57 protein-coding genes (1 of these 57 only partly in view) are annotated in these 54,931 nt (G+C 62.5%); 27 read left to right on the top strand and 30 right to left on the bottom strand.

What is annotated here, in order from left to right; all coding sequences use genetic code 11:
- Positions 1-155: 155 nt before the first annotated feature.
- Complete coding sequence (radA, locus tag HCN58_RS14200) at positions 156-1,619, bottom strand: DNA repair protein RadA (protein ID WP_065729777.1); 1,464 nt, start codon at positions 1,617-1,619, stop codon at positions 156-158.
- Between radA and HCN58_RS14195 the strand changes: the two genes are divergently transcribed.
- Positions 1,618-2,658 (top strand): alpha/beta fold hydrolase, encoded by a 1,041-nt coding sequence (locus HCN58_RS14195; protein ID WP_171579980.1) that lies wholly within the window; start codon positions 1,618-1,620, stop codon positions 2,656-2,658. The genes radA and HCN58_RS14195 overlap by 2 nt on opposite strands.
- Positions 2,659-2,735: 77 nt before the next feature.
- Here the strand turns inward: HCN58_RS14195 and HCN58_RS14190 are convergent, their stop codons facing one another.
- From HCN58_RS14190 to HCN58_RS14180, 3 genes are all read right to left on the bottom strand, one after another.
- Complete coding sequence (locus HCN58_RS14190) at positions 2,736-3,620, bottom strand: prohibitin family protein (RefSeq protein WP_171579979.1); 885 nt, start codon at positions 3,618-3,620, stop codon at positions 2,736-2,738.
- Between the two features lie 132 nt (positions 3,621-3,752).
- Positions 3,753-4,475, bottom strand: coding sequence for a sulfite exporter TauE/SafE family protein (locus HCN58_RS14185; protein WP_171579978.1), 723 nt, complete (start codon positions 4,473-4,475; stop codon positions 3,753-3,755).
- A 144-nt stretch (positions 4,476-4,619) separates the two neighbouring features.
- Entirely contained in the window at positions 4,620-5,348 is a 729-nt protein-coding gene (locus HCN58_RS14180; RefSeq protein ID WP_171580379.1) for an adenylate/guanylate cyclase domain-containing protein, read from the bottom strand.
- Between the two features lie 165 nt (positions 5,349-5,513).
- Here HCN58_RS14180 and HCN58_RS14175 point away from each other — a divergent pair, with 165 nt between their 5' ends.
- Complete coding sequence (locus HCN58_RS14175; protein WP_171579977.1) at positions 5,514-5,963, top strand: cupin domain-containing protein; 450 nt, start codon at positions 5,514-5,516, stop codon at positions 5,961-5,963.
- A 15-nt stretch (positions 5,964-5,978) separates the two neighbouring features.
- Here HCN58_RS14175 and HCN58_RS14170 read toward each other — a convergent pair whose 3' ends face one another.
- Both HCN58_RS14170 and HCN58_RS14165 read right to left on the bottom strand, forming a co-directional pair.
- Complete coding sequence (locus HCN58_RS14170; protein WP_171579976.1) at positions 5,979-6,956, bottom strand: Bug family tripartite tricarboxylate transporter substrate binding protein; 978 nt, start codon at positions 6,954-6,956, stop codon at positions 5,979-5,981.
- Between the two features lie 66 nt (positions 6,957-7,022).
- Positions 7,023-7,793: an exodeoxyribonuclease III gene (locus tag HCN58_RS14165; protein WP_171579975.1), complete on the bottom strand. Its 771-nt coding sequence runs from the start codon at positions 7,791-7,793 to the stop codon at positions 7,023-7,025.
- 48 nt (positions 7,794-7,841) lie between these two features.
- Between HCN58_RS14165 and HCN58_RS14160 the strand changes: the two genes are divergently transcribed.
- Positions 7,842-8,063 (top strand): cysteine rich repeat-containing protein, encoded by a 222-nt coding sequence (locus HCN58_RS14160; RefSeq protein WP_171579974.1) that lies wholly within the window; start codon positions 7,842-7,844, stop codon positions 8,061-8,063.
- A 216-nt stretch (positions 8,064-8,279) separates the two neighbouring features.
- On the opposite strand, the gene alr is transcribed toward HCN58_RS14160, so the two are convergent.
- The 3 genes from alr to HCN58_RS14145 form a co-directional block, all read right to left on the bottom strand.
- Positions 8,280-9,515, bottom strand: coding sequence for an alanine racemase (alr, locus tag HCN58_RS14155; RefSeq protein ID WP_210265991.1), 1,236 nt, complete (start codon positions 9,513-9,515; stop codon positions 8,280-8,282).
- Positions 9,516-9,563: 48 nt separating this feature from the next.
- Entirely contained in the window at positions 9,564-11,063 is a 1,500-nt protein-coding gene (locus HCN58_RS14150; protein ID WP_171579973.1) for a replicative DNA helicase, read from the bottom strand.
- Between the two features lie 297 nt (positions 11,064-11,360).
- The gene (locus HCN58_RS14145) at positions 11,361-11,525 is read right to left on the bottom strand and encodes a hypothetical protein (protein WP_171579587.1); all 165 of its coding nucleotides are present in this window, start codon (positions 11,523-11,525) and stop codon (positions 11,361-11,363) included.
- 102 nt (positions 11,526-11,627) lie between these two features.
- On the opposite strand from HCN58_RS14145, the gene HCN58_RS14140 reads away from it, so the two are divergent.
- Complete coding sequence (locus HCN58_RS14140) at positions 11,628-11,834, top strand: transcriptional regulator (RefSeq protein ID WP_171579972.1); 207 nt, start codon at positions 11,628-11,630, stop codon at positions 11,832-11,834.
- Between the two features lie 22 nt (positions 11,835-11,856).
- Here HCN58_RS14140 and HCN58_RS14135 read toward each other — a convergent pair whose 3' ends face one another.
- Positions 11,857-13,107, bottom strand: a complete 1,251-nt coding sequence (locus HCN58_RS14135; protein ID WP_171579971.1) for a cyclopropane fatty acid synthase — start codon at positions 13,105-13,107, stop codon at positions 11,857-11,859.
- A gap of 246 nt (positions 13,108-13,353) precedes the next feature.
- Between HCN58_RS14135 and HCN58_RS14130 the strand changes: the two genes are divergently transcribed.
- The 3 genes from HCN58_RS14130 (at position 13,354) to HCN58_RS14120 (ending at position 15,595) form a co-directional block, all read left to right on the top strand.
- On the top strand, positions 13,354-14,427 hold the full coding sequence (locus HCN58_RS14130; RefSeq protein ID WP_171579970.1) for a hypothetical protein: 1,074 nt from the start codon (positions 13,354-13,356) through the stop codon (positions 14,425-14,427).
- Positions 14,428-14,519: 92 nt separating this feature from the next.
- Positions 14,520-15,134, top strand: a complete 615-nt coding sequence (locus tag HCN58_RS14125) for a TetR/AcrR family transcriptional regulator (protein WP_311966813.1) — start codon at positions 14,520-14,522, stop codon at positions 15,132-15,134.
- 35 nt (positions 15,135-15,169) lie between these two features.
- Positions 15,170-15,595: a PaaI family thioesterase gene (locus HCN58_RS14120; protein WP_171580377.1), complete on the top strand. Its 426-nt coding sequence runs from the start codon at positions 15,170-15,172 to the stop codon at positions 15,593-15,595.
- Positions 15,596-15,641: 46 nt separating this feature from the next.
- Here the strand turns inward: HCN58_RS14120 and rplI are convergent, their stop codons facing one another.
- The 4 genes from rplI to rpsF form a co-directional block, all read right to left on the bottom strand.
- Positions 15,642-16,238: a 50S ribosomal protein L9 gene (gene rplI, locus HCN58_RS14115; protein WP_171579968.1), complete on the bottom strand. Its 597-nt coding sequence runs from the start codon at positions 16,236-16,238 to the stop codon at positions 15,642-15,644.
- Between the two features lie 51 nt (positions 16,239-16,289).
- Complete coding sequence (locus tag HCN58_RS14110; RefSeq protein WP_171579967.1) at positions 16,290-17,261, bottom strand: YybS family protein; 972 nt, start codon at positions 17,259-17,261, stop codon at positions 16,290-16,292.
- 122 nt (positions 17,262-17,383) lie between these two features.
- A complete protein-coding gene (rpsR, locus tag HCN58_RS14105; protein WP_002711478.1) occupies positions 17,384-17,623 on the bottom strand; it encodes a 30S ribosomal protein S18 in 240 nt (79 codons plus the stop codon).
- A 5-nt stretch (positions 17,624-17,628) separates the two neighbouring features.
- Positions 17,629-18,099 carry a 30S ribosomal protein S6 gene (rpsF, locus tag HCN58_RS14100; RefSeq protein WP_171579966.1) on the bottom strand — a complete coding sequence of 157 codons (471 nt, stop codon included), beginning with the start codon at positions 18,097-18,099 and terminating at the stop codon, positions 17,629-17,631.
- Positions 18,100-18,440: 341 nt separating this feature from the next.
- Between rpsF and HCN58_RS14095 the strand changes: the two genes are divergently transcribed.
- From HCN58_RS14095 to gmk, 9 genes are all read left to right on the top strand, one after another.
- Positions 18,441-19,151: a TetR/AcrR family transcriptional regulator C-terminal domain-containing protein gene (locus HCN58_RS14095; protein ID WP_171579965.1), complete on the top strand. Its 711-nt coding sequence runs from the start codon at positions 18,441-18,443 to the stop codon at positions 19,149-19,151.
- Complete coding sequence (locus tag HCN58_RS14090) at positions 19,148-20,173, top strand: fatty acid desaturase family protein (RefSeq protein WP_171579964.1); 1,026 nt, start codon at positions 19,148-19,150, stop codon at positions 20,171-20,173. The genes HCN58_RS14095 and HCN58_RS14090 overlap by 4 nt, the downstream gene beginning before the upstream one ends.
- Before the next feature lie 103 nt (positions 20,174-20,276).
- Positions 20,277-21,230 (top strand): ACP S-malonyltransferase, encoded by a 954-nt coding sequence (fabD, locus tag HCN58_RS14085; protein ID WP_171579963.1) that lies wholly within the window; start codon positions 20,277-20,279, stop codon positions 21,228-21,230.
- 21 nt (positions 21,231-21,251) lie between these two features.
- A complete protein-coding gene (gene fabG / locus HCN58_RS14080) occupies positions 21,252-21,989 on the top strand; it encodes a 3-oxoacyl-[acyl-carrier-protein] reductase (RefSeq protein ID WP_171579962.1) in 738 nt (245 codons plus the stop codon).
- A gap of 303 nt (positions 21,990-22,292) precedes the next feature.
- Complete coding sequence (locus HCN58_RS14075; RefSeq protein ID WP_008969609.1) at positions 22,293-22,532, top strand: acyl carrier protein; 240 nt, start codon at positions 22,293-22,295, stop codon at positions 22,530-22,532.
- Positions 22,533-22,629: 97 nt separating this feature from the next.
- Positions 22,630-23,895 carry a beta-ketoacyl-ACP synthase II gene (fabF, locus tag HCN58_RS14070; protein WP_171579961.1) on the top strand — a complete coding sequence of 422 codons (1,266 nt, stop codon included), beginning with the start codon at positions 22,630-22,632 and terminating at the stop codon, positions 23,893-23,895.
- A 126-nt stretch (positions 23,896-24,021) separates the two neighbouring features.
- A complete protein-coding gene (mltG, locus tag HCN58_RS14065; protein WP_171579960.1) occupies positions 24,022-25,308 on the top strand; it encodes an endolytic transglycosylase MltG in 1,287 nt (428 codons plus the stop codon).
- 127 nt (positions 25,309-25,435) lie between these two features.
- Positions 25,436-26,323, top strand: coding sequence for a YicC/YloC family endoribonuclease (locus HCN58_RS14060; RefSeq protein WP_171579959.1), 888 nt, complete (start codon positions 25,436-25,438; stop codon positions 26,321-26,323).
- A 3-nt stretch (positions 26,324-26,326) separates the two neighbouring features.
- Positions 26,327-26,980, top strand: a complete 654-nt coding sequence (gene gmk, locus HCN58_RS14055) for a guanylate kinase (RefSeq protein WP_171579958.1) — start codon at positions 26,327-26,329, stop codon at positions 26,978-26,980.
- A gap of 17 nt (positions 26,981-26,997) precedes the next feature.
- Here gmk and HCN58_RS14050 read toward each other — a convergent pair whose 3' ends face one another.
- The 3 genes from HCN58_RS14050 to HCN58_RS14040 form a co-directional block, all read right to left on the bottom strand.
- Positions 26,998-28,086, bottom strand: coding sequence for a hypothetical protein (locus HCN58_RS14050; RefSeq protein ID WP_171579957.1), 1,089 nt, complete (start codon positions 28,084-28,086; stop codon positions 26,998-27,000).
- A gap of 1,518 nt (positions 28,087-29,604) precedes the next feature.
- Complete coding sequence (locus HCN58_RS14045) at positions 29,605-30,207, bottom strand: response regulator transcription factor (RefSeq protein WP_171579956.1); 603 nt, start codon at positions 30,205-30,207, stop codon at positions 29,605-29,607.
- Positions 30,204-31,850 (bottom strand): MASE1 domain-containing protein, encoded by a 1,647-nt coding sequence (locus tag HCN58_RS14040; protein WP_171579955.1) that lies wholly within the window; start codon positions 31,848-31,850, stop codon positions 30,204-30,206. The genes HCN58_RS14045 and HCN58_RS14040 overlap by 4 nt, the downstream gene beginning before the upstream one ends.
- 155 nt (positions 31,851-32,005) lie before the next feature.
- Here HCN58_RS14040 and HCN58_RS14035 point away from each other — a divergent pair, with 155 nt between their 5' ends.
- From HCN58_RS14035 to HCN58_RS35760, 4 genes are all read left to right on the top strand, one after another.
- Entirely contained in the window at positions 32,006-33,277 is a 1,272-nt protein-coding gene (locus tag HCN58_RS14035) for a putative Na+/H+ antiporter (RefSeq protein WP_210265990.1), read from the top strand.
- Positions 33,278-33,296: 19 nt separating this feature from the next.
- A complete protein-coding gene (locus HCN58_RS14030; protein WP_171579954.1) occupies positions 33,297-33,824 on the top strand; it encodes a universal stress protein in 528 nt (175 codons plus the stop codon).
- A 190-nt stretch (positions 33,825-34,014) separates the two neighbouring features.
- Positions 34,015-34,278 (top strand): hypothetical protein, encoded by a 264-nt coding sequence (locus tag HCN58_RS14025; protein ID WP_235983669.1) that lies wholly within the window; start codon positions 34,015-34,017, stop codon positions 34,276-34,278.
- Entirely contained in the window at positions 34,160-34,408 is a 249-nt protein-coding gene (locus HCN58_RS35760; RefSeq protein WP_235983654.1) for a class I SAM-dependent methyltransferase, read from the top strand. Before HCN58_RS14025 ends, HCN58_RS35760 begins: the two co-directional genes overlap by 119 nt.
- 314 nt (positions 34,409-34,722) lie before the next feature.
- Here HCN58_RS35760 and HCN58_RS14020 read toward each other — a convergent pair whose 3' ends face one another.
- The 7 genes from HCN58_RS14020 to lptF all read right to left on the bottom strand — a co-directional run bounded on the left by HCN58_RS14020 (position 34,723) and on the right by lptF (position 43,493).
- Positions 34,723-35,781, bottom strand: a complete 1,059-nt coding sequence (locus HCN58_RS14020) for an alcohol dehydrogenase (RefSeq protein WP_171579953.1) — start codon at positions 35,779-35,781, stop codon at positions 34,723-34,725.
- Positions 35,782-35,809: 28 nt separating this feature from the next.
- Complete coding sequence (gene rsmA / locus HCN58_RS14015) at positions 35,810-36,676, bottom strand: 16S rRNA (adenine(1518)-N(6)/adenine(1519)-N(6))-dimethyltransferase RsmA (RefSeq protein WP_171579952.1); 867 nt, start codon at positions 36,674-36,676, stop codon at positions 35,810-35,812.
- Positions 36,673-37,719 (bottom strand): 4-hydroxythreonine-4-phosphate dehydrogenase PdxA, encoded by a 1,047-nt coding sequence (gene pdxA, locus HCN58_RS14010; protein ID WP_171579951.1) that lies wholly within the window; start codon positions 37,717-37,719, stop codon positions 36,673-36,675. Before pdxA ends, rsmA begins: the two co-directional genes overlap by 4 nt.
- A complete protein-coding gene (locus HCN58_RS14005) occupies positions 37,719-38,660 on the bottom strand; it encodes a SurA N-terminal domain-containing protein (protein WP_171580375.1) in 942 nt (313 codons plus the stop codon). The genes pdxA and HCN58_RS14005 overlap by 1 nt, the downstream gene beginning before the upstream one ends.
- Positions 38,661-38,734: 74 nt before the next feature.
- A complete protein-coding gene (locus HCN58_RS14000; RefSeq protein ID WP_171579950.1) occupies positions 38,735-41,131 on the bottom strand; it encodes an LPS-assembly protein LptD in 2,397 nt (798 codons plus the stop codon).
- Between the two features lie 98 nt (positions 41,132-41,229).
- On the bottom strand, positions 41,230-42,327 hold the full coding sequence (gene lptG / locus HCN58_RS13995) for an LPS export ABC transporter permease LptG (RefSeq protein ID WP_171580374.1): 1,098 nt from the start codon (positions 42,325-42,327) through the stop codon (positions 41,230-41,232).
- Positions 42,324-43,493, bottom strand: a complete 1,170-nt coding sequence (gene lptF / locus HCN58_RS13990) for an LPS export ABC transporter permease LptF (RefSeq protein WP_171579949.1) — start codon at positions 43,491-43,493, stop codon at positions 42,324-42,326. Before lptF ends, lptG begins: the two co-directional genes overlap by 4 nt.
- 346 nt (positions 43,494-43,839) lie before the next feature.
- Here lptF and HCN58_RS13985 point away from each other — a divergent pair, with 346 nt between their 5' ends.
- From HCN58_RS13985 to HCN58_RS13975, 3 genes are all read left to right on the top strand, one after another.
- Complete coding sequence (locus tag HCN58_RS13985) at positions 43,840-45,342, top strand: leucyl aminopeptidase (RefSeq protein ID WP_171579948.1); 1,503 nt, start codon at positions 43,840-43,842, stop codon at positions 45,340-45,342.
- 15 nt (positions 45,343-45,357) lie between these two features.
- The gene (locus tag HCN58_RS13980) at positions 45,358-45,810 is read left to right on the top strand and encodes a DNA polymerase III subunit chi (RefSeq protein WP_171579947.1); all 453 of its coding nucleotides are present in this window, start codon (positions 45,358-45,360) and stop codon (positions 45,808-45,810) included.
- Positions 45,811-45,966: 156 nt separating this feature from the next.
- Positions 45,967-46,503: a hypothetical protein gene (locus HCN58_RS13975; RefSeq protein WP_311966812.1), complete on the top strand. Its 537-nt coding sequence runs from the start codon at positions 45,967-45,969 to the stop codon at positions 46,501-46,503.
- A gap of 20 nt (positions 46,504-46,523) precedes the next feature.
- Here HCN58_RS13975 and HCN58_RS13970 read toward each other — a convergent pair whose 3' ends face one another.
- From HCN58_RS13970 to HCN58_RS13960, 3 genes are all read right to left on the bottom strand, one after another.
- Complete coding sequence (locus tag HCN58_RS13970) at positions 46,524-48,386, bottom strand: ABC-F family ATP-binding cassette domain-containing protein (RefSeq protein WP_171579946.1); 1,863 nt, start codon at positions 48,384-48,386, stop codon at positions 46,524-46,526.
- Positions 48,387-48,455: 69 nt separating this feature from the next.
- Positions 48,456-48,629, bottom strand: coding sequence for a hypothetical protein (locus tag HCN58_RS13965; protein WP_171579945.1), 174 nt, complete (start codon positions 48,627-48,629; stop codon positions 48,456-48,458).
- Between the two features lie 204 nt (positions 48,630-48,833).
- On the bottom strand, positions 48,834-49,085 hold the full coding sequence (locus HCN58_RS13960) for a sulfur globule protein precursor (RefSeq protein WP_171579944.1): 252 nt from the start codon (positions 49,083-49,085) through the stop codon (positions 48,834-48,836).
- Between the two features lie 320 nt (positions 49,086-49,405).
- Between HCN58_RS13960 and ndk the strand changes: the two genes are divergently transcribed.
- From ndk to HCN58_RS13945, 3 genes are all read left to right on the top strand, one after another.
- Positions 49,406-49,828: a nucleoside-diphosphate kinase gene (ndk, locus tag HCN58_RS13955; RefSeq protein WP_171579943.1), complete on the top strand. Its 423-nt coding sequence runs from the start codon at positions 49,406-49,408 to the stop codon at positions 49,826-49,828.
- 63 nt (positions 49,829-49,891) lie between these two features.
- A complete protein-coding gene (locus HCN58_RS13950) occupies positions 49,892-50,728 on the top strand; it encodes a TerC family protein (RefSeq protein ID WP_171579942.1) in 837 nt (278 codons plus the stop codon).
- Between the two features lie 164 nt (positions 50,729-50,892).
- Entirely contained in the window at positions 50,893-51,168 is a 276-nt protein-coding gene (locus tag HCN58_RS13945; protein WP_171579941.1) for a hypothetical protein, read from the top strand.
- A 34-nt stretch (positions 51,169-51,202) separates the two neighbouring features.
- On the opposite strand, the gene HCN58_RS13940 is transcribed toward HCN58_RS13945, so the two are convergent.
- The 3 genes from HCN58_RS13940 to HCN58_RS13930 all read right to left on the bottom strand — a co-directional run bounded on the left by HCN58_RS13940 (position 51,203) and on the right by HCN58_RS13930 (position 52,916).
- The gene (locus HCN58_RS13940; RefSeq protein ID WP_171579940.1) at positions 51,203-51,370 is read right to left on the bottom strand and encodes a hypothetical protein; all 168 of its coding nucleotides are present in this window, start codon (positions 51,368-51,370) and stop codon (positions 51,203-51,205) included.
- Positions 51,370-52,290 (bottom strand): non-homologous end-joining DNA ligase, encoded by a 921-nt coding sequence (gene ligD / locus HCN58_RS13935; RefSeq protein WP_171579939.1) that lies wholly within the window; start codon positions 52,288-52,290, stop codon positions 51,370-51,372. Before ligD ends, HCN58_RS13940 begins: the two co-directional genes overlap by 1 nt.
- Before the next feature lie 386 nt (positions 52,291-52,676).
- Complete coding sequence (locus tag HCN58_RS13930; RefSeq protein WP_171579586.1) at positions 52,677-52,916, bottom strand: hypothetical protein; 240 nt, start codon at positions 52,914-52,916, stop codon at positions 52,677-52,679.
- Positions 52,917-53,136: 220 nt separating this feature from the next.
- Between HCN58_RS13930 and HCN58_RS13925 the strand changes: the two genes are divergently transcribed.
- A protein-coding gene (locus HCN58_RS13925) for a xanthine dehydrogenase family protein molybdopterin-binding subunit (RefSeq protein ID WP_171579938.1) crosses the window boundary here: on the top strand, positions 53,137-54,931 show its 5' portion. Its footprint extends 554 nt past the window's final position; only the first 1,795 of its 2,349 coding nucleotides appear in the window; its start codon is at positions 53,137-53,139; its stop codon lies off the right edge, out of view.

Genomic DNA, 54,931 nt, shown 5'->3' with positions numbered 1-54,931 from the left:
GGTCCGCTCGTAAGTCCTTTAGACAGCGAATCGGCGGCTCAGGGTCACCCCAAGTGAAGGGCAGACGGCGTATCCCGCAAGGCCGGATATGCTGCCATCCCGCCCGCCTTTCGCGCGCGTTGTATAGCGGCGAGGGCCCGGCGCGTCACGCCGCTTTAGCTGTTTTCACGACGGAATCGCGCCGGTGTGGCATTTTTCTCTGCCGCACCCTCGCGACTGGTGTCCCGGTTGCCCCTCGGGCTGCCGCGCGCCGCGATTTCGGCCACCAGGCTGGTTAGTCCGCCGATGCTGTTCAGCGCAAGCCCACCATCGCCGCCAACCTCTCCGCGCGCCGATTCAGGCAGAACCGCGCGGCCAAAGCCCAGCTTCGCGGCCTCTTTCAATCGGGCCGAGGTCTGCGCCACCGGCCGGACCGCGCCGGAGAGCGAAATCTCGCCGAAATAGACCGCGTCTGTTGGTAACGGCGCGTTTACCAACGACGATACCAGGGCGGCGGCCGCCGCGAGATCAGCCGCGGGCTCCTGGATCCGCAAGCCCCCCGCCACGTTCAAATAGACGTCGTAGCCGGACAATTTGACCCCGCAATGGGCCTCCAGCACCGCCAGCACCATCGACAGCCGGCTCGGATCCCAACCCACCACCGCCCGCCTGGGGGTGCCGAGCGTGGTCGGCGCCACCAATGCCTGCAATTCCACCAGGACGGGGCGGGTGCCTTCGATCCCGGCAAAAACCGCCGTTCCCGGGCTGCCCAGATCGCGTTCAGAGAGGAACAATTCGGAGGGGTTGGAAACCTCGCGAAGACCTAGCCCCGTCATCTCGAACACGCCGATTTCGTCGGTCGGGCCAAAACGATTCTTCATCGCGCGCAAAATGCGGAAATGCTGCGAGCCTTCGCCCTCGAACGACAGCACCGCGTCGACCATGTGCTCGACCACGCGGGGACCTGCGATCTGGCCGTCCTTGGTGACGTGCCCGACCAGGATGATCGCAGCACCGGTTTTCTTGGCGAATCGAATGAGCGCCTGTGCCGAGGCGCGGACCTGCGTCACCGTTCCCGGCGCTGATTCCACGGTGTCGGTCCACATGGTCTGGATCGAATCGATCACGATCAGCCGCGGCACCGCGCCCTCTGACAAAGTCGAGACGATGTCCTCGACGGAGGTTTCGGCGGCGAGTTGCACCGGCGCGTCCGCCAATCCGAGCCGCTCGGCGCGCAGCCGCACCTGCGCCACGGCCTCTTCGCCTGAAATATAGACCGCGCGATGCCCGGCCCGGGCCAGCATGCTGGTAGCCTGCGTGAGCAGCGTCGATTTACCAATGCCGGGATCGCCCCCGACCAACAGCACCGAGCCACGTACAAAACCGCCGCCGGTGACACGGTCGAGCTCGGTCATCCCGGAGGGCAGGCGAGGGGCGTCGTTGCTTTTGCCCGTCAGCGATTCCAGCGCAAACGTCCGGCCCTTGCGCCGCGAGCGGACCGAGACCGGCATCGACGTTGCACCGGTCGTGTCTTCCTCGGCAAGCGTGTTCCACTCGCCGCAGGAATCGCACTTGCCCTGCCAGCGGTTATACGCCGCGCCGCAGTTCTGGCAGACGAAGGAGAGGGTGGATTTGGCCATGAAGAAGGTGAGTCGCTTTCCAGAGGTCCCGCCGTCGTCCATAGCATGGAATGGTCACGGGCAAGCATGTACCGTCCATTTGGTGGTTCTGGTCCGGATCAAAGCCGCCAATATCGCTGACGTGTCAAACAGGAGAGATGCGATGCTCCGCCCCGCTCTTTATTTCATTACGGCACTGTTAGTTTTCGTGAACGCTCCAACGAGCCGCGCAAACGAGGTGAAGCGCGTTTCTGTCAATGGCACCGAACTCGCTTACGTCGAAGTTGGCCAAGGTGAGCCGGTCATATTCGTCCACGGCGGGCTTCAGGATTACCGGATGTGGCTGAATCACCTGCCCAAGTTTGCTGAGCGGTATCGTGCTATCGCCTACAGCCGCCGCAACAATTACCCGAACGAAGTGGACCCGGATGGAATGCCGGATGGGGCTGCAGACGTGCATGGCGAAGACTTGGCAGCCTTGCTGCAGGCTCTGGGTTTGTCAAAGGTGCGGGTGGTTGCACACTCGTCGGGCGCACACGTCGCATTGTTCTTTGCCGCCGCCCATCCTGAAATGGTTGTCAGCCTTGTCCTGAATGAACCGCCTGCCGCCGGCATACTGGTTGGCATTTCCGATTCAGCCGAGATGTTGAAGGCGTGGGGCGCTGGTATTGCACCAGCAAGAGAGGCCCTAAAGGCTGGCGACACAAAAGCCGGCATCCCGCTTTTCGTAAATGCTGTCGGTGGACCCGGCGCTTATGAGCGACGTTCCGACGCCGACAAGAAGATGAACGCGGACAACGTGGCCTCCTACCAAGCTGATGCCACGACAAAGCGCCCCAGGCCGGTTTTCACGTGTGATATGGCCAAAGCGATCAAGGTGCCGACGCTATTGTCCAATGGCGAGCGAAGTCCCAAGTTCTTTCATCGGATCATGGACCAGCTAGAGGTTTGCCTGCCAAATCGCGAGAGGATCGTCATTAACGGAAGCTCACACACGGTGCCTTCCGAAAATCCGGATGCTTTTGATCGCGCCGTACTGGCGTTTCTAGCAAAGCACTAGCACAGTCATTGAGGCCAAGCTGTGAAACGACAGCGCCCCCAGATTTAGCTTGAGCGCTGTCGTTCATGTCATTTGCCCTATTTCACTGACACAAACGGCACCGATGAGCCCGGCACCATCGTGGTCGGCAGCACGCCATTCCAGCGTTCGGCCTGCACCAGCGTGACCAGGTTCGGGTTGGTGCCGAGCGCCTTGGCGCGGGCCTCGATGGCCGCGGCTTCGGCCTCGCCGGTGATCCTGATATTGGTGGCGCGCGCTTCGCCGTTCAGCCGCAGCGCGTCGGCCGCGGCCTGCGCCTCGGCGCGGACGGCATTGGCCTTGGCAGTCGCCTGCGTGACGGTGATCTGCGCCTGCACCTTTTCGCGCTCGGCATTCTGCTGCAGCTTCTGCACCTCGACCTCGGCCAACATGCGCTGCTCGATCGAATGCAGATAGTTTGCGCTGAACTCGATGTTTTCAAGCTGGACGCTCTCGATCATGATCATCGGGTCGTCCTTCAGCGATGTCGTGATCGCGTCCTTGATCGCTGAGTTCAGCGCTCCGCGCTCCTGGATCGCCTTCACGGCCGTGTAGCGGCCGAACACGATCTTGACCTGCTGATTGACGGCCGGGCTGACCACCTGTTTGACCGCGGTGTCCAGTCCGCCAAACTTGGCATAGAGATCGGCCACCTTGTCCGGCGAGGCGCGCAAGGTGACGCTGATCTTGAGGTCGGCCGGCTGCTGGTCGTAGGAATAGGAGTTCATCTTGTCCCAGGCATAGGTGAAGGTCTTGACGCTGACCTTTTCGACACTGTCGATCAGCGGGACCTTGAAGCCCAAGCCCGGCTGCGCGGTGCCGATGACGGCGCCATAGCGCAGCTTCACGCCGCGCTCGGTTTGATCGACGGTGTACCAGCTTCCCGCAGCGATGATGGCGATGACAATGACGGCGCCGATGGCGCCGATGATTCCCCTGGGCATTTCAGTCTCTCCGGACGTGGGTGATGCGAATCCATGACCGGCACTGATCTATGGTCACTTGCCGAATGGATGTGACACGCGTCCACTTGGTCGGCAGCTGATGGGGAATGGTTCAGGCGGTGCGCCGGATTCCTATGAAAATGCGGTCCACAGCAGGGTGACACCAGCGGCCAGCATGATTCCATCCATCAGCAGCCGAAAGACGTCGGGCTGAAGACGCAGCACGAAGCGTTTGGCGATGAAGGCGCCAAACATGAGGGAGGAGCCGGCGACCAGCCCTTTTAGCGCGATATCAGGCGTCAGCGCGCCAAAGCGCTCGAAGGTGACTGACTTGCTGAGATAGAGGCCGAGCGAGCTTGCGGCTTCGGTGGCGAGAAAGGCGCCTTTGGTCAGCCCATAAAATAGAAACAGTGGCACGCTGAGCGGCCCGGTCGAAACCACGATGCCCGTGAGATAGCCGATAACGGCGCCACCGACTGCCAGATGCCAGAGCTGCGCTTTGAGTTGATGACGGGCCAGCCAATGCCGTAGCGGCACCATAGCGATGAGAAACAGGCCGATCGCGATATCGACGGCATGCGAAGGCAGCGCGAGCAACGTCCGTGCGCCAAGCGCGGCAGCCGGAATGCCCGTGGCCGAATAGGCGAGGCAGGCGCGCCAGTCGACCTCGCGCCACCAGGCGAGAATGCGCGCCAGGTTCGCCATCACCGCCGCGACCGCCATGATCGGAACGGCTTCCTTCGGTCCGTATTGATAGACCAATACCGGCATCAGCATGATCGACGAGCCGGTGCCGACAATGCCTGAGATGGTGCCGGCGAGCAGGCCGACAATGAGGACGAAGAGGAAGCCCAAGCTGCAGTCTTTCGTGATTCCTGATGCTGACATCATGGTGGCAGCAGGCTCAGGTTACGAGGGCCTAATATCACTCGAAAGGGAGCCGATCGTGTCAATCAAGGGAAGCTGCCATTGCGCTGACCGCAGAGCGCCCCGCTCACGCTAGGCGACGTAAAGCTCAATCGGGACATCAAATCCCTTGAGCTGGAATGCCTTCGAAGAACTGTCCTTCAAATCTGGCTGGGCGCGGTCAAACACCGCCTTCGTTACCAGGATCTGGTCGGCTTCGGCGACCGACTGGGCCCGGGAGGCGGTGTTGACGACCGTGCCGATCGCCGTCAGGTCCCGGTGAGATCGGCCGAACTCGCCAAAACTTAGTTCGCCGGAATGGATGCCGATGCCGATCCCTAGTTCGTTCGCGGTGAGGCCATGCGCGGCAACCAGCGCCTCGCGCCGCTCGCGCCAGTTCGTCTGAAGTTCTCGCGCGGCGAGGACGGCGTTTCTGGCATGCTCCTCCCGCCGCAGCGGAAAGTTGAAGATCGCCATCACCGCGTCGCCGATCGTCTTGTTGAGAAGTCCGTCATGCTCCCAGATCGCGCTGGCGCATTCATCGTAGAATGCGTCGAGCAGTCCAGAGACGGCATCGGCTGACTGCGATTGGGATAGGCTGGTGTAGCCGCGCAGGTCGGCAAACATGATGGTCGCATCAATGGTGATCTTGCGGGCCCGCATCACCTTTGTGAACATCAGCTCGCAGATGGTGCAGGTATTGGGGTTCATCCGGCTTGGACGAATGCCGAACGCGCGAAATGGCGCTGAGACCACGCCGCGAAGCGGCACCGGCAGATGCATCTGCTCCCAGCATCCCTTGCAAATCAGCGAATGTTGCAGAGCTGTCATTTTCAAGCCGTGATCCACGAGAGCGGCACGTATGACGATCCTATAACCGGCAGCGGGTGCGAGCAAGACAGCATCGCCGCAGCGCACACCTGCCGGCTGGCGGCGAGAGGCAAAGCTGCTAGGATCGCGGCAAAATAAGCAGAACGGAGGATCGCCATGGACGCTGTGACGCCGGCAAATGCGCAGACCGCAGACGCGCATTCCCATCTGGTTCGCCCCGATAGCATGGAATGGCAAAAGACCCGCTTTCCCGGATGCGAAGCCAAGACGCTCTTGTTCGACCGCAAGACCGGCCTGATGACCGCGCTGATGCGGTTTGCGCCGGGCGCGGTGCTGCCTGACCACGAACACGTCAACATCGAGCAAACTTACGTGCTCGAAGGTTCGCTCGTCGACAAGGAAGGCCCGGCGAAGGGCATCGAATGCAAGGCCGGCGAATTCATCTGGCGCGAAGAGGGCAGCCGCCACGTCGCCTGGTGTCCCCAAGGCGGGCTGATGCTGGCGATCTTCCAAGTGCCGAACAAGTTCTTCGAGGCCGACGGCCGCGTCATCGATGCCGCGGGCGAAGACTGGGACGCGGCGTGGGGCCACACCCGCAAGGGCTGATCCGCTAAAGGCGGATCATTGTTTCTGAATTCCCGCGGTATCGATGACCTGCTTCCAGCGGGAGATCTCTGACGCGATCATGCTGCGCATGTCCTCCGGCGAACCGCTGCGGACCTGGTTTCCCATGGCCTGGAGCTTGTCCTTGATGTCAGGCGTCTCGAGCACGGCGCGTAATTCCCGATTGAGTTTCTCGGCGATGGGTTGAGGGACATTCTTGCTGGTCGCGATACCGAGCCAGGATCGAACCTCGTAACCGGGGACGGTTGCGGCGATCGGCGGCACGCCGGGAATTGAAAACCACGGCTTTTCGCTGGTCACGCCGAGGCCTCGTATTGTACCGGCGGTGAGTTGCGGGGCCGTGATCGTCAGCGTGTCGATCAGGATGTCGATCTGGCCGCCAAGGAGGTCGTTGATGGGGCCGCCGCCGCCCTTGTAGGGCACGTGAATCATTTTGATGCCGGTCATCGACGACAGCAATTCGCCGACCAGATGTTGCGTCGATCCGACGCCGACCGAGCTGTAGGTCAGCGTGTCCGGCTTGGCTTTCGCTTCCACAATCAGGTCGGCAAGCGTCTGAAAGCGGTGGCTCGATTTGACGGCGATGACGAAGGGAAAGAACACCACCGTCGAAATCATCTGAAAATCCTCGACCGGGTCGAACGGCAGCGCCTTGTACATCGCCGCCGAGGCTGCGTGGCCGCCGGTCAGCATGATCAGCGTATAGCCGTCCGGCGCGGCTTTCGCGGTGCGATCCGATGCAATGTTGCCGCCGGCCCCGGGACGGGCTTCCACGATGACGGGCTTGCCAAGTCGCCGGGACAGGCCGTCGGCCACAATACGTGCGATCGCATCGGCATTGCCGCCGGCACCAAATCCGTGCGTCAGCGTGATTTGGCGGGAAGGGTAATCATCATTGGCGGATGCAGCGAAATTCACAGGCACACAAAAAAGCGCGATAATTGCCGCGACTATTCTCGGAATTCCCACGCGCATTCCTCCGCCTTCGTTTTGAAGCTTGCCCGAAGCATAGCAACTCCGGTTTCGCAGTGCGCAATGATTCTAGCGCAGGACGATCCACGCCGGCGCATGGTCGCTGGCGTCTTCCTCTCCGCGCATTTTCCGGTCGATGCCGGCCTTGATCAGGCGCGGCGCAATTGATGGGCTCAGCAGCAGGTGATCGAGCCGTAATCCGGCATCGCGCGGCCATCGGTTGCGCTTATAGTCCCAGAACGTGAACATCGGCTTTGACGGATGCAGGGTCCGGATCGCATCGGTCCAGCCCTGGTCTACCAGCGCCTTGAACGCGGCGCGGCTCTTCGGCTGGATCAGTGCGTCCTTGTCCCACGACTTGGTTGGGTAGATATCGAGCTCGGTCGGTGCGACGTTGTAGTCGCCGGCCAGCACCACAGGGATGTCCTGCTTGAGCAGTTTTGCGGCGTGCGACCGCAGTCGTTTGAACCAGTCGAGCTTGTAATCGAATTTCGGTCCCGGCTGCGGGTTGCCGTTCGGCAGATAGATGCTGGTGACCAGGATGCCGTTGATGGCGGCTTCGATATAGCGCGCCTCTTCATCATTGCGATCGCCGGGTAGCGCAGTGCGGGTCAATACTGGCTCCGCGTTGCGCGCCAGGATAGCAACGCCGTTCCAGGTCTTCTGTCCGCGCCACACCGCGCCATAGCCAGCCTTCTCGATCGCCATAATCGGGAACTCGGCATCGGTCGATTTCAGTTCCTGTAGACAGACAATTTCGGGCTTCGCTGCGCGTAGCCAGCGCAACAGGTTGGGCAGGCGGCGGTTGACATTATTAATGTTGAAGGTCGCGATCTTCATGTAGAGGTAGCTGGCATCACTGTGCTTCGCCTGACACTCGGAGATTCTATGTCGATACTACGTTTCGCCATTCTCGTGCTCGCCATTGGATGCTCCGGAGTCGCAGTTGCTCAAACCGCCGACCAGCGCGGCGCCTGCAAGGCGGACTATGACAAATATTGCGCCGGCACGCTGCCCGGCGGCGGCCGTGTCGTCGCATGTCTGAACAAGCAGCATCACCAACTCAGCGACGCCTGCAAGCAAGTGTTGGCCAGCCGGAAGAAACAGTAGGACTGGGCAACACGCCAGCATCGGGTTTTGCAGTTGTTGCCTTGATTGTCGCGTCCTCGGCAACTTGCGGCCTGCAAGCCTGACTTCGAGAAGTCGTTCGGCGGCTGGGTGCTGTCTGCCGAATGTTGCCTTTTGGACGGTCCGATCGGTGGCGCGTGCAAAAGCCGTGGACGACCTCGACAAGAAACGCCGCGAAGCAACACTTGAGAACAAGAACTAACTGGATGCGACAGCCGGCTCCGCTGGAGGCGGAGCAGGGGCCTCTGCAGTGGCGTTGCCGCCCTTGTAAATCCGCGCGTAGCGCTTGCCGAGGCTGGTCATCACTTCGTAGCCGATGGTGCCGAAATGATGGGCGAGTTCGTCGACCGTGATGCCTTCGCCGATCAGCGTCACCCATTGGCCGCGACGTACCGCATTCTTGTCGAGATCGGTGACGTCGACTGCCGTCAGGTCCATCGAAACCCGCCCCGCAATCGGGCAGCGCTTGCCGGCGACCACTACCTCGGCTCCCCGAGTGCCGTCATTGGCGCTGGCCGCACGGAAATAGCCGTCGGCATAACCTGCGGAAACGACCGCTATTCTGGTCGGACGCCGCGCCGTCCAGGTACCGCCATAGCCGACGGTCTCGCCGCGCTCGACGTTGCGGATCTGCACGATGCGGGCCTTCAGCTCGACGACCGGCAGCATCGGGTTGTCGGCTTCGGGCGTCGGGTTGATGCCATAGAGCGCGCAGCCCGGCCGCACCAGATCGAACTGGAACTGGGCGCCCAGGAAGATGCCAGACGAGTTTGCCAGCGACGCCGGGACGCCGGAAAACAGGCTCGCGATCTCGCGGAAGGCAGAAAGTTGCCTGGCGTTAGCCGGATTGTTGAGCAGCTCGGCGGAGGCAAGGTGGCTCATCACGAGCGTAATGCCGTGATCGCCGGCGTTGATGCGGGGGATGATGCCTTGCGCCTCGGTGACGGTGAGGCCGAGCCGGTTCATGCCGGTATCGATGTGAATGGCGGCGCCGCCGGACCAGCCGGAACGGCGGCAGAACACGTCCCATTCGGCGAGCTCGTTGAGGTCGCCGATGACAGGCTTGCAGTCGATCTTAGCATAGGCCTCGCCGGTGTTCTGGAAGAAGCCGCCAAGCACATAGATCGAAGCCGCCGGCACCGCGGCACGGACCACGCGGGCCTCATCGAGGGTTGCGACGAAGAACGTCTTGCAGCCGGCACCTGCGAGGGCGCGCGCGACCTGTTCGGCGCCGCAGCCATAGGCGTCCGCCTTGACCACGGCTGCGCATTCGGCCGGCACCGCCGTCTTCTCGAGCTTGCGCCAGTTGGCGACGATGGCGTCGAGATCGACCGTTAGCAGGCCGGTTGCGGTCACAAGCGCGACCGCTTGGTTCGCCTCGGGCGAGAACAGGGTGCCTTGCGGGATGGACTTGGGATCGGGGGCCACGTTCATGCCACAGTTTTACGCGGCCAAACGCTACGGTTCAACCTTGGCCGCGCCTCAATAGCCCCCGGTCGGCAAGTTGCCGTCCTGCGCCAGATCGCTGAACCGGGTGAACTGACCCTCGAACTGCACTTCCACCGTTCCGGTGGGGCCGTGGCGCTGCTTGCCGATGATGATTTCGGCCTTGCCGTGCACCAGTGACATATCGAGCTGCCATTTTTCGTATTCTGGGGTGCCGATCCGCGGCTCCTTGTTGGCGAGGTAATACTCCTCGCGGTAAACGAAGATCACGACGTCGGCGTCCTGCTCGATCGAACCGGATTCACGCAAGTCGGCCAGCTGCGGGCGCTTGTCATCGCGGTTTTCCACCTGACGCGAGAGCTGCGACAATGCGATGATCGGAACGTTGAGTTCCTTGGCGAGCGCCTTGAGGCCCGTGGTGATTTCAGTCACTTCCTGCACGCGATTGTCAGATTTCTTGCCCGAGCCCTGCAGAAGCTGGATATAGTCGATCACGATCAGGTCGAGCCCCCTCTGCCGCTTCAGCCGGCGTGCGCGCGCCGTGAGCTGCGAGATCGACAGGCCGCCGGTTTCGTCGACATAGAGCGGCAGCGACTGCAGTTCGATCGAATGGTCGCGGATCTTCTCGAAGTCGGCCTCGGTGATGCCGCCGCGTCGGATCATACTGGAGGCGATGCTGGTCTGTTCGGCCAGAATACGGGTAGCGAGCTGTTCGCCGGACATTTCGCAGGAGAAGAAGCCGACAATGCCGCCATTGACGGTCTTCATCGTGCCATCGGCCTGAACCTCGGCGCGGTACGCCTTGGCGATGTTGTAGGCAATGTTAGTGGCGAGCGACGTCTTGCCCATGCCGGGGCGGCCGGCGACGATGATCAAGTCCGACGCCTGCAGGCCGCCCATCTTGGCGTCGAGGTCGCGCAAGCCGGTGGCGATGCCCGACAGACTTCCGTCACGCTGAAAGGCTTTGGCCGCCATGTCGACGGCGGTCGTCAACGCCTGCGAGAAGCGCTGGAAACCGCCGTCATAACGGCCGGATTCGGCGAGCTCATAGAGCTGGCGCTCGGCGTCCTCGATTTGCGCGCGCGGAGCAAAATCCACCGGCGCGTCGAAGGCGACATTGACCATGTCCTCGCCGATCCGGATCAGGTCGCGGCGCAGCGACATGTCATAGACCGTGCGGCCGTAGTCCTGCGCATTGATGATCGTGGTGGCTTCGGCTGCGAGGCGCGCGAGGTACTGGCCCACCGTCATGCCGCCGATATCGGTATCGGCCGGCAGGAAGGTCTTCAACGTCACGGGCGTGGCGACCTTGCCCATCCGGATCAGGCTGCCGGCGGTCTCAAAAATCGTCTGATGGATCGGCTCGAAGAAGTGCTTCGGTTCCAGAAAGTCGGAAACCCGGTAGAACGCGTCGTTGTTGACGAGGATGGCGCCCAGCAAACTCTGTTCCGCCTCGATATTGTGCGGCGCGCTCCGGTAGACCGGAGTTCCCGCGTCGGGAGCGAGCTTGAGGACGTTCGAATCAGTCAGAGCCATGGCGTCAGGTTATGCAGTTGGTTTCAGGCGTTGCCAGCATTTCCGCAAGGGGCGGCGATAAAGCGCCTGTCCCAGGCAAAGCGGAAGCAAAAGCTCGCCGCTATGCACCGTTCTTCAAAAATGTGGATGACTCCTATTCGCGGTCGGCGCGAAGCTTGACGAGGCTTCGGCGGGCGGCGCGGCAACGCCTTCCGCGAAAATGCCACGCAAAATGTTAGGAGAGTCTGAACCTTACCGCGACTTGACCGACATATCCGAAGGCAGGAGGCGATTTCGAGCCTTGGTATTAAGCGTTGATCAAACCAGGATCAGATAGACGAACGCGAACAGGGCTGCAGCCACGCCGATGGCGATCAAGGCGTAGTCGATCCGGATGTCGGACTCGAACGGGGCTGGGTAGGTCTGCTGGCTCATGGCGGAGATGTACGACAGACCGCCGAGGGCCTCTGTGAAGTAGATCACATCGGTTGTGATTTTCTTCGCCGCAGAATGAATGGGTTAGGAAATCGGGAACGGGCCGGCGCTTTTCGAGTTGCCAGCTGTAACGGACTAAAAGGACGGGCGATGGGTCAGCAACTCCAAGGATGGCGATCGGCAAGCGGCCAGCGCTTGTGGCTGTCGATGCTGATCAACGCCGTGGAAGAGATTTCGCGCCCCGAACGGCGGGACGAACGTTGCGATCCGCAGTTGCTCGCCGCGTTGCGAGCCCAGCTCGCCCGCCCGGCGTTGGCCCCCATGCCTTACGCTTCGGCCTATAGCCTGAGAAACTGATTCCACCGCCCTCGGCGGCGGCCTATTCGCCGGCCAACTGCAGCCGCGGCTGCTTTCCGATTTCCATCCCGCGCAGCCTGGCTTCTTCCCGGGTAATGTAATCGCGCGTCATCGGCACGATTCCCTGGCGCTTGGTGAGCTGGATCTGGAAATTCATCAGGTTCTGCTTCCGGAACGACATTTCCGACGCCGCCAGATAAAATTCCCACATCCGGGCAAAGCGCTCGTCATAGAGGCGCACCGCCTCTTCGCGCCGCGCCATGAAGCGGTCCCGCCACGCCTTCAGCGTTTCCGCATAATGCAGCCGCAGGATCTCGATATCGCAGACCAGAAGGCCCGCCTTCTCGATCGCGGGGACGACCTCTGATAGAGCCGGGATATAGCCGCCCGGGAAGATGTATTTCGTGATCCATGGGCTCGTCACATCAGGTCCCGTAGAGCGGCCGATCGAATGCAGCACCATGATGCCTTCGTCGCTGAGAAGTTCGGCGCAGCGCCGGAAATAGGTTTCATAGAAGTCGATGCCGACATGCTCGAACATGCCGACAGACACGATCCGGTCGAACGGGCCCGCGATATCGCGGTAATCGCTCAGCAGGAATCTTGCCGACCCGGTCAGGTTCTTCTCGGCGGCACGGGAATTCGAGGCCTGTAATTGCTCCGACGAAAGTGTGATGCCGGTGACATCGGCGCCGATCATTTCGGCCAGATAAAGGCCAAGGCCGCCCCAGCCTGAGCCGATGTCGAGCACACTGTTACCGCGCCTAATCAGCAGCTTGGCGGCGAGGTGGCGCTTCTTGGCGAGCTGGGCATCGTCGAGCGTCGTATCGGGCGTTTCGAAATAGGCACAACTGTATTGCTTGTCGGCGTCGAGGAAGAGGGAATAGAGCCGACCGTCGAGATCATAGTGGTGGGCGACGTTGTTTCTTGCCCGGCCGCGCCAATTGAATTGCCTGGCGTGCCGGCTGAAATAGCGCAGCCACCATTGCAGCTTGGCCCAACCTGGGAGCATTTCGGGCTGGCCGAGCAGGATTTCCAGCGCGTCGGCGATTGAGCCGTCCTCGACCACAAACGAGCCGTCCATATAGGCTTCGCCAAGCGCCAGTTCGGGATTGAGTAGGATCCGGAGTTGCGTCCGCTGACTCAGGAGCCGCACCGACACCGGGCGGCCGGTTCCATCCCCGCACGTAAATCTCGCCCCGCTCGCGGACGTGAAATTCATCGTACCGCGGCGAATGAACTGACTTAGGAAATAACGCAACAAACGATCCATCGAAGCACCAATGGAACGACCGGCCCGTTACACCAATGCACCTTGGAATGGACTGTTCCATGTGCACTAGGAACATCATAAGTACTATGATGCCGGAGCGCTACTGCGTTGGAGTCAAAGCGGATATTCTCAAATGTGGCGATCACGCAGATGCGCAATAAGCGCGCTTCCATTCGCATGATAATCGGCTACAAGGTGACCCGCCGCTAGGGCAGGCAGCGATTCCACGTCTGGAGAATGCAGGGAATGTTGAGCCGAGCGCTCATTTTAGCGACGGTGACGCTCCTGATCGGCTGCTTCGCAGCAGGCGTGGCGCGGGCGGAAAATCTCGACGCCGGCAAGAGCCCTTCCCAGATATTCTCAAGCACCTGCAGCGCCTGCCACAGGAGCCCGCGTGGCCTGTTGAAGAACACGCCGGCTTCGTCGTTGCCGGGCTTTCTGCGCCAGCATTATACCACCGGTTCCGACATGGCCTCGGTGCTTTCTTCCTACCTGATATCCAACGGCGCTGCTGATCCCCGCTATCAAGCTAAGGATCAGCCCAAGCAAAAGGACGCCAGGCAGGACGGAAGGTCAGATCAACCCGACCGATTCGGTCGCCGCCAGCCGTCCGCCGCTCCCCCCCAGGAGGCTTCCCGGCCGGATGCGGACGGAGCACCGCCTCAAGGCGAGGGTGCGCGTCGAGGCCGCGACGCGAAGCGGCTTGCGCGGCCGCTCCCGGCGCCAGAGGCTTCCAAGCCTGCAGATGGGCAGGCCCCGGTGCAGGCCGCTACCGACAGCAAATCGGGCGTCCGGCAGAAGCATGGCAGGCGTGGCAGGCCTGCCGCCGAAGAATCGCCGAAAGCCGACCAGGCCGCCCGCGGCGACGCCGCAAAGGAGGATGCGTCTCGGGATGCCGCCAAATCCGAAGCTGCGAAATCCGAAACTGCGAAGCCTGACTTCACCAAGACCGATACTGGCGGGCCCGATCCTGCCAAGCCTGATTCCTACAGGACCGACTCGGCCAAGAGTGAGGGCGATAAGCCGGCCACGGAGGCCGTGAAGCCGGCTGCTGAGTCGGAAAAGCCGGCCAGCGAGGGCAGTTCCGAGAACGCCAACGCTCCTAGGGAGAGCGCCGGCAGCGAGCCGGCCCCGCTACGGCCCGACCCGGTGCCGCCGCCGGTGATGCCTCCGCCGCCAGCTCCTGCCGCACCTGCCCCTGAGCCAGCCGCAAGCCCCCAGGCGACGGCACCCGCGACGTCTCCGCCGGTGACAGCTACCGCGCCCGCAACGCTGCCGGCTGTGCCCGCCGGCGCCCCCACGCCACCCATTTCGCGATAGGAATTGCAGATTTCCGAATGCCTGCCGGTGACGGCTTGACCGTTTCTAGAGTATTACTCTAGAGTAACGATCTAATGTCCGAAAGGCGTCAGGTGGCTACGGCACGGGACGATCTGCTGGCGGCAGGGTTGGCGGTGTTCGACCGCGACGGTTTCGAGGGCGCCACGGTGGCTGCCATCAGAACCCGCGCGCGGGCGTCCAACGGCAGCTTCTTCCATTTCTTCGGATCGAAGAAGGAACTGGCCGGCACGCTGTTCCTGGAAATCCTTGCCCGCTATCACGCTGCTGTCCTGGCGGCGCTCGATGAATCCTGCGGCGCGCGGGAAGGCGTAGCGCGGCTGATCCGCGCGCATCTCGACTGGGTCGTCAATTCCCGGCGCGAGGCGCGCTATCTGTTCGAGATTTCCCGCAGTGAATGGACCGAGGCGATCCGCGGCGCGCAGCGCGCGCAGAATTCGCGCCTTGCGGAAGCCGTCGAACAATGGCGTGCGCCGCTCGTCGCGCGCGGTGAATTGCTGCCGATCACTTCGTCGGTGTTCTTCAGCCAGATCATCGGACCGGCGCAGATTTTTTGCCGCGCATGGCTGTCGGGCCGCGACCGCACCGATCCGCGAGAGCAGGCCGAAATCCTGATCGCCTGCGCCGTCCGCGCGGTCGTCGCGTCCGATGTAGCCGATGCAGTCGACGAAACGGGAGAAGCCGTTTGAGTGTGAACAACGATTCCGAGTTCGTGCCGATCGCGATGCGTATCCGCGACAGTGTCGCTCGCCAGGGCTTCATGACCCATATCGGCGCGGAACTATCGGAGCTGACGCGCGGCACCTGCACGCTTGCGGTCGACCGCCGGCCCGAGCTGTTGCAACAGCACGGCCTGTTCCACGGCGGTGTCACGGCCTTCCTGGTCGACAACGCCACCACGATTGCGGCCGCGACATCGCGCGGGCAATCGGCGCTGACGGCGGAATACAAATTGAATCTGCTGTCGCCGGCGATCGGCGAGCGATTGATCTGCCGGGCGCGCGTGATCAAGCCCGGACGTCAGGTCGCCGTGGTTGCGGCCGACGTGTTTTGTGTAACCGATGGCGTCGAAAAGCATACCGCAACTGCGCTGGCTTCGATCGCAATGCTGGACGAGAAGGCGGTTGCCAGAATCCCAAGCCCGGCCTGATCGAGGCCGGGCTTGACGCCTTCATAAGGTTAGGTCGATACGCGCGTTACTTCTCGGTCGCAGCCGGTGCCGGCACTTCCTCGTGCTGGGCTTCCGGATCGAAGAACTCGCCGGCGGCGGCGAGCGCCTCAGCGGCGGCGTCCTGGTCTTCCTGGCGGGTGGAGATGTCCTCGCCACGGTTGATGCGCTCGGCTTCATCGGCGCTGCGTGCCACGGTGACGCTGACGCTGACTTCGACTTCCGGATGCACGGCGATGTTGATCTTGTGCTTGCCGATCGTCTTGATCGGTGCGTCGAGCATTACCTGGCTGCGGCTGATGGTGACGCCATCGGCTTCAAACGAGGCCATGATATCGCGCACGGTCACCGAGCCGAACAACTGGCCGGATTCCGAGGCCTGACGCAGCACGATCACGTTGCGGCCGTTGATCTTCTCCGCGACCTTGGTCGCTTCGCCCTTGGCCTTGAGGTTATTGGCCTCGAGTTCGGCCTTCATGCCATCGAACTTGGCGCGGTTGTCGGCGGTGGCGCGCAGTGCCTTGCCGCGCTTGAGCAGAAAGTTTCGGGCATACCCGTCCCTGACGCGGACGACTTCGCCCATCTGACCAAGCTTGGCCACGCGTTCCAACAAGATGACTTCCATTTCCGTTCTCCTTTGAGTGTGCGATATCGGGTTGAGTGTTTGGTTGAGATTTCAGGCTGCAGGCAAAGGCGGCGGCTTGCCGCCTAGATAGCGTCGGCGCAGGCCGAAAACGGCGTCCGCCAGGCCCAGCGCGATCATTGCCAGCACCGGCCAGCCGAAGGTGACCACGACGGCGTAGGTGCAGCAGAGCCAGAATACGCGGCTCTTCAGCGCCAGCGTCAGCGTGTGCAGCACGGCAAAGCCGGTGAGTCCGTAGGCCATCATCAGCGCCGTGGTCGTAATCTGCGCGAACATGGCGACGAGCCCGCCGATGAAGCAGAAGGCCAACGCGACCGACAGCGCCACCAGCGTCATCGGCGGCAGTTCGGCGCTCTTCAAGTCGGGCCAGGGCCGGTGGAGCCGGCCCGAAGTCGCCGTGATCTTGCCAGCGAGCCAGAGATTGAGCGTCAGCGTCATCATCGCGATGATGGTTGCGGCTGATGGAGCGATGACGGCAAAAGCGGTGACCCAGCGCTCGATATCGCTCGACGATGTCGCATCGCGTGTGCCCAACATTCGCAGCAAGCCACGGCGCAGCGCGCCCATGATGGCCTCGGCGTCAGTGCCAAGCGTAAGCATGGCCGCGATCGTCGTCAGTGCGGCAAAGCCCGCGATCCAGAGCAGGATACGACCGACGGGATACCATTCGAGTTGAGGCGCGGCTGGCGCCGTGCCATCGCCGGGAACTGCATCGGGCAGCGGTCGTCCCAAGAGCGCGAGATGGCCAAGCCACCATGCCGGCAGCGCAACGGTGATAGCGAAGGCGATGCAGTAGGGTAGGCCGAAGATCATACCTAGGCCGGCTGCTGCCAGGATGCCGCCGATCGTCGCGGCGAGCGGGCCCCATCCCATGGCTGCCACCATCAGCGGCAGCGGCGCCAGGTAGAACAGCACGAGCGAGATCAGCGCGCCCGAGATGATCGAGGCGAACATCAGCGCCGACGCGCAGCCGGCCGCAAGAGCAATGAGGATAATCGCGATCATCAGCTGTCCCGCTCCTTTCGAGCGGTTAGAGGTCGTCTCGACCCCAACCATCGGCGACCGGACGACCCGGAAGCCTTATGAATAAACCGGTCCGCGGCGCGAACGCCGCGGACCGAAGCGTCTTAGCGAATGACGTAGGGCAAGAGGCCGAGGAAACGCGAGCGCTTGATGGCGCGGGCGAGTTCACGCTGCTTCTTGGCGGAGACGGCGGTGATGCGGCTCGGCACGATCTTGCCGCGCTCGGAGACGTAACGCATCAACAGCTTGGAATCCTTGTAGTCGATTTTCGGCGCATTCGGACCCGTGAACGGGCAGGTCTTGCGGCGACGGAAAAACGGACGGCGTGCACCAGCTTCAGCCATGATTCTTACTCCTCTACCGCTGCAGCGTCGTCTTCACGCGGACGGCGCGGGCCACGGTCGCCGCGGAAGCCACCGCCTTCACGATCGCCACGGAAGCCGCCTTCGCGGTCACCGCGGAAACCGCCGCCGCGATCGTCGCGCTCGCGATCACGATCGGCCTTGCGCATCATCGCCGAGGGACCTTCCTCGTGCTCTTCGACGCGGACGGTGAGATAGCGGATGACGTCTTCAGAGATCCGCTCCTGCCGCTCGATCTCGGTGACCGCAGCGGAGGGCGCATCGATGTTCATCAGCACGAAGTGTGCCTTGCGATTCTTGTTCATGCGGTAGGTGAGGGAGCGCACGCCCCAGTTCTCGGTCTTGGTGACCTTACCGCCGAGGCCTTCGACGATGCCCGTCATCTGGGTGGTCAGCTCTTCGACCTGCTGGGTGCTCGCATCCTGACGCGCGAGAAAAACATGCTCGTAAAGAGGCATGGGTGTCCTTTCCTAGTGTTAGCGCGGTCCCCGGCGGCAAGCCCTTCGAGGCCTTCGGAAAGGACTCGGGGATAAGCTCAGAAGGCGGAAGCACGGGACGACGGGCCGACTGGCCCTGCCACATCAAAAACGCCTGGAAAGGAGTGATTGCTGAGACCGTCCGTTCAGCTCCCGGCCGGGATCCACGGATGCGCGGTTTATAAGGATTTTCAGCGGGCTGGCAAGGCTTCTTGAGCAGCTTTGAAGGGTTCTGGCGTCACCCCCGGGGGAGGCGGCAGGTCGATGAGCGGTTGACATATTTGTTTGTATATCATACAAATCTGGGACAAGAGGGCGAGCTTATGGCTCCGAAGTCCGTCCAGACCGCTCCTGAAACGTTGGCCGGTGATCCCAAGCACGCCGCCCGCGCCACGCGTACGGCCGGGCGCCAGATGCGCTCGCGGCTACTCGACGGCGCCAGCCGGTTGTTCAAGGAGCGGGGCCTCGCCGGAACCTCGATCTCGGACATCGCGGCGGCCGCCGACGCCTTTCCGAGCCAGATCACCTATTATTTCCGCACCAAGGAAGCCCTGTTCGTCGAAGCTGCCTGCCGCGACATGCTCTATGTGGCGCGCGCGGCCGAGGAGGCCGCGTTGCAGGCCCGTACGCCGCGCGACTACACGCGCGCGCTGGTCGAGACGGTCACGGCGACGGATTCGGTGGCTTTCTTTACCGAAGCCCTGACGCTCACCCGCCGCCGGCAGGATCTCGCGCCGCTGGTGGAACGCACCATCGAGCGGCTGCACGGCGAGGGCATGCGCGCCTATGCCGGCCAGATCGAGCGGCACGGCTGGAAGAGCCTGCGCGATCCTGACGCCAGCTCGCGGCGGTTCTGGGCGGTCGCGATCGGCGTGATAGTGGAGGGCTACGCCATGGGTCGCTCGGCCAAGGAATTGTGCAGCGAGATGCTGCGCGTGCTCGGCGATCAGGCCACGACAACATCCGCGACCGACAGCGCCAGGCTGCGCCTGGTTGGCGACGACGATGAGCCCGACGGGGAGATATCACCATGACCGCGCTTCGCATGCGTGCCCGCGACTTTCTGACCGAAGATCAACTGGTCGCCGTCCGCCAGCGCGTGACGTGGAAGGGCGCAGCCCTGATCGCACATGCATGGACGCTGATTTTGGGATCGATTGCGCTGGTGGCGTGGTGGCCCAATCCGCTGATCTTTCTGCTCGCGGTCGGCATCATCGGCTCGCGCCAGCTTGGGCTTGCGATCCTGATGCATGACGGCGCCCATGGTTGTCTTTCGGCGGACGAGAAGATCAACCTGACGCTCAGCCAGTGGTTCTGCGCCTATCCGATTTTCGCGGAGACCCGCGCATATCGCCGTTATCATCTGCAACATCATGCGCGCACGCAGCAGGAAGACGATCCCGATCTGATTTTGTCGGCGCCGTTTCCGATCACGAGGATCAGCTACCGCCGCAAGTTCTTCCGCGATATCACTGGGCAGACCGGCTATCAGCAGCGCAAGGCGCAATTGTTGAATGCGCTTGGCCCAAAGGAATGGCCGCTGGCGCGGCGCGCGGCGCATTTCTGGGAAAAACTCGGGCCGCAATTTGCGGCCAACGCCGTGCTGTTTGCAGGCCTCGCCGCCGCCGGCGCATGGTGGGCCTATCCGCTATTGTGGTTGTTGCCGCTGCTCACATGGCAGATGGTCATCACCCGCATTCGCAATATCGCCGAACACGCCGTCGTTCCCGATTCGAGCGATCCGCTGCGCAATACCCGCACCACGCACGCGAGTTTTCTCGAGCGGTTGTTCATTGCACCGTATTACGTCAACTACCACCTCGAGCATCATCTGTTGTTCTACGTGCCCTGCTACAATCTGCCGCGCGTGCACCGCATCCTCTCCGAAAGCCGATATGCGGACCGGATGGAGGTGCAGCCGGGTTATGCCGCCGTGCTGCGGCTCGCGACCGCCAAGCCCGACCACGATGACCGGCCTGGCAAGCTGGTAAGCAGCGTACGCCGCGTGCGGGCCGGTGCCGAAGTCGGCCGCGACCAGGCGGCGGGCGGCTTCTAAGGTCCATCGGAGCCTCAAGCCGAGGCCGTGCGATTCCGCGGCGTGGCTTGACATCCCCGCCTCGGTCAGTGTCTTACGGCGCCATTCTAGCGAGGGAGTGCCGATGACGGCTGCATTCACGTTTCCGGGGCAGGGTTCCCAAGCGATCGGCATGGGCAAGGCCTTGGCGGAGGCGTTTCCGGCCGCGCGGGCGGTGTTCGACGAGGTTGATTCCGCGCTTGGCGAAAAGCTGACCGCGATCATCTGGGATGGCCCGGCCGAAACCCTCCAGCTCACCGAAAATGCCCAGCCGGCACTGATGGCGGTGTCGATTGCCACGCTGCGCGTGCTGGAGACCGAGGCGGGCTTTTCCGTCGGGCGGGATGCGGCCTTTGTCGCCGGCCATTCGCTCGGTGAATATTCCGCGCTGGCCGCGGCCGGCAGCTTCAGCATCAGCGATACCGCGCGCCTGCTGCGCACCCGTGGCCTTGCAATGCAAAAAGCGGTGCCGGTCGGCGTCGGCGCGATGGCGGCACTGCTTGGACTCGATTATGAGGCGGCGATGGCCGTCGCCAACGAAGCTGCCCAAGGGCAGGTCTGTCAGGCCGCCAACGACAATGGCGGCGGGCAGGTGGTGGTGTCTGGCGACAGGACGGCTGTCGACCGCGCCGTGGAAATTGCCAAGGCCAAGGGCGCCAAGCGCGCGATGTTGCTGCCGGTATCCGCGCCTTTCCACTGCAAGCTGATGCAACCCGCCGCCGATGCGATGGCAGAGGCGCTTGCAGGTGTAACGATCAAGACGCCGGCCTCGCCGCTGGTCGCGAACGTGCTGGCCGCGCCGATCACCAATCCCGACGAGATTCGCCGCCGCCTGATCGAGCAGGTCACCGGCACCGTGCGCTGGCGCGAGTCGGTGGCCTACATGGCAGCGCATGGCGTCACGCGGTTCTTCGAAATCGGCGCGGGCAAGGTGCTGAGCGGGCTGGTCAAGCGGATTGCCGACGGCGCGGTCGGCGTGTCGATCGGGGGACCCAACGATATTGCGGCCGCGAAGGATGCATTGGCGGCTTCGGCCTAAAGCTCCCGGAAGGAGACATTGATGTTTAATTTGACTGGCAGGACGGCGCTGGTGACCGGCGCGACCGGCGGCATCGGCGGTGCGATCGCGCAGGCGTTGCATGGGCAGGGCGCCACGGTCGCAATTTCCGGCACGCGCCGCGAGGTGCTGGACTCGTTTGCCGGCAAGCTTGGCGAACGCGTCCACGTGCTGCCGTGCAACCTTTCCGACAGAGCTGATGTCGAGGCGCTGGTGCCGGCGGCGGAAGCTGCGATGGGGCAGGTCGACATCCTGATTGCCAATGCCGGCATCACGCGCGATAATCTTTTCGTGCAGTTGCGCGACGAGGATTGGGACGACGTCATCCAAGTCAACCTGACCGCGACCTTCCGTCTCGCCCGCGCTGCAACCAAACTGATGATGCGCAAGCGCTTCGGGCGAATCATTGCGATCACCTCGATCGTCGGCGTGACCGGCAACCCCGGCCAGGCCAACTACACCGCGTCGAAGGCTGGAATCATCGGCCTGATCAAGACGCTGGGTGCGGAGTACGCCAAGCGCAACGTGACTGCCAATTGCATCGCGCCGGGGTTCATCAAGACGCCAATGACCGACGCGCTCAACGACAAGCAGCGCGAGACCATCCTGGCGAAGGTTCCTGCGGCGCGGCTGGGCACACCGGAGGACATCGCGGCGGCAGCCGTCTATCTCGCCTCGAACGAGGCGGCCTACGTCACCGGGCAGACGATTCACGTCAACGGCGGAATGGCCATGATTTGAGCGAGTTATTGCCCCGATCGATGCGGCCAAAGGGCGTTTTCCGGGGCGGTTGAGGCTTGTAGTCAAGGCTTGGGAAGTATGATAACCGAACCCCCGACGGATGGGCAAACAAGGCCATTGCAGGATTTTGAAACCCTGTATATTGGCGTGGCGACGCCTGCCGTTCGCCGGGGCTTTGTCGGCTACCACCGGGCCGAATCAAGACTATGCGCGATAGCGAAGGAAGTTTAACGACCACGATAGCTCGTAGCGTCTCTATAGCGTCTTGGGGTCGGGTCCAATGGAACAAGCACGAGGTTAAAGATGAGTGAGATTGGCGAGCGGGTTAAGAAGATTGTGGTCGAACACCTCGGTGTTGAACCGGATAAGGTTGTCGACAACGCAAGTTTCATCGACGACCTCGGCGCCGACAGCCTCGACACCGTCGAGCTTGTGATGGCATTTGAAGAAGAGTTCGGCTGCGAGATTCCCGATGACGCCGCCGAGACGATTTTGACCGTCGGCGACGCGACGAAGTTTCTCGAGAAGAACGCGAAAAGCTGACGTCCCGGGCGGGTAGAGACAGAGCCGGACGGGCCGTTATCGAACGGTCCCCCGGTTTCTTGTTTTGGGCCGCCGATTTCGGGCTGGAGTTTTTGACATGAGGCGAGTTGTCGTCACGGGGCTGGGCATGGTTACGCCGCTCGGCTGCGGCGTTGACACAACGTGGGCGCGTATCCTCAACGGTCAGAGCGGCGCCAGGAAGATCGACACATTCGAGGTTGGCGATCTTGCAAGCCAGATCGCCTGCGTGATTCCGCGCGGCGACGGCTCTGATGGCACTTTCAATCCCGACCAGTGGATGGAGCCGAAGGAACAGCGCAAGGTCGACGACTTCATCATCTTTGCAATGGCTGCGGCGCGCCAGGCGCTCGACGACTCCAATTGGCATCCTGCAACCGAAGAAGACAAATGCGCCACCGGCACCCTGATCGGCTCAGGCATTGGCGGCCTGTCCGGCATCGCCGAGACGTCGCTGCTGTTAAAGGAGCGTGGGCCGCGCAGGGTTTCCCCGTTTTTCATTCCGGGACGGCTCATCAATCTTGCTTCCGGCTATGTCTCGATCGAGCATGGCCTCAAGGGTCCCAATCATTCCGTGGTGACCGCCTGTTCGACCGGCGCGCATGCGATTGGTGACGGTGCCCGCCTCATTGCGCTCGGCGACGCCGACGTGATGGTGGCCGGTGGAACGGAATCGCCGATCTGCCGGCTGGCGATGGCGGGATTCTGCGCAGCGCGCGCACTCTCGACCGGCTTCAACGAAGCGCCACAAAAGGCCTCGCGCCCCTATGACAAGGACCGCGACGGGTTCGTGATGGGCGAGGGCGCCGGGGTCGTGGTGCTCGAGGAATATGAGCACGCCAAGAAGCGCGGTGCGAAAATCTATTGCGAAGTGATCGGCTATGGCCTGTCGGGCGACGCCTATCACATCACCTCGCCGTCGCCGGAGGGCGATGGCGCGTTCCGCAGCATGAGCGCGGCGATCAAGCGCGCCGGCATCGCAGTATCGGACATCGACTACATCAACGCCCACGGAACTTCGACGCAGATCGGCGACGAGATCGAACTCGGCGCGGTGGAGCGGCTGCTCGGTAACGCCGCTTCCAAGGTGTCGATGTCGTCGACGAAATCGTCGACCGGACACCTGCTCGGTGCTGCCGGTGCGATCGAGGCCATTTTCAGTATCCTTGCGATTCGCGACAACATTGCTCCGCCTACCATCAATTTGGAAAATCCGTCGGTGGAAACGGCGATCGACCTGGTGCCGCAGACCGCGCGCAAGCGCGAGATTAATGTCGCGCTATCGAATTCCTTCGGTTTCGGGGGCACCAATGCCTCCGTGATTGTTCGGCGTGTGGCTGACTAGCAAGTGTTTGGAACGTCTCCACCGTTTTGCCGTATTCGGCGATGACTTCTACATGTGGGCGTATGCTATCGGCTTGGCAGGGGATTGCCGGGCCGCGATTGAACCGACAGGATTCAGGTTGCATCGATGAGTGAGAGGCCGCCCATTTCACCACGAAGCCCGCGCGCTGCGTTGGAGCCCGAGCAGGTGCCGCCGCCGCCGAAACGATCGGAGCGCGCCCGCAATCCATTCGTGGTGGTGGGCAACGCCATCATCACCATCCTTATCATTCTGATGGTCGGGGCGGGGACAGTCTATTACTACGGCAGACAGATCCTGGAAACGCCCGGTCCGCTGAAGGAAGACAAGATCGTCAACATTCCCTCGCGTGCCGGAAAGCGCGATATCGCCGACGCGCTGCTGCGCGAAGGCGTGATCAACGTCAATCCCTGGATATTCATCGGCGGCGTGTTTGCGCTGAAGGCGAGCTCCGATCTGAAGCCCGGCGAATATTCCTTCCAGAAGAGCGCCAGTCTGCGCGACGTCATCGCCACCATCGTGGAAGGCAAGGTGGTGCAGCACGCCGTCACCGTTCCGGAAGGTCTGACCTCCGAACAGATCGTGACGCGTCTCCTCGACAACGACATCTTCGCCGGCTCGGTGCGGGAAATACCGCGCGAAGGCACGTTGCTGCCCGAAACCTACAAGTTTCCGCGCGGCACCACCCGCGAGCAGGTGATCCAGCGCATGCAGCAGACCCAGAAGCGGGTGCTCGCGGAAATCTGGGAGCGCCGCAATCCGGACGTTCCGGTCAGGTCGCTGGAGCAACTCATCACGCTGGCCTCGATCATCGAGAAGGAAACCGGCCGGGCCGACGAGCGCAGCCGCGTGGCGGCGGTATTCGTCAATCGCCTGCGGCAGAGGATCAAGCTGCAGTCGGATCCGACCATCATCTACGGCCTGGTCGGCGGCAAGGGAACGCTGGGCCGGCCGATCAAGCGCTCCGAGATTATGCAGCCCTCGCCCTACAACACCTATGTGATCGAAGGCTTGCCGCCCGGGCCGATCGCCAATCCGGGCCGCGCATCGCTCGAAGCCGCCGCCAACCCGGCGCGCACGCGCGACTTGTTCTTCGTGGCTGATGGAACGGGCGGGCACGCCTTCACCGAAACCTACGACCAGCACCAGAAGAACGTCGCCAAGCTGCGGGCGCTGGAAAAGCAGATTCAGAACGATACCGTCGAACCGTCCGAGGATGCGCCGCCGCCGGCCGCGGCCGGAGCACCGGCCGATACCAATCCAACCGCGACCACGCCACGACCGGCAGGGCAGAAAAAACCGCCGCGCCCGGCATCACCTCCGGCGCCCGCGACGGCGCCGGCCCGCCAGGGCGCGGCGCAGTCGACCACGACGCCTCCGGTGCTTCAGCGCTGACGCCCGGCCGGTTGAGAAGACGTCTCGGGCACAGCCGGAACGCAATTCCACTTTGGCGGAAATCGGCTTAAGGTCCCGCCGTTCATTTCGAGTCTCGAAATCCCTGTCTTTCGGAGAGTGTTACGCGATGGCGCTATCGAGCATGACCGGTTTTGCCCGGAGTCACGGCGCCAGCGGGCCCTACACGTTCGAATGGGAACTGAAGTCCGTCAACGCCAAGGGCTTTGACCTGCGTTTGCGTCTGCCGCCCGGGTGGGACGAACTTGAGGCCTTCGCCAAGAAACGCGCCGGCGAGGTGCTGTCGCGGGGCACGGTGTACGCCAACCTCAACGTCAAGCGCGCCAACGCGGTCTCGACCGTGCGCATCAATGAAGACGTGCTTTCCTCGATCGTGAAGGTCGCGGGCGTGCTCGCCGGCAAGATCGACGCGGTGGCGCCCAGCATCGACGGGCTGCTCGGCATCAAGGGTGTCATCGAGGTGGTCGAACCCGAAAGCGACGAGGCGGAAGACAACGCGGCAAAGGATGCGGCGACCGCCGCCTTCGAGCAGGCGCTCACCCATCTGGTCGAGATGCGCCGCCGCGAAGGCGTGACGCTCGGGCAGATTCTGATCCAGCGCATGGATGAAATCGAGAGGCTGGCGAAGCGGGCCGAGGCCGCACCCGGCCGCAAGCCCGAGGCGATCAGGGCGCGTCTGGCCGAGCAGGTCGCGGCACTGTTGGAAACCTCCGAACGCTTCGATCCTGACAGGCTCAATCAGGAAGCAATCCTGATCGCGACCAAGGCCGACATTCGCGAAGAGCTCGACCGCATCGCCTCGCATGTCGCGCAGGCGCGCGAGATGATCGGCAAGGGCGGACCGGTCGGGCGGCGGCTCGACTTCCTCGCCCAGGAATTCAACCGCGAGGTCAACACCTGCTGCTCCAAGTCGAATGATCTGGAATTGACCCAGACCGGGCTCGAGATGAAAAACGTGGTCGAGCAATTCCGCGAGCAGGTCCAGAATCTGGAGTGACCGATGACGGCTGCTGGTTTCGACGGAGTTGAACGGCGCGGGCTAATGTTCGTGCTCTCCTCGCCCTCGGGCGCGGGCAAGACCACGCTGTCGCGCCTTCTGATCGAGCGGATGCCGGGCCTGAAGATGTCGGTATCCGCCACCACGCGCGCGATGCGGCCGGGCGAAGTCGATGGCCGCGATTATTTCTTCGTCGACAAGCCCAAATTCGAAGCGATGGTCGCGCAGGGCGAATTGCTGGAATGGGCGACCGTGTTCGACAATCGCTACGGCACGCCGCGCGCACCGGTCGAGGCCGCCTTGTCGGCCGGGCAGGACGTGCTGTTCGACATCGACTGGCAGGGCACACAGCAATTGCGGGAAAAGGCCCGGGCCGATGTCGTCAGCGTGTTCATCCTGCCGCCTTCGGCCGCCGATCTCGAGAAACGGCTGCACACGCGGGCACAGGATTCCGACGAGGTCATTCGCGGGCGCATGAGCCGCGCCACCCATGAACTCAGTCACTGGGCGGAATACGACTATATCGTCGTCAACCACAACGTTGACGATGCGTTCGCCGAAGTGCAGTCGATCCTCAAGGCCGAGCGGCTCAAGCGCGAGCGCCGCACTGGTCTCACCGAGTTCGTTCGCAAACTGCAGCGCCAGTTGGAAAAATAGCCGCCGCTTCCGTTCCGTTACGTCTGCGCGCTGCGCGCGAGCCGGGCCAGCATTTCCGTAACCTGCTGATCCTGCTCCTGAGGGACCCGCGCTCGTTCTTGCGGTACGCGCACTCGCTCCTGAGGCGCGCGCGCTCTTTCCTGTGGTACGTGGGCGCGCTCCTGAGGCACGCGCGGCCGCTCCTTGGGCACGCGGGTATGCTGTACAGCGCCGAGGCCGGCGCGCTGCAGCCGAGCGTCTTCGGCGTGGAACACCGGTGGCGATGGACGCTTGGTGCGGGCGGAATCCCACATCGCGCGCCGCTTGTGGCGCATCGCGCGGCGCGCCCGCATGCGGCCGATCCTGACGATCGCGCTGACCGTGAGACCGGCCAGCGCAAGCGCGGCCGCCATCACCAAAAGCAGCATCTGCAGCGAGGCGGTCGGCTTTGCCGGTTCAGCTGCTGCTGCTGCAGGCGCAACCTGATCTGCTGCGGGCTGCTGCACTTCATTGGCCTGCGGCGGCTGGTTTGCGGGCGTGCCGGCGGCGGCGACTTGGAGAGAGGCTGGATTGGTCGAAGCGCTCGCGGCGGGAGCGTCATTCCACCGCATCGTCGCCAGCGGCGCCGGCGCCAGCACGTTCGGCATGGCTGCGCGTTGGCCGTTCTGATCGGCGGGCGCAGGCGCGGCGTCAGCCGTTTGCGGTTCGGCTTTGGCTGGTCGATTTGGCTCGGCGCGGGCTTGCTGGGCAACCCATTCGGCGCGCGCGTCGTCGAATGATTTGCGCGTCGCCGTTTGCGGTTGCGGCGCTTCAGCCGAAGACGACGCCGGCGCAGATTCTGGCGGCGCGGCACGCGCGAACTTGTCGTCAGCCTTCTCGCTCTCCTCGCGGAGATACCAGCATTTACGTTTCGTCGTGCGATCGATCCGATAATACCAATGGCTGCCCGAAGGGGTCGCGCCCTTCGGCGCCGACAGGCAACTCTCCGCGGCCTGGGCCACTTGCGTGCCGGCTTCCGCACCTTGCTCGGTCGACTGCGCCCGGAGATCCGTCACGGCGGCCAGATTGGCGCCTGCCACAATTCCGGCAAGGAGAGCCGGGACGAATTTCACGGAACGGTACGACATCTGCATCCCCGGCAACGCTACGCTATGCGACGCTTGATGACCCCAATCTGGTCAGAGAGTTGGGTCGCAATGAGCCGCAATTTCGGAGCGGATGGGGTATAATTGCGGCTCGCGCGCTGCCTCACATGAGGCCGGCTAAGGCCAAGGGAAATCAGTGAAAAACCGGTCGAAAACAGCGGCCTTTCTGTTGGCGGGAAGCGCTATTGTTTAGAAGCGGTCCAGCGTCCGGAACATCCGTCGGATCGCGCGAATGAACCGTATCCCTGCGGCCCGAAAATCGGCCGGATGTGGTCCAGCTCAAGCCAGAGACGGATCCGCCGCTCCATGTGGCGCCATTTGGGCTGACTGACCGGAGCTCGATAGATGCGGCCGGTGCTGGATATGACATTGCGATCTCGCGGCGCGACGCGCCCGAAGTCATGCATCGACGATGCCCTCAGGAAACAGAGGGCGCAGGGAAAGCCGGGTGCCCATGATACCCGCAGTCGTGCGCAAGAATGCACGCGGTGGACCGCAGGTGCGCCGGAACACCCGGCTTTCCCAGCGCAGTGGTTTTAACGGCTTATGCCGCGATCTCCCCGGAGCCGAATTCCTCTGGCCTCCGTCGCCGACGGATTGGCGATTGATCGAAGCCCGGCTGGGCCCGACAATCTCCATCGGCTTGACACCAGCAACGGGTGCCAGGACCACGGGGTTTGCCGTCCACGGCTTCCCCGGACCAACGCGCTTCGACCGGCCCGTATGCTGCCGGAAGAAGCTTTGGCCGAGGCGTTTAAGCGCCGGTCGTCTGCGCGGCCCATGCCCGCTCACGGAAAGACCCGCCCTGCGAACACATCCCGCGCCTGACGCTGCCGCGTCCACCGCAACCTGTCCCAACGTTCGTGACGATGGCCAACGCCCCTCTTGCGGGACCGGATAGCGGGAGTTGTAGGTTTGATTTGCCCGACGGGTTAAGCGAAAAATTTTTGAGCGAGCGTGAAATAAGTTTCTTGCCATGAGGGGCAAATCAGTGGAAGGGGCCGCGGAGGAAATCAATCTAGCACGAAGCTGCGCCTGACCTCATTAGCATGGCAAGCGTTTCCACGATGTCGGTTTTCACCCGAAGCGGACGACCAGTTTTCAATCGGGAGGATTGCATGTTTCGAAGAATGGTCTTGATAGGCGGTGTGGTTCTGTTGAGCGTCACCGGCTCAGCAAAATCCACTTGTGACAGACGACTAATACTCTAACGTGAAATCGCGGAGCAGTTGCCATTAAAGCTTCTGAGGTATTCGCGATCTACGTGATGCCTTTCGTCATTGCCGTGGCAATCAAGCTTGATGAAACCTATACCGTCGATCTGTCCGATGTCCAAAAGCAGGGCTCAAAGCCGAGGCGCAGATTTCTGCTCGGAGCTTCACCTTTTTGGATGAGGACCAGAAATTTTCAGGACCGCTGGTGCGTTTCACTCGCTGCGAGGTGGGGACCACGTCAATTACCTCTTCCAGCATCCAAAGCGGCGCGTTTTACTCGTCACATTCAGGCCTTGGATGTCAGGGCAATTACCTTTCGTACAAGATCGGCGAGTCTATTGGCGCCCATCCTTTCCATTACCCATGCACGATAATTCTCCACAGTCCGAGTGCTGATCCCCAGCTTGTGCGCGATCTCCTTATTTGAAAGACCCTCCGCCACAAGTTGCATGACTTCGACCTGGCGCGGTGAAAGCTCGGCCAGACGCGCTTGAAGGGCCGCGCGTTCCCTGTGCTCGCTTCTAAGTCGGTTTCCGCTTTCGATCGCCTGTGAGATGCTGGCGATCAGCCGTTCATCGTCCAACGGCTTCTCGATGAAGTCGAAAGCGCCTTGCTTGATCGCCTGCACAGCCATGGTGACATCACCGTGCCCGGTAATGAAAATGAGCGGTATTGCTCCTTCATGCTCCTTCAGCTTTTGTTGCAACTCGATACCTGACATCCCTGGCATGCGAATGTCCGAAACGACGCATTGGGGCGGTTCGGTGGCCAGCGCATTCAAAAAGCTCTCCGCTGACGAATACGCCCGCACGGGAATCCCCCGTCCCTCAAGGAGCATGCTCAAAGAATGCAAAATTGCGTTGTCGTCGTCGATCAGAGCAATCGTCATGCACCCGAGTCCGAACTGTGCACGGCTGGCAGCGTAAACAATGCCGTAGTGCCGTGCTTTGTGCTTTCAATCCGAAGCTGCCCGCCATGAGCTTCGATGACCGATCGTGAAAGCGAGAGACCTAGCCCCAATCCATCCGGCTTCGTCGTAGCAAAAGCGGCGATTGCGTCGTCCCCGAGATCGGGGTCAATTCCGGGACCATTGTCACTCACCCGGATCGTGACCTTTCCGTTCGGTCCTGTCACACCCTCGATAGCGATCTTGCCATCATACCGGCCCGCGCCGGCCAACGCTTCGGCAGCATTGCGGACAAGATTTAAAATGACCTGCTCAATCTGCAAGCCATCCGCGAGCACCGGCGGAACATCCCGTCCAACCGACGTTTGACACCCGATGCCCCGCCGCTCCAGCTCGGGCCCAAACACCGCGACTGCTTCTGCCACGAGCGTTGTGACACTGACGGCACTCGTCTCGATTCTCCCAAGCCGGATGAAATCGCGCAAGCGATTCACGACGGCTCCCGCTCGATCGACTTGCACGATCGCCTCCGTTGATGCTGTTGCGGCGGCTACAGTATCAGGAGGCGTTTTCTCGACGGCCCGCTTGACAAGCCGGACATAGTTGCCGATCGCGGTGAGCGGCTGGTTGATCTCGTGCGCGACTGCGGCAGCAAATTCTCCCATGGTTGCGAGCCGCCACGCTCGATGAAGGGCGTCCTGGTGTATCCGGAGCTGATGTTGTGTGCGCCGCTGCTCCGAAACCAGTACTCCGATGGCAAGGCCGGTCGCCGATAGAATGGTCATCAGCGCCTGATAGGCAACGACGTCAGTTGCGCTTTCATGCGACAGCTCGATCGCAGCGATCAATCCAATCTGAATGACGGCGAGACCGAGCGTCACGCCTTCCAGACCGAACCGCACTGCGATCCAGACCACCGGAACGAAAAACATATAGAAAAGCTGGAACCGGAGCGCTTCGGTGAAACCGAATACGCCCCAGAGCCCGACAAGAACCAGGAGAAGAATGGCCGCGGCTTCCCATGAGACCATGGGAAAGCTCCGCCGCGTGAACACAATGAGAGTAAAGGGCGTGAAGACGATCACGCCGATCAAGTCGCCGATGAAAGCGCGCAGCGATACCTGTGCGAAATCGTGTGGTGCAATGATCCCATGCATTACAAGAACAAGTGCGTGTCCAACCGATACGAGCGCAATGCTGACGGCTGCCATCGTCATGAGCCACAGCAGGGAGCTGCGGGACGACAATGAACGATCGAAGTCGAAGCGACGGTGCAGCAGCAGAAGCGCCGCCGAGCCATATCCAAGGCCGGTAATCGCCACGATAAGCAGCTCGGCACTGGGCGGAAGAGGCAGGTCGCGAACAATCAGATCAGCAATCAGCGGCGCCGCAAACAGCCAAGGCAGGTACGGGCCGCCGAATAGCAGGATCAACGCAAAGCTGAGGCCGGTTTGCGGATTCCAGGGCGTGATGCCGAACGTGGCGAACGGATGGACGTAGCTGATCCAGTCGAGCAGCACGTAACTGCCAAGATAGCCCAAACCGATCGCAAGATACCAGCGCGACATCCGAAGCACCAGCGGCCTGCCTGAGCCCATGATTTCGAACCCCGGTTGCCGCATCATCACAATACCTCGCGGCGCATGACGTGTGCGATTAGGTAGTTTTACCCTAGGAACGCCCACACCGGAAAAGCCCCCACGGTTTCCCACCGAATTGTTCGGAGGCGGCTTGGCCGTCAGTCTAGCCCGATCGGAATGCGCACAAAAGGCGAGACTCAGTGCCGAACGAAACGCCCTTCGAAGTCGCGGTGGCGGCGGCGGCAATCTTTGCCGTAGCTGTGCTGCACACGTTTTCGACGCGGTCGTTCGAACGCATGGCGCATATTCAACCTCGCCATGCCGGGCTTTGGCATCTGCTCGCGGAAGTCGAGGTGGTATTCGGGTTTTGGGCGGCGGTTCTGATTGCCTTCATGGTCGTGCAGATGGGCAGGACTGGCGCGCTCGCCTATCTTGAAAGCCGCAATTTTACAGAGCCGGCGTTTGTCTTCGTGGTTATGGTCATTGCCGCGAGCCGACCGATCATCCAGATGGCGGCGGCGCTGCTTCGCCTCGTCTCGCACCTGATTCCCCTGTCGCAACCCGCGGCCTACTACCTCTCGCTGCTTTCGGTAGGCCCATTGCTCGGCTCCTTTATCACGGAACCTGCCGCAATGACGCTGACGGCGCTACTGCTCCGCGACCGGTATTTTGCTGGCGGAGCGCCGAGAAAGTTCATGTACGCCACGGTCGGAGTCCTCTTTGTCAATGTGTCCATCGGGGGCACGCTGACGCCCTACGCCGCGCCTCCCGTGCTCATGGTTGCAGAGCAGTGGGGCTTTGACCTTCCATTCATGTTGCAGACGTTCGGATGGAAGGCGGCACTCGCAGTGGTAGTCAATGCAGCAGGCGCCACGTTTCTGTTCCGACACCATCTGCGGAAGCTCGCAGTGTCGCCAGCGTCGCTCGCAAAGCTGGATGTCCCGGCCTGGAGTTCCGGAGTTCATCTCGCCTTTCTCGGCACGGTGGTTGCCTTCAATCACCACCCGATCGTGTTTCTCGCGCTCTTCATGTTCTTTCTCGGCTTTGCCGAGGCGTACAAGCGCTATCAGTCGCCGCTCATTCTGCGGGAAGGCCTGCTAGTTGCGTTTTTTCTGGCCGGCTTGGTGGTGATCGGCGGTCAGCAGAAATGGTGGTTGCAACCGCTTCTCAGTAACATGGGGCCCACCATGCTGTTCACGGGCGCCACCCTGCTGACTGCAGTAACTGACAACGCAGCCCTGACATATCTTGGTTCACTCGTGGACGGCGTCTCCGACGAATTCAAATACTCTCTGGTTGCGGGAGCGGTGACGGGCGGTGGGCTCACGGTAATTGCAAACGCACCGAATCCTGCGGGATTCGCGATCCTCAAGAACAGCTTCGAAGACGGGACGATCAGCGCGGGCGGCCTTGCCTTGGCTGCGCTCGTTCCAACCCTCGTCGCCGCTGCGGCGTTTCAGCTGCTTCCGTGAACTCTAGACGGAGATGTGCATGACAAACCAGGCCATGACAACAACTGCACCCGGCGGCATCGGGCCTGAGGTCGCCAGTTCGGCAACAAGAGGCATGCGCTTTCTCGCCGTCGTCGATGGCAGCGAACGCACCAATCGCATTATCGATTTCGTGGCCGCCATAGCCCAAGGCAAGGACGATATGGAGGCCATCATTTTGAACGTGCAGGATCGACATTATGAGGCTCGTCTGCGCGGCTATCAGAGCTTCAAGAAAGACGAAATCGAGGACCGTCTGATCAACGATGTCGGATTGCCTATCGTAAATGCTGTGAGCAAACGATTGGGCAAGGTGGGCGTGGTTTGCCTGCCGAAGGTTAAAATTGGCGATCCGCTGCCGATAATTCTACGTTGTGCGGCCGAAGACAAGTGCGACGTTATCGTCCTGGCAGATCCGCAACCGCAGTACGTGAGGCGCTGGGTCCGCGCCATGGGCTTGCCGCTTTTATCTTCCCTGATATCGCGCGTCATCACAGCCGCCGTGGTACCGGTTGTGATCGTGAAATAGAAGTCCACACTCGCCGGGTTAACAGGGCTCAGCACGACGTCACTGTCCAACTAGCCGTATCGTCGTGATTCCATGTTATTGTCTTTGGTAATGCGGACGCTCGCTGCGCTACAGAGCTCCCAAGTGCCGGCTAAGCTGTCCGCGTTGGGAGTAGACCCGATTCCCATGACGCCATCGGAGTTGGACGCCTATGTCCGAAAGGAAATCGCGGTCAACGCTGCGCTGGTCAAAACCACTGGCCGCAAGGCTGATTGAGGGGGATAACGACGACCGCGCATCGGAAGCATACTTGACCAAACGCGAAAGAGAGGCTGCGTATCGCTTCGACGATGGAGTTGCCTACGAGCGCTTCGTGGCCCGCTGGAGCCGTCGCGCAGGCAAGGTGTTCCTCGACTGGATTGCGCCGTCTCCGGTGCTGGCTCGACGTTGGTTGCGGCACTGGCAGCTTCACTGAACTGATCGTCGAGACGTGCTCGCCTGCGTCCGTCTTTGCGATAGATCAAGAGCGGGCACAGATCGATCACGCAAGGAATTGGCCTATGGCTAGCCGAGCCCATTTCAGGGTCGGAGATGCGCAGGCGTAACCCGCGCCTGCGCCGGCGCGATCAAGCGACCGCTCAAGCCACTTTTGCCGCGCGGCAGGAAGTAGGCGGCTGTGTGGTGAGGTCGTGAAGCGGTCGCTGCCGCGGTAGGAGCCAGCTCCTGGAAGAGCGTGGCACCGCCGAGCGGCCACCAGCGGGGCCGCGCATCCTTCGAGGCGCGCAAGAGCGCGCACCTCCAGCGACAGCGGCGAAGCCGTTGCGCAGGGATGACGGTTGACAGGCCGGGGCTGCCGATATGCGGCTATCGGAATTCGTTGGTCAACTCGCCGATGCCGTCGATGGCCGAGCGCACCGTCTCAGTTCTTCAGCACGATCCGCCCGACGACCTTGCCGGCGCGCAGTTCGTCGATCCATTTCTGGACGTCGGCCATCGGCTCTTCCTTCATCGGCGTCGGCTTGATCTTGCCGGCGCGGGCGAGCGCCATCAATTCCTTGGCTTCGGCAAGCGTGCCGACCATAAAACCTTCGACGGTCATGCGCTTGTAGACCCATTGCACCATCGGCAGGCTGAAATTGCCGCCCATCAGGCCGGAGACCACGATCTTGCCGCCGCGCGCGACTGTCGCAACGGCGAACGCCATCGATTTCTCATTGCCGGCAAAATCGACGACGCCGTCGAAGCCGCCCTCGGTCTCCTTGAGAATGCGCCTGATGACCTCGGGCTCGGCCGGATCGTAGGCGACCGCAGCGCCGTTCTTGAGCGCGGTCTCGCGCGCGGCAGGAGAGAGATCGGCGACCGTCATGTTCTGCTTGAACATCGCCTGCGCGAACGAGAGCCCCATCATGCCGACGCCGCCGAGCCCGATCAGCAGGAGATTGCGCTGTCGCGGGCGGTCGACCAGCCGCTTCAGTGCGCCATAGGCGGTTACGCCTGAACACATCAGCGTTGCCGCCTGGTTGACCGGCAGCGGATCGTAATCCAGCAGATATTTCGCGTCGGGCACCAGCACGTGGGTGGCGAAGCCGCCATCTATGGAGACGCCGAGGAAGCGCTGCTTGGCGCAGAGATTTTCATCGCCATTGGCGCAGTCGCGGCACTGGCCGCAGCCGATCCAGGGGAATACCGCCTGCTTCTTTCCGATCAGCTCCTTCGAAACATCGGGACCGACTTCATCGACGACGCCGGCGATCTCGTGCCCGAGCGTGAACGGCAGCGTCATGCCGCGCGTGGTGTCGAGCCGCTTGCCGCCGCCGAGATCGGCGTAGCCGTCCTGGATGTGCAGGTCCGAATGGCAGAGCCCGCAACGCTCGATCCGGACGAGGACTTCGCGTCCTTGCGGCTTCGGCGTGTCGACGATGGTTTCGCACAACGGCGCATCAAACTTGACCAGCGACTGGCGACGCATCAGCGCCATGGCAATACCTCCTTGAACAAGCGTTTCTTCAGGGCGTTTGGGTTTTTATGTTTCGTATATCGGCCAATTCGCGGGCCATGGCAACAAAGCCCGAGATCGGGATGGTCTCGGCGCGCCTTGTCGCGTCGATATGTGCGGCGGCGGCGAGCCGGGCCGGATCGACCGAGAGTGATTTCAGGCTCTGCCGCAGCATCTTTCGGCGCTGGCCAAAAGCCGCGGCCGCCACCTGTTCGAGGGCGCGGCGGTCGCAGCTTTCAGGGGCGCTGCGCGGCGCCAGCCGCACCACCGAGGAGGTCACCTTGGGCTGCGGTACGAACGCGGCGGGAGAAATGTCGAACAGGATTTTTGTCTCTGTGCGCCAGTTGGCGAGCACTGCGAGCCGGCCATAGGCCTCGTCGTTCTCGTTGGCGACGATCCGCTCGGCGACCTCGCGCTGAAACATCAGCACCATCATATCGTACCAGGGCGGCCATGGCTCGATCGAGAGCCAGTCCACCAGCAGCGCGGTTGCGATGTTGTAGGGCAGGTTGGCGACGATTTTTGCCTGTTCGCCGCCGAGCATTGGGCGGGGATCGAAGCGTTGCGCGTCGGCGTGCACGATCTCGAGCCGGCCGGGATAGCGCTTGGCGATATAGTCGAGCGGGGCCAGCGCGCGCTCGTCGCGCTCGACCGCGATGACGCGTTTGGCGCCGAGCGCGAGCAGCGCGCGCGTCAAGCCGCCGGGGCCGGGCCCGACCTCGATCACGGTGGAGCCTTCGAGCGGGCCGGCGGCGCGTGCGATCCGTGCGGTGAGGTTGAGGTCGAGCAGAAAATTCTGGCCGAGCGATTTGCGGGCCGACAGGGAATGTTCGCGGATGACTTCGCGCAGCGGCGGCAGATCGTCGATCGCGTTCATGCAGGCTTTGTCGCCGCCATGCGCGCGGCGAGCCGCAGCGCCGCGGCGAGACTCGACGGGTTGGCCTTGCCAGTGCCGGCGATGTCGAAGGCGGTGCCGTGGTCCGGCGAGGTGCGGATGAACGGCAATCCGAGCGTGACGTTGACGGCGTCGTCGAACGCAATGGTCTTGATCGGGATCAGCGCCTGGTCGTGATACATGCAGATCGCGCAGTCGTAGCTCTTGCGTGCCGCGGCGTGGAACATGGTGTCCGCGGGCAATGGGCCCTCGGCGTCGATGCCGTCCTTGCGCAGCGCTTCAACGGCGGGCGCGACGATATCGATGTCTTCGTTGCCGAGCGAGCCGTCTTCGCCGGCATGCGGATTGAGGCCGGACACCGCGAGACGCGGACGGGCAAGGCCGAAATGCGCTTTCAGATCGGCAACTGCAATCCGGGCGGTGGTCACGATCAGCTCGGTCGATAGCTGGGCCAGCGCCTCGCGCAGCGAAAGATGGATGGTCACGGGAACGACGGCGAGCGCCGGCGACCACAACATCATCACCGGCTGCGGCGCGCTCCCGCCATCGGCGGCAAGCTCGGCGAGAAACTCGGTGTGGCCGGGATGGCGAAATCCGGCGCGGTAGAGCACGCTCTTGGCGATCGGGTTGGTGACGACGGCGCCGGCGCGTCCGGTCCTGACATGATCGACCGCCCAGCGAATCGAAGCAAGCGCCGCGGTCGCGCTGGTCTGGTCGGGGTGTCCGGGGCGTGCGGTTGCGATTTCGCCGGTTGCGACCACGGGCAGGGCTTTCGCAAATGCCGCGCTCGCTCCTTCAGGGGTGGCGTCGGCGAGTTCGACGGACAATCCCAAGATCTTCGCCCGCTCGGCGAAGAAGGCGCGATCGCCGAGCAGATAAAACGGCGGGAGGTCGAATTCGCCGCGCCGCAGCCAGGCGGCGAGGGCGATATCGGGGCCGATGCCGGCAGGTTCGCCGGATGTTAGCGCGAGCGCCTTGGCTGGAGCCTCGGACTTCGAATCCTTGGACTTGGGATCCCTGGCCATCAACGATATTCGATCATCGCGGCTTTGCGGATGTCGGCCAGGTAAGCCTTCGACTTTGCCTCGTACTTCTGCGCGTACATCTTTTCCCGGATTTCCCGCTTCTTCGGCGTGTCGATCTTGGTCGGCTTGCGGTCGCACAACGCCACCATCTCGACGCCCTGTTTGGTGATCTCGGGCGGGGTCAGATGACCGATCGGCGTCTTGTCCAGGAGTTCGCGAAGCGGGCCGGGAATGTCGGCCGAAGTCTTGGTGACGATGTCGCGGATCGCGGCATTCTGCATCGACTTGAAGTAGGAATTGGCCTGCTCGCAGGTCTGGACACGCTCACGCAAGGAATCCGCTTCCTTGCGCCGCAAGTCGATCGCGCTTTGCGCCGAACCGCGCGGCACGATCAGCACGATCGGCTGCAGCTTGTATTCGAACGCATCCGTTTGGGTCGGTTCGCCGCCTTGCTGGGCGGCGGCGGCAACGTCTTTCTCGCCGACCTGCAGGCTCTCCTTGAAACGGCCGCGCACCAGACTGCCCCAGACCATTTCGGCCTTGAGGCGGGCTTTGAGCGTTTCCGGCCGGACGCCCTGGCTCTCCAGGGATTTGGTCAATTGTTCAGGCGACAGACGCATCCGCTGGCTCATGCCCGCAAAGGCCTGATCCATATCGCTCGCCGACGGGTCGACACCGAACCGTTTGGCTTCCTTGATTTTCACCTTTTCGTTGATCAGTTCCTCGATGATCTCCTGCCGCGGCATCTGCTTCCGCGTGGTCAGGAAATTGAGCTTGGTGCGCTGCTCGATATCGAGACTGGTGATGGGCTCGCCGTTGACCATCACCACCACGGACTGCGCTTGCAGCGGTGAAGCGCCGCCGGCCAGCACGGCAAGCGCGACGGCGGCGCCGGCGATCAGGGACCAACATCGGCGAGAAAGGAACGTCATGGTCGTCATGGTCATGTCAGCCGTATCAACCAATTCGTACCGCGTAGCGCGCTGGGTACTGTCCGGCAAGCTCGGGCCTCACGTTACTGAATGCCGCTGCTGCCGGCCGACGAGGACGAATTCGCAATGGTCCGCAGGCCGATCTGCAGCATGAAAGCATGGTTGAGCACCGGCGGCGTCGTCCCGGCGGAGTAGGTATAGGAGGTGACGTAGTTGGCAGCCAGCACGAAGCAATCGTCCACATAGCCGGCGCCGATGATGTACTGGTTCAGCTTGTTGGCTTCAAGATCCCAGCGTGCGGCTCCCGACACCACCCAGTTCGACGCCACCTTGATGGAAGCGCTGCCGAGCAAGCCTTCGCGCCTGGTCAGGTACCCGAGTTCCGGCTGGGCAGCATAGTTGCCGTACATCATGCTGACCGACCAGCGGTCAAACGAGGCGCGTCCTTCGGCTTCGAAGCGATTGACGTTCATCGTCGCTTCATCCATGCGCGAGCGCACGCTGAACGTATAGGTCCGGTTCGGCGAGTAATTGACGCGGGCGACGTAGTCGGAGCGGGTGTTCTGCAGCCCGGAATTGAGCGCGGTGTTGGTCACGTCCGCCACCGCGAACGAATTCAGGCCGAACAACTGGTAGGATTGGCCGAACAGCACATTGACGCTGCCGCCGCGATCGAACTGCGTGGTTGCCTGCACGCCAACATTGGCGCGGCCGCCGCCCTCGACGCGGTCGTAGCCGGAGAACTTGTCGATCGCGAACAGGTTGCTGGCGTCGAACACCATGCTCTGCGCGTCTTCGTTCGGCAGTTTGCCGGCGTAGGTTTCGTTCGGACGAAGGATGATCTGCGCGATCGGCTCGACCGTGGTGGTGCCCCAGGGCTGAACGTTGATGAAGGGGTAGCGATATTCGAGGCCGACGGTCGGCATCAGGCGGACGGCCTGGGTGTCGCCGACCGGCAAGAAATTCGAAACGCCGGGCTGGTTCGAAATCGAGGCGTCGATCGCGTCGGCGCGCAGAATCGCAAACGGCGTCCAGATCTGACCGATCGGATCGGTGTACGAGCGCCGCCACTGCGCTTCGGCGGTCAGCCGCGTGTAGGTGCCGGGCATGCCGCGCAGCAGGCACTGCGAGGGGATTCGGGCCAGCGGATCGGCCGATGCTGTGAGGCACAGGCCGTTGGTGTTGGCCAGCGTCGTGATCGGATCGAAGGCCGCGGTCGTGCGCGACAGGCTGGTGAAGTTCGTCTTGTAGTTGACCTCGCCGCCGAGAATCGGGTGATTGAAGACGTTGGAATAGTCGATCACCGGATGGATCACCGGCACCTTGTCCTGGCTGCCGGAATAGGAGAGGTAATAGATCGTGCGCGCATCGAAGAAGCTGCGATTGCCAACACCGGTCAGATAGAGCTGCGAAATCGCTTCCGTCGGCAGGCTCAGGAACGAGCCCAGCGGATCCTTGTATTGGGCCAGCCGGTAGTCCGAGAAGAAGTAATAGTCCGACAGCAGGACACCGTCCCAACCCCAGACCCATTTGTCGTTCAGCGCGAACTGGCCCTTGGTGTCGACGCCGCCGCGGAATTGGCGGTCGCCGGGCTGACCGGTGAACGCGCTGCGGTCGAGCTGATCGATGCCGTAGGCGCGGATCTGATACGAGCCGTTGATCAGGCGCTGGCGGAATTCGCCCTGGAGCAGCACGCCTTGCCGCGTCGTGAAGCGCGGGTTGAAGGTCGCATCATAGTCCGGCGCGATCGCCCAGTAGAACGGGGTTTCGACACCGTAGCCGTAGGTCGAAACCGTGCTGTAGGCCGGCATCAGGAAGCCGGTCTTGCGCTTGACGGTCGGATCGGGCGTCGAGAAATACGGCAGATACGCCATCGGCACGCCGAAGAATTCGAGCTGCGCGTTTTCGAAGTACAGCATCTTGTCGGTCTGGTCGTGGATGATGCGGGCACCCTTGACCTGCCACAGCGGCGGCTTCTTCGGATTGTCCTTGCACGGCGCGCAGGCGGTATAGACGCCGTTTTCGAACACGGTGTAATTGCCGGCGGAACGGTCGGCGCGCGTCGCCGCCATACGCGTGTCATCGGCGGTATCGACGCGCAGCGAGTCGACGAAACCGTCACGGTAGTCGTCGCTCAGATCCATGATGTTGGCGTAGGTGACTTTGCCTTCCGCATCGGTCAGGCGGATGTTGCCTTCCGCATGCAGCCGCTTGGTCTTCTGGTCGTAAATGACCTTGTCGGCCTCCACGCTGGTGCCGTTGTAGAACATCTGCACGTTGCCGACCGCCGACACGCGCTGGTTGTTGTAGTCATAGTCCACCTCGACCGCTTGCACGAGCATCTTGCCGTCATTGTTGACGGGGCGCGGCGACGGCTTGGGCGGGCGCGGATTGTACGTAAAGCTTTGCGCCGCGGCCGGTACCGTCAGGGCAAGCTCGATCGTGCCGCCGAAAACCAGCCCGGCGAGCAGGGCAAACATGGGGGCGCCAACGGCGGCCAAGCGGGCTCGATAGCGGCGCACGGTGGTGCACCGCCTGAACGCAGGCGACCTCAACTGGCGGGCGGCGACAACGGCCACTACCCGTCCTCCTGGTACAACAAGGCCAAAAAGCCGGTGAGGCCACCCACACAGACGGGCAACCACGCCGCAGCGATGGGATGCATCAACTCAGCCTTGCTCAAATCCTCAGTAACTTTCGATAGAACGTAGAGCAGAAAGCCTGCGCCCACGCCACTTAAAACCATCTTTTGCACGCCGCCCATCCGGAAGAAGCGAAGGCTGACGGAAGCCGCCAACATCACCATTGCAGCCAGCAAAAACGGCTGTGCGATGAGCTTATGATACTGCAGACGGTAGCCTGCGGTCGCGAAGCCGGAGCTTTCGGAAGAGCGGATATAGCCGGGCAGTTGCCAAAAAGACACGGTTTCGGGGGTGGAGAAACTGTTACGCACCTGGGCCGGGGTCAGGGTGGTCGAGAGGTAATAGCTCTCCTGATCAACCGCGGGTTTATCTAGGGAGTATCGTCGTACCGATTTGAAGGCCCAGCGACCTTCCTCAAGGGAGGCCTCGCGCGCTTCGATTCGCTCCTTGAACTGCAGATCGGTATCGAACCGGAACACGGTCAGTCCCGTCAGCCGGACACCCTGCTGCTCGCTGCGCGCCGCATTGATGATCGACTGACCGTCGCTGTTGATCTGGTTGAGCCAGAAGCCGGATGCATCCTGAATGCCGCCGCCGGGCGCCGAGCCGAACAGTTCGGCCTCCATCCGCTTGGATAATTCGCGCAGGTTCGCCGACATTGGGTTATAGGCAACCGTCGCCAGGGTGCCCAAGATGATCGAGCTTGCCAGCGCCGGCGAGATGAACTGCCAGGCGGATACGCCGGCCGCACGCGCGACCACCAGCTCCAGCCGCCGCGATAGCGCGAGATAGCAGGTCATCGCGCCGATCAGGACGCAGAACGGCATCAGCTTTTCGAGCAGTTGCGGTACCCGGTACAGCGATGTCTGCGCCACCGTAATTGCGGATGCCGATACGAGGCCTGAGGTCTTGCGGACCATTTCGATGTAGTCGACCAACACGAGCAGCACGAAAATGCTCGCAAACACGCCCACCGCCGAGACCAGGAAGCGGCCGGCAAAGTATCGCCCGAGCGTGTTGGTCATCATGCTCATGCGGTGGCGGGCCGTCCGAAGAGCCGCGCAAGCCGCGCATTCGACCTGTTGACGGCCTCCACCAGTGCAGCCGGCGGTTCCACCACGACGCCGCCGACGATCATCCACAGCCCGACGCCGATTGCGCCGAACAGCATCGAATACTGCACGAGAGCCATCATTGGCGTCTTCACCGTCATCACAGAGCAGGCGAACCCCGCCATGCGGAGGCCAAACACCGCCAGGATAGACCCACCGATCGAAAAATTGCGGCTCTGGCGCGTGGTGCGCGGCGTGCCGAGGAAAGCAAAGGTCAGGACAGCAAAGGCGAAGGGATAGACCGGCGCCAGGAAGCGATCATGCAACTCGGCGAGAAACTGTCCGGACAATTGGTTGAAAATCGGATCGTCTTCCGAGGGCGAGATCAGTTCCCAGAGGTAGCGTTCGCGAATCCCCAGTGCGACGTCGCGGCCGCGATTGGAGAATTTCGACATGTCGAAGGCGTAACGAACGAACGCCACAAAGGCCGGATCGCGCTTTCCCGCCTCGAAACGTTCGAGGTTGCCGTCCTCCAGCACCAGATAGGAGCCGCTCTCGTTCTTCAACACCGTGCCGTGATCGGCAATGATGGTGACGCGCTCCTTGGGATCGCGACGGTCATCGACGAAAATGCCGGCGAGCACGCCGCCTGGCTGCCGTTCGCGGATGCGAATCGTCAGGTTCTGGTCGAGCTGGGCGAAACGGCCGGGCTGCAGGATATTGGTCAGCACGTCGGCCGTGATCTCGGCGTCCCATTGCTTGATCCGGCGCATGCCGTCGGGGGCGAGATAGGAGCCGATGAACGCAACCATCAGCGCCACCACGCAGGTCGCGTAGAAAAACGGGCGGAACAGCCGGAATGGCGAGAAGCCGGCGGCGTTCATCACGATGATTTCAGAATCGGTGGCGAGCTTGTTCAGCGTGTGGGAGATCGCGATCATCAACGCGATCGGGGCGATGATCAAAATCAGCGCCGGGATGACCAGGCTGGTGATGCCGAGAAAGGTGATGATGGTCTGGCCTTGGCTGGTCATCAGGTCGATGCCGCGCAACGCCTGCGTAATCCAGATCACGCCGGTGAGGCTGACCAGGACCAGCGCAAACGACGCGAGCGTCGTGCGGAAAATGTACCTGTCGATCGACCCCATTGTTACCGCGCGATCCCACCTTGCACGCCCAAAGGGCAGCTCCGACCAATCCCTCTTTGAGGGTTCCCCATTGGTCGGGCCGCCAATCGTCATCCGCTTGTATTCTCACTACCATCCCCTTGATCCGTCAACAAAATGGCCGGGCCGTGGCGTCCCCTCGATACGGTTAATAATTCGCCTCATGTGGCGTTCCCGCCACTGCGGAGCTTGGCAGTGGTGCGGCTGACAGGCCATAGTGCCGAAAACATCAGGTCCCGAGCGATTTGGGCCGTTACCGAAGAGAACATTCCATAATGCGGACCGAATCCGGCCCCGCAAGACAGCCCTGATTCTGGAGGATTTACTCATGACCGACGCCGTCAAGGTCGGCTTTGTCGCTTTTTCCGCTCCCCCGCGCGGCGTTCTCGTGGTGTTTTGCGACGACGCACTGAAGTTCGGCGAGGTGACGCGGAAAGCGCTGGGGAAGGCGGCCGATACCGTCAAGCGGGCGGCGGCTGCCAACCAGTTCAAGGGCAAAAGCGGATCGACGCTCGATATTCCGGCGCCGGATGGAATCAAGGCGGAGCGCCTGATCGTCGTCGGCGTCGGCAAGGCGGCCGACATCAAGGAGAAGGATTTTCTCAAGTTCGGCGGGGTGACGGCGGGCAAGCTCAACGCCGCCAGCGAAGCGGTCACCGTGATCGCCGAACTGCCTGAGGGGGCCATGCAGCCCGATTCGGCCGCCGCGCTCGCGTCGGGCCTCCGGCTGCGTGCGTATAAATTCGACCGCTACAAGACCAAGAAGAAGGACGGCGAGAACGGCGCGCTTCGCGCCGACGTTTCGATTGCCGTTGCGGACGTCGCCGCCGCGCGAAAAGCGCTTGCGCCCGCGTCCCATGTCGTCGACGGCGTGATCATCGCGCGCGAACTCGTCAACGAGCCGCCGAACGTCTTGTACCCGGTAGAATTCGCGCGTCGCGCGAGCCAGCTCAAGAAGCTCGGCGTCGATGTCGAGGTGCTCGACGTCAAGGCGATGAAGAAGCTCGGCATGGGTGCCTTGCTCGGTGTCGCACAGGGTTCGACCCAGCCCGGCCGCACCGTGATCATGCGCTGGAACGGCGGCAAGAAAGGCGATCAGCCGGTCGCTTTCGTCGGCAAGGGCGTCTGCTTCGATACTGGCGGTATCTCCATCAAGGGCGCCGCCAGCATGGAGGACATGAAGGGCGACATGGGAGGCGCGGCCTGCGTGGTCGGGCTGATGCATGCACTGGCGGCGCGCAAGGCGAAGGTCAACGCGGTCGGCGCCATCGGCCTGGTCGAGAACATGCCCGATGGTAACGCGCAGCGCCCCGGCGATATCGTCACCTCGATGTCGGGGCAGACCATCGAGATCATCAACACCGACGCCGAAGGCCGGCTGGTGCTGGCCGACGTGCTCTGGTACGTGGCGAAGAAGTTCAAACCCAAATTCATGGTCGATCTCGCAACACTCACCGGCGCGATCATGGTTGCGCTGGGTACGGAATATTCAGGCATGTTCTCCAACAACGACGAGTTGGCGGAGCGGTTGACCCGAATCGGAAACGAAACCGGCGAGCGCGTCTGGCGCATGCCGCTCGGTCCCGAATACGACAAGCTGATCGATTCGCAGTTTGCCGACATGAAGAACACCGGCGGTCGCCACGGCGGCTCGATCACCGCCGCCCAGTTCCTGCAGCGGTTTGTCGACAACACGCCTTGGGCGCATCTCGATGTCGCGGGCACCGCGATGGGCGCGCCGAAAACCGACATCAATCACAGTTGGGGATCCGGCTACGGCGTTCGCCTGCTGGACCGGCTGGTCGCGGAATATTACGAAGCCACGAAGTAATTTGGTCGCATCCGGATGACGGAAGTCCTGTTCTACCATTTGCAGGCCATGTCGCTCGAAAGCGTATTGCCGCCGCTCTTGGAAAAATCGCTCGAGCGAGGCTGGCGCGCGGTCGTGCAATCGACTTCGCCGGAGCGCACCGAGGCGCTCGATGCACATTTGTGGACCTACAGCGACGATTCGTTCCTGCCGCACGCCACATGGCGCGCCGGCGATGCCCAGGACCAGCCCATCATTCTCTCGATAGAGGAGAGCAATCCGAACCGCGCCAATGTCAGGTTCCTGATCGACAACGCGGCGTTGCCGGCCGACTGCGACAGCTACGAACGGGTGGTGCTGGTCTTCAACGGAGACGATGCCGACGCGCTGACCGCGGCGCGCAGCGCCTGGGCCGATTGCAAGGCGCGGGGTTTCGAGGTGACTTATTGGCAGCCCGATGAGCGGGGGCGCTGGCAACGGCGGCAATAGAGATGCGTGGAAACTAGCGATCCTTGGAATCAGCGATCCTTGGGAATTAATGATAATCTGAGGTTTCTGCGCCGGACCTTGCGGGTAGCCATGGTCGTGCCGCAAAGTGATGGTCGGACAAATGCTTACAGCAAGGGGTAGGAGCCTGGGTTTAGCGTGCGACGCGGAACAATCGATCGAAAGCCACTGCTGATTTTGTTGCTGCTCGGACCTGCGCTTGCGGGCTGCTCGGGTGCATCAGACCTGCTGTCGAAGGATGCGGACTGGTTTTCGCGCTCCGGACGCGTGTTCATCCGAAACGTCTCGATCGAAACGCCGCCGCTCACCCCGACCAAACCAGTGACGCCGGATGAACTCGTCAGTGCCGACGGCGCTTGTCCCGGGATGGCAGGGCCGGGCACCGACGCCAATGCGCTGGCAAATGGCGCTGCCGGCAGCCCGCCTCCATCGACCACGGGAACAGTTGCGCTGGGTCATACCGAATGCGACGTCGTGCGTGGGATCGGTGCGCCCGACAATGTCAGCCTTTCCAACAACCCGCGTGGTGACCGCGTGGCAGTCGTCAGCTACTCGCGCGGCCAGCGGGCCGGCATCTACACCTTCACCGCCGGACGCCTGACGTCGATCGAGCGTGCACCCGAGCCGGTGGCGCCGGCAAGGGGCGCCAAGCCGAAGAAGAAGCCGGCTGCGTAGTTTGCAGGCGTCGGCCGGTTTCAGCCCGCCGCTTCATCAAATTCCGAACTGGCCTCAAGCCAATCTTCCTCGGCCCGCCGCAGCGCGCTTTCGGCACCGGCGCGCGCCTTGCTAAGCTGGGCGGCCTGCTTGGGATCGCGGGTGAATAGATCAGGCAAGGCGAGGGCGGTGTCGATCTTGGCGATGATGCCGGTGATGCGCTCGATTTCTGCCTCGGCTTCGGCGATCCGCTGCTTCAGCGGCGTTCGTCTTTCGCTCTTCGCTTGCTGCGGTCCGGCGATCTCTCTAGGTCGCTCACGCGAGGGGCTGCGCTTATCCCCGATCGACAACACCATCCGCCTATAATCGTCGAGGTCGCCGTCGTAGGTCGTCACCGTCTGATTGGCGACGACCCACAATTGATCGGCGCAGGATTCGATCAGATAGCGGTCGTGCGAGACCATAATGATGGCGCCGGGGAAATCGTTGATCGCTTCGGCGAGCGCCGCGCGGCTGTCGATGTCGAGATGGTTGGTCGGCTCGTCGAGGATGATCATATTGGGGGCGAAGAAGGTGGCGAGTCCGAGCAGCAGCCGCGCCTTTTCGCCGCCGGACAGGCTCCTGACCAGGGTATCGCCAGCCTTTCCGGAAAACCCGATCGCGCCGGTGCGGCCGCGCACCTTGGTTTCCGGCGCATCGGGCATCAGCTTGCGGATGTGATCGTAGGCTGACGCATCGAGGTTGAGTTCGTCGACCTGATGCTGCGCGAAATAGCCGACCGAGAGCTTTTCCGCCCGCGTGATCTTACCCGAGAAAGGTTGCAACTTGTTGGCCAATAGCTTGACGAGCGTCGACTTGCCGTTGCCGTTGGAGCCGAGCAGGGCGATGCGGTCATCGGTGTCGACGCGCAGCGTGACGCGGTTGAGCACCGGATTTTTCGGATCGTACCCAACGGAGACGTCATCGACCGCGATGATCGGCGGCGACAGCATCTTCTCCGGCGTCGGGAACGCAATCTCGCGCACATCCTGGGTCACGAGCGCAGTGACCGGCTTCATCCGTTCCAGCATTTTCACGCGCGACTGCGCCTGGCGAGCCTTGGAAGCTTTCGCCTTGAAGCGATCGACAAAGGCCTGCAGCCGCTTGCGCTCGTCGGCCTGGCGCTTGGCATGCTTGGCGTCGAGCATTTCGCGCATGGCGCGCTGTTCCTCGAACGAGGAATAGGTGCCTTTGTAGAGGGTCAGCTTGCCGCGATCGAGATGCAGTATCTGGTCGACCGAGGTGTCGAGCAGGTCGCGGTCATGACTGATGATGATGACCGTCCGTGGATAGTTGGCCAGATGGTTTTCCAGCCACAGCGTGCCTTCGAGGTCGAGATAGTTGGTCGGTTCGTCAAGCAGCAGCAAATCCGGCGCCGAGAACAGCGTCGCCGCCAGCGCCACCCGCATGCGCCAGCCGCCGGAAAATTCCGAACACGGCCGCGCCTGATCCGCAGTTGAAAATCCGAGGCCGCTCAGGATGGCGGCCGCGCGCGCCGGCGCGGAGTGGGCATCGATATCGACCAGCCGGTGCTGGATCTCGGCGATGCGGTGCGGATCGGTGGCGGTTTCGGCTTCACGGAGCAGCGCGTCGCGCTCCAGATCGGCCTTCAACACGACATTGATGAGACTCTCCGGGCCGTCCGGCGCCTCCTGCGCCAGGCTGCCGACGCGCCAGCGCGGCGGTAGCGCAATGCTGCCGGACTCGAGCGGCAGGTCGCCCCGGATCGCATGAAACAGCGTCGATTTGCCGACGCCGTTGCGCCCGACAAAGCCGACGCGTGCGCCCGGCACGATCTGCACCGTGCTGTCGTCGATTAGGAGCCGCCCGGCAATCCGGATCGAAATATCTGTGATGGAAAGCATGCGGCGTTGTCACCGGAGCCGGTGCCAAACGCAACTCATTTATCGGCAAAATCAATTACCCAGCAGCCCTCAATGCAGCTCGTGGTCGCGGCGGCGCAGCTCGTCGACGAGTTCTCGTAGACGCGGTGGTAGTTCATTTTCGGGGCGCAAGTTTTGCTGAAGCCGTTCGCCGATGGCGTCGCAGATCGACACGCATGTCTTGTGATCGATTTGTTCGAAATCTCTGGTGATTGGGCCATCCATCAGCGGTCTCTTTGCGAGTTCCACCTCGCAGCGCTCGCAAGGCTTCGGTGACAATGATGGATCAAGTCACAGCCGCGAAATTGGTTTCCCGTGCAGAGCTCCATACGTTCGCGTGCAAGTAGTTGGATCACGGGCAGCCATTCGGTTCCGCAAAAAAAGCCCCGGCGCGGCAGCCGGGGCAGTCAGGGGGAAGCTCAAATCGGATCAGTAGCAGCGGTTCACCAGCCGCCAGCGCGGGCCCCAGGGGGTCGGAACCAGACGCCGCACGTAACAACCGCCATAGCCGCCGAAATAGGCCGGTCCGCCGATGAAGACGCGAGGGCCGCCCCAGCCCCAGCCGTGATGATGATGCCAGCCGTGATGCCAGCCGCCCCAGGCCGAGGCCGATGTCGGCGCCAGCGCGGCCGCGCCCAGCGAAGCCGCTGCCACTGCAACGAGCGAGAGTTTGCGTAACATGATCGTCTCCTCAAGGTTTAGGCGCGGGATGCGCCATCGGTGAGATCGCCTCCCGTAACGCCCCGGGCCTCGCGGATGCGCGACCGGTGTTCGATCGTCGGAAAGTCTACGGCCGCGAAGCTGAATGGCGGCGTGACGCAGGTTACAGAGTGGGTTCACCTCCATGAAATTGCGGTAATCTTCGCCTCGCGGGGTGATGTGCCGCACGAAAAGGCGCCAAAAACGACTGACAGGCGCGTCACCGGGTCGCTTGCCGTCGTGAGGTGGCGCCGATATAAGCCCCGCAACTCTCCAACCCGCGTTTTGCAAGGACGTAAACAATGGCGATTGAACGCACTTTCTCGATCATCAAACCGGACGCGACCGAGCGCAATCTGACCGGCGCGATCAACGCGTTGATCGAGAAGGCCGGCTTGCGGATCGTCGCCCAGAAGCGCATTCGCATGACCCGTGAACAGGCGGAAACCTTCTATGCCGTTCACAAAGCGCGCCCGTTCTTCGGCGAACTGGTCGATTTCATGACCTCGGGCCCGGTCGTGGTGCAGGTGCTGGAAGGCGAGGGCGCTATCGCCAAATATCGCGACGTGATGGGCGCCACTGATCCATCGAAGGCCGCGGAAGGCACGATCCGCAAGGTCCATGCGAAGTCGATCGGCGAGAACTCGGTACACGGCTCGGACGCGCCGGAGACTGCCGCGATCGAAATCGCGCAGTTCTTTTCGGGTAACGAAATCGTCGGCTGATCGATCGGAACAGCAGTAATCAATAGCCGCGCGCAACGGCTAAAAAGGCTCGGGGGGAACGCTGTGGACTGGCTCTTGCAAATCTTCGATCCTGCGACGATCACGGGGTTCTTCAGCCAGTTCCAGACCGAGGTGCAGCAACCCGCCTTCTGGGTCGCGCTCGGCAAGATCATGTGGATCAACATTCTGCTGTCGGGCGACAATGCGCTCGTCATCGCGATGGCGTGCCGCGGGCTGCCGCCGCGCCAGCGGTTCTGGGGCATGGTCCTCGGCGCCGGCGTCGCTGTCTTTTTGCGCATCATTTTCACCGGCATCGTCGTGACGTTGATGGCGCTGCCGTACCTCAAGCTGGTCGGCGGATTGGCGCTGCTCGTGATCGCGGCAAAGCTCCTGGTGCCTGAACACGAGGACGAGAGCGACACGGAAGCGGCTGCGCATCTCTGGGCAGCGGTGCAGATCGTGGCGATCGCCGACATTGTCATGAGCCTCGACAACGTCATCGCGGTCGCCGCCGCCGCCAACGGCAGCATTCCGCTGCTCGTCATCGGACTTGCCATCAGCGTTCCCCTGATCGTTGCGGGTGCTGCGCTGATCATGGCGTTGCTGACGCGTGTTCCCGCCCTGGTGTGGGCCGGCGCCGGCTTGCTGGGCTGGATCGCGGGCGAGGTCATGGCAACCGACCCGGCGGTAGAGCCGGTTTTGCATGCGTTCTTCAACGGTCCGGTCGGCGTTGGCCTCGATGGGGCTCTCAAATCGCTCGGCATGGCGCCGCAATTCGCCAACAGCGGGCATGGCGGCGAGGTGATCCTTGGAATCATCGGCATCGTCGTGGTGCTGATCGCCGGATCGGTCTGGCGAAAGCGCAAGCTGCAGGGCGCCGAGCACTCGGCCACCGCGTAGGGCGCGAGTCTCGCCTCGAGACGCTGAGAGGACAGAGATCGCGGATAAGGCTCATCGAAGCTATCATCCCCCCGGGGTCGAGAGGCCATGTCTATCCGGCAGCGCACCATGGAACGAACAGGAGATCCTTTCGTTGTGACTGAACAGCTGTTCGGAGAAATCCAATGCGGCCTATCACGCTGACGATATGTCTGGCCCTCCTGTCGACCTGCGGCTTTGCGCAGGCCGAGAGCGATCAAACGAAGGCAGATTCTCTGAAGTCGAGTACAGGTCGGGCGCCGCCCGAGGACAAAGGCCAATTGCAGCCGCAAGGTTGGACCGGACCGAACACTACGACCTCAGGCGGCGCGCCTGCCGAAAGTCCGCAGGGCCAGAGCCCGCCCGGCATGCAATCGGCGCCCGAAGGGTCCACCAAAACGGCGGTGGAGTCGAAGAAGTAGTTTCGCCCTTTGCCGCCGGTATGGCTTAGGGATTTCAATTCTCTCGCCATTGCCGTACCGCGTCGTTGACCTTGTCACGATCGCGCCGCTCGTCCGGGGTCAGCCGCATGATGGGCTCGTGGATCGCAGCCGGGATTGTGAGTTTGCTCTCAGGCGGCTTCTCAGCCCATTCCCACCATTGATCGAAGGCATCCTTGGGCATCACAGGTCCTCGCGCAGCCCCTTGAAGAATGGATGCCGGACCTTGCCCGCGGCCGATTTGGCCCGGTATTCGATCTCCGCCAGCAGCTCTGGCTCCACCCAGATGCCCTTGTGTGCGATCCTCCTGGTGTAAGGCTGGCTCTTGCGGATCAGCGGCGTCAGACGCTTGCGCAATTCGCTGGCCGAGGCCTTATCGAACCCGTGGTCGCACTTGCCGGCATAGATCAGGTCGCCACCGCTGCGGCGGCCGAGATAGATGCCGTCCCAGTCGTTGCCGTCGAGCGCAAAGCCCGCGATGGTCAGCGTCTCGCGCTGGGCACAGGTCTTCTTGACCCAATCGTTGATGCGGCCGGAGACGTAACGGCTGTCGCGTACCTTGGAGACGACGCCTTCCAGACCGACCTTGCAGGCGTGCGCGTACATCTCGCTGCCGTCGATCTCAAAACTTTCGCTGAACTGGACAGCGGTGCCGTCGATGGTTTTTCTCAGGAGCGCCTTGCGCTGGTGCAGCGGCAGTGTGCGCAGGTCGTAGCCGTTGAGATAAAGCAGGTCGAACGCAACCAGCACGATGCGGTTGGATTTGCCTCTCAGTTCGTTCTGCAGCACGGAAAAATCGGTCGTGCCGTCTTTGGAGGGAACGACGACCTCGCCGTCGATGATCGCGCTGCCGGCAGCGACATGCCAGGCATCGTCGGCGATCTTGCGCAATCGTCTGGTCCAGTCGTTGCCGCGGCGGGTGAAGATTTTGATGACGCCGTTGGCGAGATGCACCTGTACCCGGTAACCGTCAAACTTGATCTCGTGAATCCAGCGTTGCCCACCCGGCACTCTCTCGATCGAAGAAGCCAGCGCGGGTTCGACGAAGCCCGGATAGGGCGCCTTGGTCCCGATTGCCGCCGGCTTCTTACGCTGAAACGCCACAATAAGAACTCCACGCCACAAGATGGATTCAAATCGATTTAAAATCGTTGGTTCGGTTCAAATTGCCATTTTTTCCCGGCCTGTTCCATGAGGACGACCGGCATGGCCTCGGATGGATCAGTTCGACGACGCTATTCGGAAGTGTGGCGAGGAGTTCTGGCCGTGGGTGGAACGCGAACTGGTGGAAGGCTCGGGCAACAACTCCTGAAGCTCCAGTTGAACGCTCCGAAATGCAAGCCGCTATCCATGAAGGCCGGACGCGGACCGAGCCCGACAGAGCGGTCAATGGCCTTCGCAGGGTCAATGACGCGAATGCTGCGCGCCTGCTCCAAGTTGACGGCAACGCGAGAGATCTTACTCTACAACGACGAGCGGTTAGTGAAGAGCTACGGTTTCTCTCGCGTGTAGAGGTCTTTCGTCGCCTGCTCGGTGATCTGCTTTTCAGCGCGTGTCCTGCGCCTGTTACGCATGATGCCGTAGGCCAGCACCAGACCAAGCACACCCGCACCGATGAACCACAGTGCCACGGGAATGTGGGAGGCAGTTTCGACGGGCTGTCCTTGCGCGGCGAGGTCGCCGGGGAAGATGGCGAGCGCCGTCAGAGTGGCTGCAAGCTTAGCGGCCATTCGTTCGCCAGATGGAATCGAAAACATCTCATGATCCTCTGCATGGAGGAGGATCAATTTCGGCCGCGGGTCAATGTTCCTGAAAATTGACCGGGATTCGATGCCGGAACGGTGCAGCTTGTCTGGTCTTCAAAGGTGATGACCCATTCTCGCCACCGAGCCGGCGAGCTGACGACGCTGCCGATTGCTTTTGCCGCCGCCTGGTTCCATACAGCTTCACATGACCGGACCGTTATTGGGGCGCAGTCTCGACCGCCTTGAAGACGCGCGCTTCGTGCAGGGACGCGGGCGCTACGTCGCCGATCTCGTGGCGCCGGACGCGCTTCATGGCGTCGTCGTTCGCTCGCCGCACGCGCACGCGCGCATCGCCGCGATCAGCGCCGATGCGGCGCGCAGGATGCGCGGCGTCGTGGCCGTGCTCACAGGTGCCGAATTGTCATCTGACAATATCGGCCCGCTGCCCTGTGCGGTGACCAGTATTCCGATGACCACGCCGCTCGTGGTGCCGCCCTATCACGCGCTGGTGCGCGGCGTCGTGCGCCATGTCGGCGAGCCAGTCGCGTTCGTGGTTGCGGAAACGGCCGAAGCCGCGCGCGATGCCGCGGAGGCCGTCGTCGTCGAATATGAGCCGTTGCCGCCGGTCGTTTCGATCGCAGCGGCGATTCTGCCGGACGCCCCGTCGATCTGGCCGGAGGCTGCGGGCAACATCGCGTTCCAGTTCAACCGCGGCGAGATCGGCCCGGTGGAAGCGGCGATCCGCGATGCCGCCCACGTCGTGGAATGCGAGTTGGTCAACAACCGCGTCGTCGCAGCGCCGCTGGAGACACGCGGTGCGATAGGGGAGTTCGACGGCGCGAGCGGCCGGTTGCACCTGACCGCCTCGGCCGCCGGCGCGCACGCCATCCGCGACCTGCTCGCTGACTGCGTGTTTCGCATTGGCCGGGAAAAACTTCGCGTCAGCATTCCCGATGTCGGCGGCGGCTTCGGGATGAAAAACGTGCTCTATCCGGAATGGGTGCTGGTGCTGTGGGCGGCGCGACGTCTCGGCCGTCCGGTCAAGTGGATCGGCGATCGCAGCGAGGATTTCACCGGCTCCGCGCATGGCCGCGACAGCATCATTCGGGCCCGCTTGGCGCTCGATCGGGATGGCCGCTTCCTGGCGCTGGACACGAAAGTTTTCGCCAATCTCGGCGCGTATGTCTCGACGGTGGCGCCGGCCGTGCCGACCATGGCGATGGCGAGCGCGACGGGCGGCGTTTACGATATTCCGCTGATAGCATTCGAGACCAAGGGTGTGTTCACCAACACGACGCCGGTCGATGCCTATCGCGGCGCCGGCAAGCCGGAGGCGAACTATCTGATCGAGCGGTGCATCGATATCGCAGCCCACCAGCTCGGGATGGATGCGCTGAAGCTGCGGCGCAAGAACATCATGCGTCGTTTCCCCTACAGCAGCGCGATGGGACTTTCGGTCGAACAGGGCAGCTTTGCCCACGCGATCGATCACGCGGTTGCTGCCGCGGAGGGTTTCAAGGCGCGCCAGAAAAGTTCACGCAAGCTGGGCCGGCTGCGTGGCCTTGGGATTGCCTGCTTCCTCGAAACCGCGCGCGGCCAGCCCAATGAAGTGGCGGAGGTGCAGTTCGGTGAGGACGGCATGATCGACTTGAAGGTCGGCACGCATTCCAACGGCCAGGGCCATGAGACCACCTACGCCCGGATCGCGGCCGACGCGCTCGGCCTGCCGCTGGAGCGCTTCCGGTTTCGGCAGGGCGATACGGACGATCTCGATAGTGGCGGCGGTCATGGCGGGGCGCGCTCCATGCACCAGGGCGGCACCGCGCTGCTGATGGCGGCGGAAGGCCTGATCGAGAACGCGCGGCGGCTGGCCGCTCGCCTGCTGCAGGCCGGCGTGGATGCGGTTCAGTATGAAGCTGGCCAGCTGCGCGTGTCCGCGACCGGGCAGGAGATCAGCCTCGACGAGGTGGCGCGCGCCTCGTACCAGACGACCGGTGAGG

Source organism: Bradyrhizobium australiense (assembly GCF_013114825.1).
Lineage (GTDB): Bacteria > Pseudomonadota > Alphaproteobacteria > Rhizobiales > Xanthobacteraceae > Bradyrhizobium > Bradyrhizobium australiense.
Note: the sequence above shows the minus strand (reverse complement) of the source record. Positions and strands in the feature narration are given on the sequence as shown.

Excerpts from the sequence above, each read along its gene's own strand:
- HCN58_RS14195 (WP_171579980.1), top strand. The coding sequence starts at position 1,618 with ATGAAGAAGGTGAGTCGCTTTCCAGAGGTCCCGCCGTCGTCCATAGCA.
- radA (WP_065729777.1), bottom strand. The coding sequence starts at position 1,619 with ATGGCCAAATCCACCCTCTCCTTCGTCTGCCAGAACTGCGGCGCGGCG.
- HCN58_RS14190 (WP_171579979.1), bottom strand. The coding sequence starts at position 3,620 with ATGCCCAGGGGAATCATCGGCGCCATCGGCGCCGTCATTGTCATCGCC.
- HCN58_RS14175 (WP_171579977.1), top strand. The coding sequence starts at position 5,514 with ATGGACGCTGTGACGCCGGCAAATGCGCAGACCGCAGACGCGCATTCC.
- HCN58_RS14170 (WP_171579976.1), bottom strand. The coding sequence starts at position 6,956 with ATGCGCGTGGGAATTCCGAGAATAGTCGCGGCAATTATCGCGCTTTTT.
- HCN58_RS14165 (WP_171579975.1), bottom strand. The coding sequence starts at position 7,793 with ATGAAGATCGCGACCTTCAACATTAATAATGTCAACCGCCGCCTGCCC.
- HCN58_RS14160 (WP_171579974.1), top strand. The coding sequence starts at position 7,842 with ATGTCGATACTACGTTTCGCCATTCTCGTGCTCGCCATTGGATGCTCC.
- alr (WP_210265991.1), bottom strand. The coding sequence starts at position 9,515 with ATGAACGTGGCCCCCGATCCCAAGTCCATCCCGCAAGGCACCCTGTTC.
- HCN58_RS14150 (WP_171579973.1), bottom strand. The coding sequence starts at position 11,063 with ATGGCTCTGACTGATTCGAACGTCCTCAAGCTCGCTCCCGACGCGGGA.
- HCN58_RS14140 (WP_171579972.1), top strand. The coding sequence starts at position 11,628 with ATGGGTCAGCAACTCCAAGGATGGCGATCGGCAAGCGGCCAGCGCTTG.
- HCN58_RS14135 (WP_171579971.1), bottom strand. The coding sequence starts at position 13,107 with ATGGATCGTTTGTTGCGTTATTTCCTAAGTCAGTTCATTCGCCGCGGT.
- HCN58_RS14130 (WP_171579970.1), top strand. The coding sequence starts at position 13,354 with ATGTTGAGCCGAGCGCTCATTTTAGCGACGGTGACGCTCCTGATCGGC.
- HCN58_RS14120 (WP_171580377.1), top strand. The coding sequence starts at position 15,170 with ATGCGTATCCGCGACAGTGTCGCTCGCCAGGGCTTCATGACCCATATC.
- rplI (WP_171579968.1), bottom strand. The coding sequence starts at position 16,238 with ATGGAAGTCATCTTGTTGGAACGCGTGGCCAAGCTTGGTCAGATGGGC.
- HCN58_RS14110 (WP_171579967.1), bottom strand. The coding sequence starts at position 17,261 with ATGATCGCGATTATCCTCATTGCTCTTGCGGCCGGCTGCGCGTCGGCG.
- rpsR (WP_002711478.1), bottom strand. The coding sequence starts at position 17,623 with ATGGCTGAAGCTGGTGCACGCCGTCCGTTTTTCCGTCGCCGCAAGACC.
- rpsF (WP_171579966.1), bottom strand. The coding sequence starts at position 18,099 with ATGCCTCTTTACGAGCATGTTTTTCTCGCGCGTCAGGATGCGAGCACC.
- HCN58_RS14095 (WP_171579965.1), top strand. The coding sequence starts at position 18,441 with ATGGCTCCGAAGTCCGTCCAGACCGCTCCTGAAACGTTGGCCGGTGAT.
- HCN58_RS14090 (WP_171579964.1), top strand. The coding sequence starts at position 19,148 with ATGACCGCGCTTCGCATGCGTGCCCGCGACTTTCTGACCGAAGATCAA.
- fabD (WP_171579963.1), top strand. The coding sequence starts at position 20,277 with ATGACGGCTGCATTCACGTTTCCGGGGCAGGGTTCCCAAGCGATCGGC.
- fabG (WP_171579962.1), top strand. The coding sequence starts at position 21,252 with ATGTTTAATTTGACTGGCAGGACGGCGCTGGTGACCGGCGCGACCGGC.
- HCN58_RS14075 (WP_008969609.1), top strand. The coding sequence starts at position 22,293 with ATGAGTGAGATTGGCGAGCGGGTTAAGAAGATTGTGGTCGAACACCTC.
- fabF (WP_171579961.1), top strand. The coding sequence starts at position 22,630 with ATGAGGCGAGTTGTCGTCACGGGGCTGGGCATGGTTACGCCGCTCGGC.
- mltG (WP_171579960.1), top strand. The coding sequence starts at position 24,022 with ATGAGTGAGAGGCCGCCCATTTCACCACGAAGCCCGCGCGCTGCGTTG.
- HCN58_RS14060 (WP_171579959.1), top strand. The coding sequence starts at position 25,436 with ATGGCGCTATCGAGCATGACCGGTTTTGCCCGGAGTCACGGCGCCAGC.
- gmk (WP_171579958.1), top strand. The coding sequence starts at position 26,327 with ATGACGGCTGCTGGTTTCGACGGAGTTGAACGGCGCGGGCTAATGTTC.
- HCN58_RS14050 (WP_171579957.1), bottom strand. The coding sequence starts at position 28,086 with ATGTCGTACCGTTCCGTGAAATTCGTCCCGGCTCTCCTTGCCGGAATT.
- HCN58_RS14045 (WP_171579956.1), bottom strand. The coding sequence starts at position 30,207 with ATGACGATTGCTCTGATCGACGACGACAACGCAATTTTGCATTCTTTG.
- HCN58_RS14040 (WP_171579955.1), bottom strand. The coding sequence starts at position 31,850 with ATGATGCGGCAACCGGGGTTCGAAATCATGGGCTCAGGCAGGCCGCTG.
- HCN58_RS14030 (WP_171579954.1), top strand. The coding sequence starts at position 33,297 with ATGACAAACCAGGCCATGACAACAACTGCACCCGGCGGCATCGGGCCT.
- HCN58_RS14025 (WP_235983669.1), top strand. The coding sequence starts at position 34,015 with ATGTCCGAAAGGAAATCGCGGTCAACGCTGCGCTGGTCAAAACCACTG.
- HCN58_RS14020 (WP_171579953.1), bottom strand. The coding sequence starts at position 35,781 with ATGGCGCTGATGCGTCGCCAGTCGCTGGTCAAGTTTGATGCGCCGTTG.
- rsmA (WP_171579952.1), bottom strand. The coding sequence starts at position 36,676 with ATGAACGCGATCGACGATCTGCCGCCGCTGCGCGAAGTCATCCGCGAA.
- pdxA (WP_171579951.1), bottom strand. The coding sequence starts at position 37,719 with ATGGCCAGGGATCCCAAGTCCAAGGATTCGAAGTCCGAGGCTCCAGCC.
- HCN58_RS14005 (WP_171580375.1), bottom strand. The coding sequence starts at position 38,660 with ATGACGACCATGACGTTCCTTTCTCGCCGATGTTGGTCCCTGATCGCC.
- HCN58_RS14000 (WP_171579950.1), bottom strand. The coding sequence starts at position 41,131 with ATGTTTGCCCTGCTCGCCGGGCTGGTTTTCGGCGGCACGATCGAGCTT.
- lptG (WP_171580374.1), bottom strand. The coding sequence starts at position 42,327 with ATGAGCATGATGACCAACACGCTCGGGCGATACTTTGCCGGCCGCTTC.
- lptF (WP_171579949.1), bottom strand. The coding sequence starts at position 43,493 with ATGGGGTCGATCGACAGGTACATTTTCCGCACGACGCTCGCGTCGTTT.
- HCN58_RS13985 (WP_171579948.1), top strand. The coding sequence starts at position 43,840 with ATGACCGACGCCGTCAAGGTCGGCTTTGTCGCTTTTTCCGCTCCCCCG.
- HCN58_RS13980 (WP_171579947.1), top strand. The coding sequence starts at position 45,358 with ATGACGGAAGTCCTGTTCTACCATTTGCAGGCCATGTCGCTCGAAAGC.
- HCN58_RS13970 (WP_171579946.1), bottom strand. The coding sequence starts at position 48,386 with ATGCTTTCCATCACAGATATTTCGATCCGGATTGCCGGGCGGCTCCTA.
- HCN58_RS13965 (WP_171579945.1), bottom strand. The coding sequence starts at position 48,629 with ATGGATGGCCCAATCACCAGAGATTTCGAACAAATCGATCACAAGACA.
- HCN58_RS13960 (WP_171579944.1), bottom strand. The coding sequence starts at position 49,085 with ATGTTACGCAAACTCTCGCTCGTTGCAGTGGCAGCGGCTTCGCTGGGC.
- ndk (WP_171579943.1), top strand. The coding sequence starts at position 49,406 with ATGGCGATTGAACGCACTTTCTCGATCATCAAACCGGACGCGACCGAG.
- HCN58_RS13945 (WP_171579941.1), top strand. The coding sequence starts at position 50,893 with ATGCGGCCTATCACGCTGACGATATGTCTGGCCCTCCTGTCGACCTGC.
- HCN58_RS13940 (WP_171579940.1), bottom strand. The coding sequence starts at position 51,370 with ATGCCCAAGGATGCCTTCGATCAATGGTGGGAATGGGCTGAGAAGCCG.
- HCN58_RS13930 (WP_171579586.1), bottom strand. The coding sequence starts at position 52,916 with ATGGCCGCTAAGCTTGCAGCCACTCTGACGGCGCTCGCCATCTTCCCC.